The following is a 54,333-nucleotide window of genomic DNA, read 5'->3' as shown; positions in this document are numbered from 1 at the left end:
AAGCAAATCGCGGCAGGTCGTCAAGATCGTCGGCGTCAGCGACGAACAGGTACTGGCCTACTCCGTGCATGACGACGGGGTGAGCTGGTCACTGGTCAGCGCCAAGCAACAACGCGCGCAGGACGGCCGCTACACGCTGACGCCCGAAGGCGATTCCACCCGCCTCCGCTTCGAGCTCACGGTCGACCCCACCGTGCCCATCCCCGGGTTTCTCGTCAAGAAGGGCGCAAAGGGATTGATGGAAACGGCGACCGAGGGCCTGCGGAAGCGAGTGCTCAAGGTCAAGGGAGACGGCAAGTAGCCGCCACCCCTGTCTTTCTGGCCCTGTTTCCTGGCCCTGTTTTCTGGGACCCCTGTTCTCTGGATAGCCGGTTGACGACACTGGGTGGTATGGAAACCTCGGGTCGCACACCTCGTCCAATCGCATCGGCCTGCCTGGGCCTGGCAGCGCTGGTGATGCTGGCCGGCTGCGGTGGCCACGATAACGCTCGGACTAATGCTCGAACGACGGCGCCACCGGCCCCGCAAGCGACGACGGCCGGCCAGTCCATGCCCCAAGCGCCGTCGACCGGACCACTGACCATTACGAGCCCCGCGTTCGCCGACGGCGCGCCGATCCCGGTGCAGTACACCTGCAAGGGCGCCAAAACGGCGCCGCCGTTGGCCTGGTCGGCGCCGTCGGGGGGCACGCTCGTCGTCGACGACCCCGACGCCCCGAGCGGGCCCTACGTGCACTGGATCGTGGCCGGAATCCCCTCCGGGTCCGGCAGCACCGCGGACGGTCAAACACCCGCCGGAGCAACCACTCTGGCGAATTCGAGCGGCGGTCCGGCTACGCGGCGCCGTGTCCGCCAGCGGGCACGGGGACACATCATTACCGGTTCACTCTCTACCAGCTGCCGCCCACGTTCCAACTGCCGGCGGGAGCGACCGGACCGCAAGCGGCGCAAGCGATAGCGCAGGCCGCAACGGCACACGCCGTCCTCACCGGCACATTCGGAGCCTGACGGGGGGCGCCATGCCGATGCCGCCGGCGTTAGATGTAATGAAGGCAATACAATTCGGCCAACTGGTAAACGCAACCTACGCGACACCTCCCAGCGATTTGACGAACGCGGCCGGCCAGGAGTTGAGCGCTGGCGGCGTCGACTACACCGTCGTCACGACGATCTACGCCAACGATCTGGCGACCGACATGAACCCGATCCGGGCCGCCGACGAGGTTTCCATCGGGCTGATGTGTCAGGTCAATCAAGCCGGCGATGTGGTCATCGCGATTCGGGGCACCGAAGGAATCCTGGAGTGGATTCACGACGTCGAGTTCGATCTGGTGCCGTGCCCATTTCTGGCCGGCGCCGGCCACACGGAAGACGGCTTCACCGAAATGTACGAGTCGCTGACGACGGGGACCGCGCCGGGTTCGCCGGCCGTGGTCAATGCGCTTGCGACGCTTGCGTTCCCGCGGCCCGTCACTTCGGTGACGATCTGCGGGCACAGCTTGGGCGGAGCGCTCGCGACCCTGCTTGCACTCGACGTCGCGGCGAATACGCGTTTCAAGGCTCCGGCCGTCTACACCTATGGCAGCCCGCGCACCGGGGATTCTCTGTTTGCCAGCACCTACGACCAGGTGGTGCTCAACTCGTATCGGATTGCCAATCGCCTCGACATCGTCCCGGCATTGCCCCCTCCGATCAACTACGAGCACGTGCTCAATCCGTATGAGCTGAACCCGATCCGACTGACGCCGCTTCCGCCTAAGACCCTCGTCAAATCCACTGTGGCGTGCGAACATTCGCTCCCGACCTACCTGTATCTGCTGTCGCTGCAATCCGGTGGTCCGGTACTTTCCCTCGAGTCCGCCTGCAAACCCTGAACGACACGCCTAACCCGTTCGGGCTGCCAACCGAAGCAACGCGCGGCGCAACTGCTTGTCGGGCTTGCCGTTGGCGAGCTCGACAAGGGCGATCTCGGCGACCGCGGCGACCAGGAGCACCGCGATCGGTTCGGGTGGCGTCCATCCAAGCGCCGCCAAGTCGGGCGCTATCAGCGTGGCCGCGCTCTTATTCCGGGTCGCGACCAAATCGCTCAGTCCGGCCTCGGTGCGTGACTGGACGAGCAATGCTTTGGTGGCCGGGTCGGACAAGCAGCCGTCAAGATAGGTGTTCATCCCCGCCTCGAGCCGGTCGCGGCCGGGCGGTAGGTCGGCCATGGCCGCGGCGATCGATTCTTCCAACTGGTCGTGAAACCGAGCGTGCAGCGCCCGCACGTATTCGGCCCGGCTGGGCCAGTGCTGATAGAAGCTGCCTTTTGCCATCCCGGCCTCGGCAACGATCGAGTTGACGGAGATCCGGGCCAGGTCGGCGGTCCCCAACAGCCGGCGTCCAGCATCCAGCAGCGCATTACGGCCCGGCTCGGGCGATCTCACCGCAAGCCCGCTTTGCGCTGGCTGCGGCGGGCCAGCATTTCGCCGTACTGCTCGCACACGTGAATGACGCCGGTCAGTTGATACGTGATCCACCCCTTATGCGTGGACGGGAGGTTCTTCTCGAACAGCCGATGGCCGATTATCTGCATGGCCCATCCCCCGATGAACATCGGGGCACCGACCTTCGGCTTGGCGAACATCAGCGGCAGCCCGGCCGCGATGATCGGCGTCCCGACGAGGTGGGTAACCCGGACCCCCTTCGAGGTGTGTTGCGTGCGGTAGTAGGCCATCTTGTCCGCGAACGGCGCTTCGGGAGGTGGGGCGTGCCGCATCTCGATTCCCTCCTTGTCAGGGCGTGTCTACCGTTGTACTGTACGGAATGACCGACCAGTCGGTCAACAGAGTCGAGAGGAACTCCCATGCCGACTATCCAAACCCGGGCAGGCCGTGTTGCCTACAGCGAATTAGGCAGTGGGCCAACGGTTTTGCTCCTACACGCGATATTGCACGACAGGCATGACTTCGACCCGATCGTCGACACGCTTGCCCGCCGCTACCGCACCATCGCAGTGGATTGGCCCGGCCACGGCGACTCGGATCCCGTCGACCCAGCAATCGAGCCCAGCGCGTCGCTCTTCGCCGACGTGCTCGAAGATCTTGTCGACGGTCTCGGCCTGACGAAGGTTGTGTTGGTCGGCAATTCGGTCGGCGGGTTCGCGGCCGCGCGGCTGGCGATCACCCGCCCCGAATGCGTCGCCGGTCTGGTTCTGGTCAACACCGGCGGCTTCGTACCGTTGAACGCACCAGCCCGCACCTTTTGCCGGGTGCTCGGCACGCCGGCCGTGTTTCGCCGGGCCGCTCCCCCGTTTGTCCGCGGCTACATGAAGTCCAAGACCGACAACGACCGGCAGATCGTCGAGCGCGCGATCGCCGCGGCGAAAACGGCCGAGGGCGTTCGCCTCGCAACAGGACTTTGGCGCAGCTTCCCGGCTCCTGCACACGATTTGCGAAGTCGTGCCGCTGATTTGACCGCGCCCACGCTCATCGTGTGGGGTAAGAAGGACATCGCGATACCGCTGCGCGCTGGGCGCGCGACCCATGACGCCATTGGCGGTTCCCGCCTCGAGATCCTCGACACCGGGCACGTGGTGTTCTCGTCGGATCCGGACGGTTTTCTCGCCGTGGCCGAACCGTTCTTGGAATCTTTGACCCCTCAATACAGGGGTGACCAGGCCGACGTCCGCAGCAATCGGCTCTCCCACTGATCCCGATACTTCAGGGCCTCATACATGTAGCTGCCGGGCGCGCGGTGCTCGGGCGGCGTCTCGGTGGTCAGCAGATGCACGAGCGCCGCGTAGTTGTTGGCGTCCTCAATCTTCTGCCACAGCATCGCTTCTCGTCGCCGATAGCTCCCGTGCGCAATCTGGAAGCACGCTTGGATATCCAGGATCCGCATCCCCGGCGGGGCTTTCGAGAGCAGCCGGTAGTAGATCTCGTCCCACGAGCGGATGTAGTCGTCCAGTGGCGCGTCGGGCCAACCGGTGTCCTCCATGAAGAGGCTCAGCGGATGGGTCGCGCCATCGGTGGGCACGGTGGTCAGGTCCACCGACTGAAGCGGTGACCAGGCGACGGGCAGCATGAGCTTCCCCGTCACCTCGTGGCGCAGGTTGTCCAGTTCGCGCATCCATGGCCGGAGGTCGCCGCTCTGGGCGCGCTGTGCCAGACGCTCCCAAGCGGCGCCGCCGGTGATGCCGGTGATGGTGACCACGTTGTAGGAGACGCCGCTGCCATGAGCGTGGTTCGTGTACCAGAGCAGCCGGGCGTCGTCTTCTTTGGCCAGTGTGGGCATCCAGCCCTCGCGGTAGGCGGCCTCGAATTCTTCCTCTCGGGCGCCGACCACTTTGTGGGTCTCATGCAGAAACAACACGTGGACTCCCTGGGTTCAACCATCGTCCGCGATGAGCGCGACGAGCTGGCGGCGGTCGATTTTGCCGGTCGCGTTGTAGGGAATGTGGTCGACGATCGCGAGTCGCTCGGGAAGCTTGAAGTATGCGATCGCCTTTCGGCAGTGCGATCGAAGTTCCTCGAGTGTGACTGGGGCACAAGCCACTACCGCGGCACCCACCCGCTGGCCGAGCTCGTCGTCGGCGATTCCGGCGACCGCGGCATCGCTGACCGCGGGATGAGAACGCAACGCCTCTTCGACTTCGATCGGCCCAAATTTCTCACCCCCGCGGTTGATGGTGTCACTCAGCCGGCCGCTCGGGAAGATGTAACCGTCGGCATCCTGGCGTGCGAGGTCGCCGGTGTGCAACCAGCCACCGGTGACGTTCTGGGCGGTGTTCACCCACAGCTCGCCGACCGCTCCCACTTCGACGTCGCGGCCCGTGTCGGGGTCCACCACGCGCACCTCGACTCCGGGTAGCGGTCGGCCGACGGATCCGGCGCGGGCGGGGTCACGGTGATCGTCGGGCATCAGGGTCGTGTAAGCGCCGAGGGTCTCGGTCTGGCCGAACACGTTGGCGAACGCCACATGCGGCAGCGCGGCCATTGCCCTGCGCACCAAGCTGATTGGTGCGGCGGCGGCCCCGTAGGCGATGGCGACGAGAGACGTCAGATCGGTGTTCGCGAAGTCGGGGTGGTCGAGGATCCGCTGCAGCATGGTCGGCACCAGGAATGTCGTGCTGACCCGATGCTGCGACACCAGACGAAGCCACTCGCCGGCGTCGAACCGCGTTTGCACCACCGACGTGTTGCCCGAATACAAGCTACCGAGTGTGCCAAGCGCGCCGCCGACGTGAAAGAAGGGGACGCACATCATCCCGACGGATGGTGGGACGTCCGCGCGGAATGGCGCCGTCATCCCCCGGATTCGCATCGTGAGCTGTCGGGCGGTGATGGCGACGGCCTTCGGGAGTCCGGTTGTCCCGCTGGTGAAAAGGATCAAGGCGTCCCGGTCGGCGAGGGTGTCGGCGTCGGCGAGGGTGTCGGGGTCGGCGGCAGGTTCGACGCCGTCGCCGTCGAGCAGGTCGGCGTCGGTCAACACCGTGGGTGCGCCGGCTTCGCGAAGCCGGTCGGCGTACTGCTCCCCCGCGACCGCCACGTCGGCACAGCCCGCGTTCTTCAGCAGGCCCCGCAGCTCGGGCGGAGTCAGCGCCGGGTTCATCAGCGCAGCCGCGGCGCCACGTCGCGGCGCCGCGAGCAATGTCGCGATGGACAGCAGGCTTCCGCCGTCGACGACCGCGACGCGCTGCCCCGCCCCCACCCCGTGGGCGGCCAGCCCGGCGGCGCAGTTCCGCACGGCCGCCGCCAGCTCGCGGTAGCTGATCGCGCGCCCGTCGACGATGAGCGCCGCGCGGCCCGGATCGCCGCTCGCCGCCGCGTCGAGGATCGTCCCGATGTTCATGCGCGGCTCAGTAATCAATAGAGCGGCGACCACTCGGACGTGCGCAGCAGCCGGCTGGTCCACTGATCGCGCAAATCCAAGGCGTCATGCATCCACGTGCCAGGGGCACGGTACTCGGCGGGGATGTGGCTGCGGAGCAGGTCGAGCAGCGCCTCGGGCCGACTGATTCGCTGCATCAGGATCACCTCGCGGCGCAGGTGGCTGCCGAGCGCGGGCTGAAATGCCGCATGCATCTTCAGCATTGACGACGGCTGCTCAAGGCTCCTGGCGTACACCTCGCCGCAGCGGACGATGTATTCCTCGAACTTGTCCTCGTAGGGCCACATGGTGTCTTCCATGTAGAGGGTCATCTCGTGTTCTCGGCCATCGGCGGGGACCGCGTCGAAGTCGACCTCCCGAAGCGGCGACCATGGCAGCGGCATCAGCAGCTTCGCGTCGACCTCGTGGCGGAGCTCGTCGAGGTTGCGCATCCACTCCTGCAGGTCGCCTTTCTGGACCCGCAGCGTCAGTCGCTCCCACGCGGCTCCGTCGCGAACGGCGGTCACCGTGACGACGGTGTAGGCGGGTCCACTGCCGTGTGCCTGGTTGGCGTACCACAGCAACCGGGCATCGTCGCCCGCGGCGAGTATCCGCATCCAGCCGTCCCGGAACGCCGCTTCGAAGTCGTCTTCGGCGCGGCCGCGCACCTTGTGTAGTTCGTGCATGAAAAGCACGCGGAGACCTCCCGTTCGCGGCGCTGTGGGCTCAACGCCGCTCAACGGACGTTAGCCCCCGGCCGTTTTCCACGTCCAGGGTTGGTTTGGCATATGCCCAATTACCCGAGGAGTACACGACGCGAGTGGCCTGGACAGTTCAGTTGAGAATCTGGTTTGCTCAACTCGGTACCGTCCTTACCGGGCAGGAGTTCGCGGATGGCCCGAGTCAATGTGCCGGATGGCCCCGGCGGCGAGGCCGCGATGATCTGGACGCTGCGACCGCAGCTTGGCGGCATGGTCGAGCGGATGATCCGCGGGGCATACCAGCAGAGCATCCTGCCGGCCGACGAGCGCGAGCTGGCCAGGATGCGGATCGCGCAGATCAACGATTGTGTGGCGTGCTCAGATTTTCGCGCGCAGTCCATATTGGATGCCGGCCCGGACGCCGGTGTCGCGCCGGAGCTCTACGACAATGTCGCCGCATACGCCAGCTATCCGGGCTATACGGCGCGCCAGCGTCTCGCCATCGAATTCGCCGAGCGCTTCGCCACCGCGCACGCGTCGATAGACGATGCCTTTTTTGAGCGCCTGCGGGCGTTGTTCTCCGACGAGGAGATTCTCGATCTCACGCTGTGCGTCGCGGTATTTCTCGGACTGGGACGTTCCTTGACGGTGCTCGGTGTCGATCAGTCCTGCGCAATCGACCTTTAAACCAGCACAGGACCAGCACGAACCAGCATCGGACCAGCATCGGACCAGCATCGGGCCAGCATCGGGAAGGAACCAATGGACATCGCCACGGTCGACGAACTGCTGAGTACCACGCGCGCGGTGCGCAGGCGGCTCGACCTGAACCGGCCCGTCGGTCGCGGAGTGATCCTCGAGTGCATACGGCTGGCGATGCAGGCCCCCACGGCGAGTAACGCGCAGGACTGGCGATGGCTGGTGATCACCGATCCCGACAAGCGCGCCGCAATCGGCGAGATCTATCGCAGCGTCGGCGCCGATTATCTTGCGTACGCGGCCAAGGAGGCCTCGGATCCGCAGACCCAGCGCGTGTACGCCGGCGCGCTGGCCCTGACCGAAACGCTAGCCAGGGTGCCCGTCCACGTCATCCCCTGCCTGGACAACCGCATCGACAACTCCACCCTGCTGAGTGCCGCGTCGGCGTGGGCATCGATCATCCCAGCGGGCTGGAGCTTCCTGCTCGCTCTGCGGTCCCGCGGGTTGGGCTCGGTGTGGACGACGATGCACCTGGCCAAGGAGCAAGAGGTGGCCGAGGTGCTCGGAATTCCGCCGACGGTGACGCAGGCGGCGCTGTTCCCGGTCGCCTACACGATCGGCACCGACTTCCGCCCGGCCTCGCGACCGCCCGCGGAAACGGTTACCTACTGGGACAGCTGGGGAGAAGGCTGATGCAGTCCTACACCGTGCGATTCCATGTCGATGCGCCGCCGCGGAAGGTCTGGCGGGTGTTGCATCCGCCCGTACCACCGGACGCGCCGCGTCCGCGGGTCCTCACGTGGCCCACCGGCAGCATGGAGATCCTGAACGAAGGCAACGAGGCGGGCGAGGGTCTGGTTCGCACCTGCATCTTCCCGGTACCCAAGTACCTGTTGTCGGGCGGCAAAGGGCGGTCGTGGGAAAGCGTCACCGAGGCGGAGATCTACAAGCTGTCGCGCTACGTCGCGGTCGGCGCGCCGCTGTGGTCGCGCGCGGAGGGTTATCACCAACTCGAGGAACAGCCCGACGGCACCACGGTGCTGACCTTCCACGAGACCTATCACGCCTACAACCCGGTGCTGCGTTTCTTCCTCGAGCGTGCCGTGCACGCAAGGATTTCCCGAGACAATCTCGACACCTACGAGCACGCGCTCGGCTACGCCGGCAAGGTCCGCAGGCTGACCTAGCTACATGAAATAGGCTGCCGGCCCCGGTACGCTGCTGTTCTATGTGGTTTAACGCGCCAGCATCTGTTGCGGCACGGTTCGGCGCCGCGGCGCTGGTCATCGCGGGCTGGGCGGTGTCCGCGGGCGTTGCCTACGGCGATCCGGAGCCGGCGCCCGAGCCGTCACCGGCGGAGCCGCCGCCAGCGGCACCCGCGTCCGGGCCGAAGACAAGCATCGACCACGACGGCACGTTCGCGGTGGGGACCGACATCGCGCCGGGCACCTACAGCACGGCGGGACCGGTCGCCAACGGCACGTGCTACTGGAAGCGGATGGGCAATCCCGACGGCAACCTCATCGACAATTCGATGAGCAAGAAGCCGCAGGTGGTTCGCATCGAGCCGACCGACAAGGCGTTCAAGACGGATGGCTGCCAGCCCTGGCAGCAGACGGATGGTGCGCCGCCTCCCGACGCGTCCGGGCCGGCCGCGGGGGCCCAACTGCAAGGTATTCTCGGCATCCTCAACGGGATGCTCCCAAACGGCCAGCAAGCGCCTCATTCCTGATCGCTGACGCCGTGGCCAGTGCGCAGCGGATTGTCGTGATCGGTGCCGGCGTCAGCGGATTGACGTCGGCGATATGTCTCGCCGAAGCCGGTTGGCCGGTGCGGGTGTGGGCGCAGGCAATGCCTCACCAAACGACCTCGATCATCGCCGGCGCCGTGTGGGCGCCGCCGCGACCGGCCGAACGGGCCAACGAAACCCTGGCCTGGACCCAGCATTCCCTCGGCGTCTTCCGGGAACTGGCCGCCATCCCCGGTACCGGCGTGCGCATGGCGCCGGCGATCGCCGTCGGCGAATTGACCGGGGCCGAGGCGATGTCGTCGGCGGCCGCGCTGATCCCCGACCTGCGTCCGGCCGATGCGGCCGATCTCCCCGAGGACTTCGGCACCGGATTTCGCGCCACCTTGCCGATGATCGACATGCCGCAATACCTCGACTACCTGACCGATCGACTCACCGCGGCCGGCGGCGAAATCGAAACCCGTACGGTGCGAACACTGGCCGAGGTCGCCGACGCCGCGCCGATAGTGGTCAACTGTGCCGGCCTCGGGGCCGGGGCGCTGGCGGGCGACGACACGATGCGCCCGCTGTTCGGCCAGCATGTCGTGCTCACCAATCCCGGTTTGCAGCAACTGTTTCTGGAAATCAACGCTGGCCCGGAATGGACCTGCTATTTCCCCCACCCGCAGCGTGTGGTGTGCGGCGGCATCAGCATTCCCGGGCGGTGGGACACCACTGCCGACCCCGAGGTCAGCGAACGAATCTTGCTGCGCTGCCGCAAGATCGAGCCGCGGCTTGGCGAGGCCGAAGTGATCGAGACCATCACCGGGCTGCGTCCCGATCGTCCATCGGTGCGAGTCGAGGCCGAACCGCTCGGCTCGGCGCAATGCGTCCACAACTACGGGCACGGCGGCAATGGCGTGACCTTGTCGTGGGGATGCGCGCGCGACGTCGTGCGTCTGGTCACCGAGCGGGAGACATTGTGAGCATCGATTACGCCCTGCACGCACACATCGCCACCATCACGATCAACCGCCCCGAGACCCGCAACTCGCTGGACATGGAACATTTCCGCGACTTGGCCCACGCCTGGGCCGCCTTTCGCGATGACGCCAGCGCCTGGGTCGCCGTGGTCACGGGCGTCGGACGGGATTTCTGCACCGGTGCCGACTTGAAGAAATTCATCCCGGAACTCACCGGCGACCTGCCGCAGCCCGCGGGCTGGAACAAGGACGACGCCATCCACGCCGTCTTGCACCGCTTCCCCGTATACAAGCCGATCATCGCGGCGGTGAACGGTACCTGCGTGGCGGGCGGCTTCGAGATGTTGGGCTGCACCGACATTCGAGTGGCCGTGCCCGAGGCGCGATTCGCGGTGATGGAGCCCAAGCGCGGCCTGTTCGCCGGCGGCGGAAGCACGGTGCGCCTGCCGCGCCAGCTGCCCTACGCGCTGGCGATGGAACTGCTGCTGACCGCCGACATGGTCGACGCGGAGCGAGCCCTGGCCATGGGGCTGCTCAATCGCGTGGTGCCGGCGGATCAGCTGATGGAGACAGCGTATGACTACGCCGAGCGCATCGCGGCCAACGCGCCGCTGGCGGTGTTTGCGACGAAGCAGTCGGCGGTCGAGGGCCTGGCGCTCGACCTCGAGTCGGCGTACGAGAACGAGACCCGGCACAGCGACCGCGTTTTCGCGACGGAAGACGCGAAGGAAGGACCGCGTGCCTTCGCCGAGAAGCGGCCGCCGCGGTGGCGGGCCCGCTGACGATTACCGGTTCGTGACCCGGCGGACGTCGCGGCTCAGCAGCGACAGCAGCCAGCTCACAATCGACAACGCGATCGCCGCCCAGATCGCGGTCCACCAGAAGTGATCGATCTGCAATCCCCAGTGGGTGGTGTGTTCGGTGATCCGGGCGGTGATCCACAGCATCAACGCATTGACGACGATGTGGAAAAGGCCAAGCGTCACGATGTACAGCGGGATCGAGAGGATCTGGACGATCGGCTTGATGATCGCGTTGACCAGACCGAAGATGACGGCGACGACGAAGATGATGCCGATCTTCTCCAGCGTCGTATGGCCGCCCACGAAGGTCAGCCCGTGGACGAGCTGGGTGACCACCCACAACGCAAACCCCGTCAGCGCGGCGCGAATGAGGAAGGGGCCCATAGCCGTCAGTTCAGCCCGTAGAAGCGCTGCGCGTTCAGGCCGCCGATCTTTTCGCGGGCCTCCTCGCTGATGTCGGGGCGGGTCCGCAAATGCTTGGTGCTCTCCGGCCATTCGCCGTCCCAATGCGGGTAATCGCTGGCGAACATGATGAAGTCGGAGCCGAGCACGTCGATCACGCCGGGCAGGATCGGCTCCTCCGGTTCGCAGGTCACGAAGATGTTGCCCGCCTGCAGATACTCGTGTGGGTCGCGGCGCCAGCCGCGTTCGACCCAGTCGCCCCGCTTCTCGTAATGCTCGTGCAGCCGGTCCATGAAGAACGGCACCCAGCCCGCCCCCGCTTCGAGGAAGGCGACCCGCAACTGCGGATGCCGCTCGAAGACGCCGCCGGAGACCATCGCCGTCATCGCGGTCATCTGGTCGAAGGGAAAGCTGATGCAGTGCACCTGAATGTAATTCGTGAAGCGGTCAACGCCGATCTTCGGCAGGTGGATGCCGGGGGCGCCGTGAATGCCCAGCGGCATTCCGAGCTCCACGGCGGCCGCGTAGAACGGGTCGAGGTCCGGATGGTCGAGGTTGCGGGTCTTGAGCGCGGGCGGGACCAGGGTCGCCACCAGTCCGAGCTCCTTGGCCTCGGTCATGACGTCGATGGCCGCTTGGCCGTGCTCGATCGGGGTGACGGCGACACCGCGCAACCGGCCGCCCGACGAGGCGCAGAAATCGGCGATCCACTGGTTGTAGAGCCGTGAGAATCCGGCGGCGAACTCGGGATCCTCGAGGCTGGGCGCGCACAGCCCAAGGCTGGGATAGAGCACCATCGTGTCGATGTGATCGCGGTCGGCGTCGCCCAGCACGCCCTCCGGTGAGCGGCAATTGAGGTCGGCCGCCTTGCTGATCCCGTGCTCGGGCGGGCACCCCGCGCCGGGACCGCGGTCCTCCGGATAGTTGCGGCCCTCGAACGTCAGGCTGGGCCGCCCGTCGGTGCTGGGTTTGATGTATTCCGGCCAGCGTTTGATCGCCTCGATCGCCAGCGAGGGGTTCTCGGCAACGTGTCCATCGGCGTCGATGATTCGCATGTTCGGTCAACTTACTCTCGCGCAGCGCCGCCTGGTACTGCACGATGCTCAAGTGACCACACAGAGTCGTCAAAATAATCCCCGCCAGAAGATGACCGCCGACCAGCGAAATTCATTCGTCGCCGCGTTGTTGGGCTGGACGATGGACGCCTTTGACTACTTCATCGTGGTGTTCGTCTATGCCGACATCGCAAAGACTTTCCACCAGAGCAAGACCGAGGTCGCGTTCATCACCACGGCGACACTGGTGATGCGCCCGGTCGGCGCGCTGCTGTTCGGGCTGTGGGCCGACCGTGTCGGCCGGCGGCTCCCGCTGATGGTCGACGTGATGTTCTACTCCGTGGTGGGTTTCCTGTGCGCGTTCGCACCCAACTTCACCGTGCTGGTGATCCTGCGCGTGCTCTACGGCATCGGCATGGGCGGCGAATGGGGGCTGGGCGCCGCGCTGGCCATGGAGAAGGTGCCCGTCGAGCGACGCGGATTTTTCTCCGGGCTATTACAGGAGGGCTACGCCTTCGGCTACCTGCTGGCCAGCGTGGCGTCGCTGGTGGTGATGAATTGGCTTGGGCTGTCGTGGCGCTGGTTGTTCGCCCTGAGCATCATCCCGGCCCTGATCAGCCTGATCATCCGCTATCGCGTCGAGGAGTCCGAGGTTTGGGAGGCGGCGCAGGACCGAATGCGGCTCACCAGCACCAGGATTCGCGACGTCCTGCGCGAGGGCGCGATCATCCGTCGGTTCGTCTACCTGGTGCTGCTGATGACCGCCTTCAACTGGATGAGCCACGGAACCCAGGACGTCTACCCCACCTTCCTGGGCGCGACCGCCAACCAGGGCGCGGGTCTGTCCAGCGTGACCGTCAAGTGGATCGCCGTGGTCTACAACATCGGGGCCATCACCGGCGGGCTGTTCTTCGGCACGCTGTCACAACGGATCAGCCGGCGCTACACCGTGGTCTTCTGCGCGCTGTTGGGCCTGCCGATCGTGCCGTTGTTCGCCTATTCGCGCACCGCGGCGATGCTCTGCCTCGGCTCGTTCCTGATGCAGCTCTTCGTACAGGGCGCGTGGGGGGTGATCCCCGCCCACCTGACTGAGTTGTCGCCGGACGCAATCCGCGGCCTCTACCCCGGCGTGACCTACCAGCTCGGAAACCTGTTGGCGGCGTTCAATTTACCCATCCAAGAACGCCTGGCCGAGTCGCACGGCTATCCGTTCGCGCTGGCGGCGACGATCGTGCCGGTGCTGATCGCCGTGGCTTTCCTAACGTTTATCGGCAAGGACGCCACCGGGATTCGCTTCGGCACCGCCGAGAGCGCTTTCCTGCCAACGGAAGTGAAGTGAGCTAGCCGCTGAGCAGGCGCCGCAGCAGGTGCATCGCCACCGTCGTCGATCGCTCCCGGATGTCGGAGCGGTTCCCGGGCAGGCGCAGCGTCCGGGTATCGGTGCGGCCGTTCCCCAGCATCACCGTGAAACAGACTGTGCCGACGGGCTTTTCCGGCGTTCCTCCGCCCGGCCCTGCGATGCCGGTCGTCGCGACGGCGGTGTCGGCGCCGAAGCGCCGCAACGCGCCCTCCGCCATCGCCTCGGCCACCGGCTCGGACACCGCACCGTGCTCCTGGATCAGCGCGGGGTCGACGCCGAGTAGCTCCGCCTTGGCCTCGTTGGAATAGGCCACCACGCCGCCGGCCACATAGTCGGACGACCCCGCCCGGTCGGTCAGCCGCGCCGCCACCATCCCCGCGGTGCAGGATTCCGCCGTCGCGATCCGGCGACCGGTCAGCAACCGGGCCACCAGATCGTCCACCTGTGCGCCATCCTCGGAAAAGAGCTGCTGCCCGTGCCTGTCCCGCAGCAACTTCGTCAGCTGCGCGTAGGCGTCCGCGGCGTCGGGTTCATAACGGGTGACCATTTCGATCTCGCCCCGCCGCAGGCACGTGGTGATCTCCAGCGCGTCAAAACCGGATATGGACGCCTCGGCGCCCCGCAGGGTTTCGGCCAGCCCGGACTCGGGCAGACCGAACATCCGAATCGTCTCCTGCCGGTAGATCGTTCGGCCCGCGATCGCCTGCTGCGCCGCGGGCGTCTCGATGGCCGTGCGCCACATCGGCTGAAGCTCCCGCGGCGGTCCCGGCAGCACGATCACCGCCGGCTTACCGGGGACCACCACACCCGGCGCGGTGCCCACCGGGTCGAGCACCTGCGAACCCGCGGGAACCATGGCCTGCTTGCGGTTGGCGGCCCTGATGGACTCGAAGGTGCCGGGGTCGAATGCGGTGTTGCGCTCCATCAGCCGCTTGAGGATGTCGGCGATCTTGCCCTCGACAACTTCGTCGAGCACCAACTCCCGTTCGCAGAATCGCGCCACCACCTCGACCGTCATGTCGTCGGCGGTCGGTCCCAGGCCGCCGCTGGTAATGATCAGATCCACGCCTTGGCCCGCCATGAAGCGCAGCTGCGCCTCGATGTCGGCGGGACGGTCACCGCAGATCGTGATGTGTGCCAGCTCTACACCCAGTTCCAGGAGCCGGTCGGCGATCCACGGCCCGTTTCGGTCCTGGATCCGGCCGGTGAGGACCTCGGTCCCGGTGACCACGATGCCCGCGCGTGCGCTCACCGGCATGAGCCTACTGGCGCGCCGGCGGGACGCCTGCGAGAGGATGAACCGATGATCGAGTTAGAGGTAGTGCAGGCCGACGTCACCAAGCTCGAACTCGACGCGATCACCAATGCCGCCAACACCCAGCTGCGGCACGGCGGCGGCGTCGCCGCGGCGATCGCCCGCGCCGGTGGGCCCGACGTGCAACGTGAATCGACCGAGAAGGCGCCGATCGGCCTCGGGGATGCCGTCGAGACCACCGCCGGCGACATGCCGGCTCGCTACGTCATTCACGCGGCGACGATGGAGCTGGGCGGCCCGACCTCGGCCGAGATCATCGCGCGGGCCACCACTTCGACGCTGCGAAGGGCCGACGAGCTGGGTTGCCGCTCGCTGGCGCTGGTCGCGTTCGGCACGGGTGTGGGTGGCTTTCCGCTCGACGAGGCCGCACGCCTGATGGTCGACGCCGTGCGGCACCACCGGCCGAGTTCGCTCGAACGGATAGTGTTCGCGGTCCACGGTGACGCGGCGGAGCGAGCGTTCCGGGACGCCGTAGAGCGCTAGCCGTGGGACCCTAGCCCTGGGCGAGGTGGCGCTCGACGGAAGCGACCTTCTCCGTCATCGCGTCGGTGGCGCCCTTGCGCCAGTCCACCTTGATCACCGTGCTGACGCGCGGCGCGCGGGCGGCGACGGCCTCCACCGCGCGCTGCACCACCAGCATCACTTCTTCCCAGGTCTCGCCTTCGACGACGGTGAACATCGAGTCCGTCTTGTTGGGCAGGCCGGAATCGCGAACCACCCGAACGGCTTCGGCAACCATCTCGCCGACGCCCTCGCCCACCCCGAGCGGGGTGACCGAAAATGCGACGAGCACGGACACCCGACGAGCGTACCTGGCAGCATCGAGGCCCATGCGGGTTCTTGTGCAAAGGGTCTCGACGGCAGCGGTGTCGGTGGATGGCCGTGTGGTGGGCGCTATACGGCCGGATAACCAGGGATTGCTCGCATTCGTCGGCGTCACCCACAGCGATGACGCGGACAAGGTGCGGCGGCTCGCCGAAAAGCTATGGAATCTGCGCATTCTCACCGACGAACGGTCGGCCGCCGACGTCAACGCGCCGGTCTTGGTGGTCAGCCAGTTCACCCTCTACGCCGACACCGCAAAGGGACGCCGGCCGTCGTGGAACGCGGCCGCCCCGGGGCCGGTCGCCGAACCGCTCGTGTCGGCGTTCGCCGAGGCGCTGCGAGAACTGGGAGCGCAGGTGGAAACGGGCGTGTTCGGTGCGACGATGCAGGTCGAATTGGTGAACGACGGCCCCGTGACGGTCCTTCTCGAGCTCTGAGGCCGCCGGTAGTTTGGTTACCGTGAGCAGGACACCGGAATTCGGGTCACTTCGTTCCGAGCACGACGATTGGGACATCGTCAGCGGCGTGGGCTATACCGCGCTGCTGGTGGCGGGCTGGCGCGCCGTGCACGCCGCGAGCCCGCGGCCGCTGGTCCGCGACGACTACGCGAAGCTCTTCATCGCCGCCGCGCAGGACCCCTATCTCGCGGGTGTGCTGGCCAACCCGGGTACCACCGAGGACGAGACCGCCTTTCCCCGCCTTTACGGTGTGCAGACGCGCTTCTTCGACGACTTTTTCAGCTCGGCCGGCGAAGCCGGCATCCGGCAGGCGGTGATCGTCGCCGCCGGATTGGACTCCCGGGCGTATCGCCTCGAATGGCCGCAAGGCACAACGGTTTTCGAAGTCGATCTACCGAAAGTCCTGGAGTTCAAGGCGCGCGTGCTGGGCGAGCACGGCGCGGCCCCGAAGGCCCACAGGATCGAGGTCGCGGCCGACCTGCGGACGGATTGGCCGACGCCGTTGAGGGCGGCGGGGTTCGACCCGCAAAGCCCCAGCGCCTGGTCGGTAGAGGGAGTGTTGCCCTACTTGACCGACGATGCGCAAACCGCGTTGTTCGCCCGAATCACCGAGCTGTGTGCGCCGGGTAGTCGAGTTGCGTTGGGCGCGTTGGGATCGCGCCTGGACCGCGCACAGCTCGAGGCCCTCGAGTCGACGCACCCGGGCGTGAACATGTCGGGTGACGTGGACTTTTCCGCGCTCACCTACGAAACGAAGTCGGAGCCCGCGGAGTGGCTGGCCGGCCATGGGTGGGCTGTCGAGCCCGTCCGCAACACCCTCGAGTTGCAGGCCGGTTACGGCATGACGCCACCGGACGTGGACGTCAAGATCGACAGCTTCATGCGCTCGCAGTACGTCACCGCGACCCGGCGAGCTAAGGGGTGAGCAGAATTTTCACGTCCTCACCGGACCGCGATTCCGCCGTCGCGTAGCCCTTGGCCGCTTCCACCAAAGGCAGCGTCGTGGTGAAGATGCCGTCGACATCGAGCCGCCCCGACTGAAGCAGCGGAATCAATTCCGGCCAGGTTCGCTGCACCGGCGCGGTCGTCATCCGCAGCGTGATGCTGCGGATCAGGCAGCCCAGGGCGTTGAGCGGAAACGGGTTCATGTCGTGCACGCCGACAACGGAGACGGTGCCGCCGGCCCGCACCGCGTTGAGCGCATCGGTCAGCGACGCGTCGGTGGCGACCGCGTCGATCACCGCGTCGGCGCCGCGGCCTCCCGTGGCGGCCAGGATGGCCTCGACCGCCGGAGCCTTGATCGGCGTTGCCCCCCACCGGGCGGCCCGATCGAGGCGCCCGTCGACCCGATCGACGGCGAAAACCGTTGCCGCGCCCTGGAAAAGCGCGCTGCGCAGTGAGCACAGGCCGACCGCGCCCAGGCCGATGACCGCGACGGTGCCGCCGTAGGGAATGTCGGCGCGCTGCGCCGCCGCCCAGCCGGTGGCGAGGTTGTCGGTGAGCAGCAGCGCCTGTTCGGTGCTGATCGCCTCGGGAATCTTGAGCAGCTGAAAGTCGGCGGCCGGCACGGCGAGAAGATCCGCCTGTGCTCCGGCGAGCACGCCGCCGCCGAAGATCTGAAATCCGGAGTAGCACAGGACCGGATCGCGGGTGGCGCAGCCGGGGCACGCACCGCAGCCGGTCACCGACGACACCATCACCTGATCGCCAACCTTGACGGTGCGCACCTCGGGTCCGATTTCGACGACGGTGCCCACCGCTTCGTGGCCCAGAGTCATCGGCTCGGTGAGGGGGAAATCGGCCTCGTAGAAGTGCAGGTCCGATCCGCAGATGCCCGCGGCGGTGACCTCGATGATCGCTCCGTCCGGTCCGGAAAGCGCCGGATCGGGACGCGTGTCGACCCTGATGCTGCGGGGCCCGTCGACGACTACTGTGCGCATGGTTGAAGCTTCACTTTCGTTCTCGTACAACGAATTGTGACCAGTCCGGTTCGCGGACGGCGGCCCAGTACTCGTTGAGGCGCCACGGGCTGACGGTGTGGATCTCCCCGTCGGCGTTCTTGAAGTACGAGTGCTTGACCGCCGGATGTGACCACACCATCTTCTTGATCTGGGTCTGCGTGTGCCGATGCCAATCGGTGGCCGCCTCCGCACGCGGTTCCACGGAATGCACATTCGGCTCCGCCAGCCGCGTGAGGCACTGGTCGATGTAGCGCATCTGCAGTTCGGACTGGAAGATCAGGCTGCCCCCGTGCGCGAGGTGCGTGCCGGGTCCGTAGATGATGAAGAAGTTGGGAAACTGCGGAACGGTGACGCCCAGGTGCGCGTACGGCCGGCTCCCCCACATGTCGTGCAGATCGATCCCGTCGCGGCCGGTGACCTTCAACGGCCACAGCACATCGGTGTGCCGGAATCCGGTGGCGTACACGATGATGTCGGCCTCGTGGGTCACGCCGTCGTCGGTGATGACACCGCGTGGCACGATCTTGCGGATCGGCGTCCGCACCAGCTCGACGTTGTCCCGTTGCAGTGTCTGCAGCCAGCTGCCGTTGTCCTGCAACGTGCGCTTGCCGGTGGCGGGATAGTCGGGCATGACCTTGGCCAGCAGTTCTTGGGAGTCTGGGCCGCCGCCGACTTGGCTGGTGATCCATTGGGTGAACATCATCCGCGCGGCGGCGTTGATGTCGCTGACGGCATAGTCCTGATCGGCATAGTTCGGGTCGCCCTGCGCGGCGTCGAGACCCTTGTCGGAGCCGGGCCACAGCACCAGGAACCGGTACCACCTGCCGTAGAACGGCAGGTGACGCATCGCCCAGCGCACGCCGTCACCGACTTCCTCGTGGTACATCGCGTTCGGGAACATCCACTGCGCGGTGCGCTGAAAGACGGTGAGCCGCTCGACTTCTCCGGCGATCGCCGGTGCGATCTGGAAGCCGCTGGCGCCGGCGCCGACGAGCGCGACGCGCTTGCCGGTCAGGTCCACCGAGTGATCCCAGGCCGCGGAGTGAAACGACGGCCCCTCGAAGGTGTCGGCACCGTCGAATTCGGGGATGTGGGGGCGATTCAGCTGACCGACCGCGGTGATGAGCGCCCGCGCGTGCACTGTGCTCGTCTGCCCGTCGGCCGAGCGCAGCGTGACGGCCCACATGCCGGCGTCGTCCTGCCATTCGGCCGCGAGAACCTCGGTGTTCCACCGCACGTGCTCGGTCAGCTCGTGCTTGTTCATCACCCGGGTGAAATAGTCTTGCAGCTCGTACTGCTCGGCGAAGAAGTGTGTCCAGTCGTTGTTGGGTTCGAAGCTGTAGCAATAGAAATGATTCGCCACGTCGACGCGGGCCCCGGGATAGGTGTTCTCCCACCATGTTCCGCCGGGACCGGCGTTCTTCTCCACGATGGTGAAGGGGATGCCGGCCTGTCGCAGGCGCACCCCGGCCAGGATGCCGGACTCGCCGCAGCCGACGACGAGCACCGGAAGCGCGGCCGCGCGCTCGGGCGGCAGGGGCGCCGGGCGGCGGGGGTCGGCCCCGTCGAGGTCGAGCTCCTCGGAGACGAGGGCAAGGTAGTCGTCGGGAACGTGCTCGCAGGCCGCCCAGTCCATCATTTCTCGGATGAGCTCGGGGCTCAGCGGCTCCGGTTCGGGGCAGCCGCGGTCTCGATACTCGGTGATCACCGGCAGCGCCGCCGCGCGGGCCCGTGCCTTGTCCTCCTCCGACATGAATCCCTGGACTTCGTTGAGAAAGATGCCCATCTGTTTGAACTCACGGATGAATCGCGGGTCGCCGGTGATATGCACGAGCGAAAGCAGCAGCGTCGGAATGCTGACATCCTCTAGCGCGGCCGCGATTTCCGGCGTCGACGTCGTGAAGGGATGGCCGGCATAACGGCTGCGCATCAAGCCGATCCTTTCGGCGGTCGTGACATAACGCTACAGGAATTACGCTACGAGGAGTTTCGTAATTGGCAGCACTACGCTACCCGTTGCCGACGGAGCGGATCAAGGGTCGTCGTCTTCCTCGCAGGCTTCCTCGTAGGCTTCCTCGCACACCGCCTCCTCGGGGTGATGGAAGGTGTTGGTGCGCGGTTGGCCACGGTCGAGGTGCGGCGGTGGAATCCAGTCGGTGTCGCCGTTGGCGCGTTTTCGGGTCGTCCAGCCGCCGGGTCGCAATAGTCGATGGTGGGGGCCACAGACAAACGTGAGGTTGTCCATGTCCGTCGCCTGGCACGCGGCGTACTCGTCAACGTGGTGGACTTCGCAGAGATAGCCGGGTACATCGCAGCCGGGTGCCGAACACCCACGGTCCTTGGCGTAGAGCACTATTCGCTGTCCCGGCGAGGCAAGCCGCTTCGTGTGATACAACGCCAGAGCTTGGCCCTTGTCGAAGATGGCCAGGTAGTGGTGCGCGTGGCGGGCCAGGCGGATCACGTCGTTCATCGGTAGCAGGGCGCCTCCCCCGGTGACCGCCCTGCCAGTACCCGCTTCGAGTTCCTTGAGCGTCGTGGTCACGATGATGGTCGCCGGTAATCCATTGTGCTGCCCCAGTTTCCCGCTTGCGAGCACAGCGCGTAACGCGGCCTGCAATCCGTCGTGGTTGCGTTGGCCAGCCGAACGGGCGTCACGCTGGACTGCCTCCTCGTCCGGCACGCCATCGACTACCGGGATGGCGTCCGCGGGATTGCACATTCCCGGTGCCGCCAGTTTTGCCAGCACTGCCTCGACGGTGGCACGCACTTCCGGCGTTAGCCAGCCGCTGAGCCGCGACATCCCGTCGATGTCCTGCTTGCCCAGGATCAGCCCACGGCGGCGGGCGCGGTCAATATCGGTGAAATTCCCGTCCGGGTTGAGGCAGTAGGCGAGCCGATCCGCCAGCTTGCGCAGTTGCTCGGGGCGAAACCGGATGGCGTGCTGCGCGAGATGTTGCTCGGCTCGTTCTTGGGTCTGTACATCCACCCAATGCGGCAACTGATTGAAGAAGTCGCGAATCGCCGCAACGTGGGCAGTCCCAATAGCGCCGTCGCGCTGGGCCGCGGCCGTCGCGGTCAGCCGCGGCTCCAGCGATTCACCGGTCAACGCGCGGCGCGGCCCCAAGTCGGAGGCGTCGGCTATCCGCCGGTTCGCATCGCTGCGCGTGATGTGCAGCCGGTCGGCGAGTGCATGGGGCAGCTTGCCGCCCAGCTCTTCAGGCGTCGCCTGCCCGGCGAGCTGATTGATCAATTGGTGGCCCGGCGCCCGGAGCCGCCGCGCCTCATGCTCGAGTTGGTCGAGCAATGCCAGCCGCTCGGGCGTGGTCAGCGCGTCGTAAGAGTGCTCGAGGATCCGCGACACCGCGGCGCGCAGCCCGACATAGTCGGCTTCGATCTCCGCACGATCACTCGAAAGCATGTTCGGATACTACGACGGGCCACCGACAAGAATCTTCACCGAGAAACCAACCTCGAAACCACTGAAACGCAAGTGGCGCAAGTGGTTTCGCCGATGGGTTGAAAGGACCGCTACTCGGCCTTGTGTGAAACGTCGGCGATCAAGCCGCCGTCCATGACGAACTCGGCCGCGGTCGCATACGACGATTCGTCGCTGGCGAGGAAGAGCACGAACATCGACACCTCCTGCGCCTCCCCGGGCCGTCCCAAAGGAATGTTGAGCAGATCCTGCGGAAGCTTGGCGGTCATCGGGGTGCGGATGAAACCGGGGTGAATGGAGTTGACGCGGATGTGGTGCGGCGCCAATTCCAATGCGGCGGACTTGGTTAGGCCGCGGACCGCCCACTTGGAGGTCACGTAGCCGTGCACCCACGCCGCGCCGCGCAGGCCCTCGATGGACGAGACGTTGATGATCGAGCCCCCGCCGGCCGCGGTCATCGGATCGATCACCGCTTGGATGCCCAACAGCGTTCCGGTGACGTTGACGTCGAGGATCTGCTGCCATTTGGTCAGGTCGAAGGTCTTGAGCGGGCCGTAGTTCATGATTCCGGCGTTGTTGACCAAGACATTGAGCTTGCCGAACTCCGCCACCGCCGCGGCCGCGGCCGCCTGCCACTGCTCGGGATCCGTCACATCGAGATGGACGTAGCGCGCCGCGGCGCCGAGCTCGTCGGCCAGCGCCTTGCCCTCGTCGTCGAGGATGTCGCCGATCACCACCTTGGCGCCCTCGGCCACGAGCAGCCGGGCGTGCGAGGCGCCCATCCCCCTCGCCGCGCCGCTGATCAGTGCAACCTTGTCATCCACTCGTCCCATGACGGGTCAGGCTAACAATTGAGGCGGAGCGCCTGGGCGAAGCGGAGGTGGATGACCGGTGGCCCCATTACTTGTGGCGTGCGGCGGGTTCCTTTTCGCCGTCTTATGGATGGATCTGATTTTCGATGCCCAGGTTCTCCGGCACCGCGGCGGTGACGAACTGCCCGAGGCGGTGCTCGCGTCCGTCGCCGCGTATTACCACCGGGCGACGACCACGTCGCGACCGATGAACCGGCTGATCGCCCTTGTGATGCTTATCCTGTTGGGCGCGTTGGGGTTTCAGGCCACGCGTGGGCACGACCCCGCCTGGCTGCTGGTGACGTCGGCGTTGCTCGCGGGCATCCCGATCATGCTGGCACTGACCCAGACCGTTCCCGACGCCGTTCGGCTCGGGCGCCGCACCGACAGCCCGCCCGAGCAGACCCGCCTGGCGCGCTCCATCTGCCGCGATCATCTGGTCTGCGTCTGCTGCATCCTCGGGTTCCTGATCTTGTGGGTGGCCCACTCCGTGGTGCTCTGACATCGGCGACGCGTCGTAGTTCCGGGACGCTGGTGAGGGGCGGCTGGCCTCGTCAAGGGGGTGCGTACTAAACTAGAACACGTTTCAATTCGGCGAGCGTCCCAGGAGTTGGTATGCACACCCCTATCTGCGATGAACTCGGTATCGAGTTCCCGATCTTCGCCTTCACCCACTGCCGCGATGTCGTGGTGGCTGTCAGCAAGGCCGGGGGGTTCGGCGTGCTCGGCGCCGTGGGCTTCACGCCCGAGCAGCTCGAGATCGAGCTGAACTGGATCGACGAGAACATCGGCGACCACCCCTACGGTGTCGACATCGTGATCCCGAATAAGTACGAGGGCATGGACTCGCATCTGTCCGCCGAGGAGCTGGCCGACACCCTGCGCAAGATGGTGCCCCAGGAGCACCTCGACTTCGCCAAGAAGATCCTTGCCGATCACGGCGTGCCCGTGGAGAACGCCGACGAGGACACCCTGCAGTTGCTGGGCTGGACCGAGGCGACGGCCACCCCACAGGTCGAATTGGCGCTGAAGCACCCCAAAGTCAAGATGATCGCCAACGCGCTCGGCACCCCGCCGGCCGACATGATCAAGCACATCCACGACGCCGGACTCAAGGTCGCCGCGCTGTGCGGTTCACCGTCGCAGGCGCGCAAGCACGCCGACGCGGGCGTCGACATCATCATCGCGCAGGGCGGCGAGGCCGGCGGTCACTGCGGCGAGGTGGGCTCAATTGTGTTGTGGCCGCAGGTCATCAAGGAGGTCGCCCCGGTGCCGGTGCTGGCGGCGGGCGGCATCGGCAGCGGCCAGCAGATCGCGGCGGCACTGGCGCTGGGCGCCCAGGGCGCGTGGACCGGATCGCAATGGCTGATGGTGGAGGAAGCCTCGAACACCCCGGTCCAGCAGGCGGCATACGCCAAGGCCAGCAGCCGGGACACCGTCCGCAGCCGTTCGTTCACCGGTAAGCCCGCCCGGATGCTGCGCAACGACTGGACCGAGGCATGGGAGCAGGCCGACAACCCGAAGCCGCTGGGAATGCCGTTGCAGTACATGGTTTCCGGCATGGCGGTGCGGGCCACGAACAAGTACCCGAACGAGACCGTCGACGTCGCGTTCAACCCCGTCGGCCAGGTCGTCGGTCAGTTCAGCAAGGTGGAAAAGACCTCGACGGTCATCGAACGCTGGGTGCAGGAGTACCTGGAGGCGACGAACAGGCTGGACGAGCTCAACGAGGCCGCAACCGTCTAGCGGCCACCGTCTGAGGCGGCTACTCGTCGTCGACGTCGACCGCATCCTTACCGGTGAACACTTCCTTCGCCCGGTCCACCGCGTGCGTGGCGATGTCGATCGAATTGTGAACGATGCCGCTGGCACCCCCGGCGATGTCGCCGCGGAGGATGTCACTGGCGTGTTCGACGATGTCCGAAGTCTTTTCGACGGCATTGGTCGCGATGTCCCTGGCGGCGTCGACCACGTCTTTGGCGTTGATGGCCATCGGAGTCTCCCTTGGTTGCAGGACTTGGTTGCAGGATGCGTTGCAGAACCTTGGTAAGGACTCTAGACGCTCAGTAGTTGACCAGGCTGCGCCAGTAGTCTTCCGGAATCTCGGCGCCGGACCGCAATATTCGCGCCAGGCCGATGGCCATCGCCACGCCGAGCAGCCCCAGCCATAGCCCTGCGACGCCGATGATCCCCCACAGCACGGCGGTGACCGCGGGCCACGGCGACAGCACGGCGAGCAGTGGGGCGAAGAAGAAGCCGGTCCCGATGTACCACGCCGAGCCGGTGCGATCGGATGCCAGGACAAAGCGCAGCCACCGCGGGATCGGGGCGGCCGGCCGGACGTTATTCATCGATCGACCCGCTACGAAGAGGGCGGGAAGAATCCTGCCCCGGTGAACCATCCCTCTTGCCAGCCCTGATCTCCCAGGCACAGCATCGGAAGCCCGCGATCCGACTGCGCCGCCGCTTGCGGGCCCGGGCACTTCGCGCCGGCCTGCTGCACCCCATACAGGGGGTAGGAGATGACCCAGTAGCCGGTGGTGGCCGCGGGGAACTGGTTCGGGGGCGGGAAATGACACGCCTCGGCCTGGCCGCTTGGTCCTCGGCCGAAGATGAAGCGCTCGTAGTTATCGCAGGGCGCGCCCAGCGAAGCCTGATAGTTCATGTTCGGCACGTCGCCGTCGTAACCGGCGGCCGCGGACGGCGCCATGCCGATCGTGATGCCCGCTATCGAAGCGGCGCTTAGCAGTGCCCGAATCATGTTCCACCCCACTTGTCGCCGGTGACCTGCACCAAAGCATATCCATTGAGCCGCGGGCCACAAGGTCGTATTGCTTCCGGGCGGGGCCCTACTCCGAATGGTTGGCCGGGTGGTAGGTGCAGATGAGAACGCCGGTGCCGGTCGTGGTGACGGAAATCAGCTCGAGCGCGCGGGCCCGGCCGTCGCTGGGAAACACCCGCTTGCCCCCACCGAGCAGGATCGGCTCGACCATCAGGCGGTACTCATCGACCAGGTCCTGCTCGATCAGCTGCGCGGCCAACGACGCGCTGCCCATCACCTGCACTGCGGCACCGCGCTGCGCTCGCAGCTGGCGAATGGCACCGACCGCGTCGTCGGCAGGCAACAGGTGCGAGTTGGGCCAGGTGAGGTCGTCCGGTGTGAGCGTGCGGGACGCCACGTATTTGGGAATCTCGTTCATTCGGTCGGCGAACGGATCACCCGCGCGGTCCGGCCAGGCCGCAGCCATGGTCTGCCAGGTGCGCCGGCCGAACAGCAGGGCCTCCGTGGCGGCCATACTCTCGGTGACGGCCGGGCCCATCGTGGCGGGGTCGAAGTAGGGCATCGACCAGCCGCCGTGCGCAAATCCACCCTCGGTGTCTTCGCCTTGCCCGCCCGGTGCTTGGACGACGCCGTCGAGGCTCATGAAGTCGCTCAGCACGATGCGCATCGGTCACGCCCTTTCGTTTGCTCGGTGCTGTTGGTCGGTGCTCACTGGTGCAGACCGCCGGCGTCAGGAAAATTCATCGCCGCTGAACATGTTGCAGTTCGCGAGTGTCGAAATTGCTTCGGTGCTTCCCAACCGGGGTGTTGCAATGGTTTATTGGCACTAGAACACGTCGTATCGAGGAGTGGTTCATGCCGACCCCCAATCTGCCTGCCGGCTTCGATTTCACCGACCCGGACATCTACGCCGAGCGGCTGCCCGTGGAGGAGCTGGCCGAGATGCGCCGAGTCGCACCGATCTGGTGGAACGAGCAACCCCGTGGCGCGGGCGGGTTCGACGACGGCGGCTTCTGGGTGGTGACCAAGCACAAGGACGTCAAGGAGATCTCGCTGCGCAGCGATATCTTCTCCAGCCTGCAGAAGACGGCCCTGCCCCGCTACAAGGACGGCACGGTCGGCGAACAGGTGGAACGCGGGAAGTTCGTGCTGTTGAACATGGATGCACCGCAACACACTCGGCTGCGCAAGATCATCTCGCGCGCCTTCACTCCCCGGGCGGTCGAGCGGCTGCGCGAAGACCTCGCCGAGCGCGCCCGGCGCATCGTCGCGACCGCGGCGGCCGAAGGATCCGGTGACTTCGTCGAGCAAGTGTCGTGTGAGCTGCCGTTGCAGGCCATCGCCGGCCTGATGGGTGTGCCGCAGGAGGACCGCAAGAAACTTTTCCACTGGTCCAACGAGATGGTCGGCGACCAAGACCCCGAGTTCGCCAACAACGACGCCATCACCGCCTCCGTCGAACTCATCATGTACGGCATGCAGATGGCCGCCGACAGGGCGAAGAACCCCGGCGATGACCTCGTCACCAAGCTGATCGAGGCGGACATCGACGGGCACAAGCTGTCCGACGACGAGTTCGGCTTCTTCGTCATTCTGCTGGCAGTCGCCGGAAACGAGACGACCCGCAACTCCATCACCCAGGGCATGATGGCCTTCACCGATTTCCCCGATCAGTGGGAACTGTTCAAGAAGGAGCGTCCCGCCACCGCGGCAGACGAGATCGTCCGGTGGGCCACGCCGGTCACGTCGTTCCAGCGGACCGCGCTGGAGGACTACGAACTGTCCGGCGTGCAGATCAAAAAGGGCCAGCGGGTCGTGATGTTCTACCGCTCCGCCAATTTCGACGAGGACGTGTTCGACGACCCGTACACCTTCAACATCCTTCGCGACCCCAACCCGCACGTGGGATTCGGCGGCACGGGTGCGCACTACTGCATCGGCGCCAACCTGGCGCGCATGACGATCGACCTAATTTTCAACGCGATCGCCGACGGGATACCCAATCTGGAATCGATCGGCAAACCCGAGCGGCTGCGCTCGGGCTGGCTCAACGGGATCAAGCATTGGCAGGTGGATTACCACACCAACGGCACGGCGAAATCCCCTGTCGCGCACTAGCATCAATCGCATGCCTACGCATCGAGCCGTTCACGTAAAGTCCGCGGGAGCACCGTTAGAACTGGTCGATGTCGAAACCAAGCCGCCGGGCCCCGACGAGGTTCGGCTGACGGTTACCGCGTGTGGGATCTGCGGCACCGACGCGCACTTTGTCGCGGGCGGCTTTCCGGGCATGTCGTGGCCGCTGACGCCCGGGCATGAAATCGCCGGCAAAATCGCCGAAATCGGCTATGGCGTGCAGGATTTCGCAATCGGCGATCGCGTCGGGGTGGGATGGTTCGGCGGATGCTGCTACCGCTGCGATCAATGCCGCAAAGGCCGGTTCATTCACTGCGAGAACGGCAAGGTGCCGAGTTGGCAATATCCCGGCGGCTACGCGGAGTCCGTGACCGTGCCGGTCAGCGCGTTGGCCCGAATACCGGCAGAGCTCTCCGACGCCGAGGCCGCCCCTTTGGGTTGTGCCGGAGTGACCACCTACAACGCCCTACGTCACACCAAGGCGCTGCCCGGCGATCGGGTCGCGATACTCGGGGTCGGCGGCCTGGGCCACCTCGGGGTGCAGTTCGCCCGGGCAATGGGATTCGAGACCATCGCGATCAACCGAGGCACCGGCAAAGCCGATGATGCCCGCAAGCTGGGCGCCCATCACTACATCGACTCCACGGCCAGTGACCCCGCCGAGGCGCTGAAGGCCTTGGGCGGCGCGACGGTCGTGCTGGCCACCGCGGGCAACTCGAAGGCCATGGCGGCCACGGTCGGCGGCATACTGCCCCAAGGGGAACTGGTCACCATCGGCGTCACGCCCGAACCGCTGCCCATCAGTCCCGTGCAGCTGATAACGCCGGGCGTCAGCATTGTTGGCCATCCCTCCGGGACGGCCAAGGATGTCGAGGACACGATGCATTTCGCGGTCTTGTCCGGGGTGCGGGCGTGGATCGAGGAGTTACCGCTGTCGCAAGCCGCGGAGGGCTATGCGGCGCTGGAAGGCGGCCGGGCGCACTACCGCACCGTTTTGACAATGTGAACAATGGCGCGGATAGGGTCGGTCCGTGACCGACCGGTGGGCCCTGGACGCATCCGACGGGGAGCTGTTACTTCGTACCGGCGTCAAGGGCAGAGCCGCGCGGATGGGTCATCGGCTCACTATCGCGATGACGCGGTGGCACGCGACGGTGAGCTGGGCCGGTGCCGAGCCCGTCGCCGTCCAGCTCGCGGTCGAGACGGATTCGTTCGAGGTGCTGCGCGGCGAGGGCGGCGTCAAAGGTCTGTCCGGTGCCGAGAAGGCGTTGGTCCGGTCCAACGCGTTGAAGTCGTTGGACGCCGGGCGATTTCCGGAGATCCGATTCGCCGCCGATGCCGCTGCCAATATCGAGGCCATCGTCAAGACCGGCGACGGGTACCGTCTCACCGGCGAGCTGCACATCAATGGAAAGTCGCGAGAGCACGTAATCGACTTGCGCACGGAGGATCTCGGTGATTCGTGGCGAATGTCCGCCGAATCCAAGGTTCGCCAAACCGATTACGGAGTCAAGCCCTATTCGTTGCTGATGGGCTCGGTGCAGGTTGCCGACGACGTGACGGTGTCCTTCGCCGCGGTGCACCCGAAGGGCAAGCGCTTGGATTAAGGCTGGGTCGGCGCGTGCGGACCGGAATCGCCGGTGCCGCCGGGGATGTGCTCGAGCATCCTGGTCAAATACGGCTGTCCATTCGATTCGGGCTGTGGCTCCCCCGGTACGCCTTGCTGTTCGTCCGGCGCGCCCGGCTCCGCAACCGGCTCACCGGCCGGTGCCTTGGAATGAGGGGCAGCCTGCTCGGTTTCGCGGGGCGGTGCGACCGCGGGAGCGACGGCCTCGGCGACTTGCGGCGTGGGTGGGTGCACCGAGTGCTTCGGCCCCGCGGGCTGGGCGCCCGGCGCCAGCTGAATGCCCAGAGCGAGGGAGACCGACGCGACGAAGGTAACCGTGCCGGCGGCCAACGCGGTCATGGCCCCGGCGTAGGACAGCTGCCGACTCCGCTCGGGCGCGGCGGCGGCGGGTTCACTGATGTGCGCGACCAGTTGCTCATCGGTGAAGTCGGTGCTGGACGCCGCGGCGAGAGCCGCTCCCCGCGCCACCGTCACTTGCGCCATGGTTTGCGCGAAAACCGGTACCGGCAAGGCGTTTTCGAGTTGCCATGAGAGCCCGTCGATATCAGTGTCCGCGCCGACGACAACGACTCCGCCCGGACGCCACCCGTTGCGTTCGAACATTCCGCCCAGCCACTGGGTAAGTCCGTCGAAGCCGCCGCGGACATGCTTGACGACTGTTTGGGTCTGGTCGTCATGGGTGTCGACCATGACGACCGTCGCCCACTCATGTTCGAGGATGCAGACCGCGGTCTGGTCGTGACCGATAACGGGCGCGATGGCGCGCGCCAGGGTCTCGACGGCATCAAGCAATCGAACCGGCACCACGTTGTGGAAACCAGCGTCGGTCAGCGCTTCCAACAGCAGGGCGGCCTGCGCGGACGCTTGGTCGTTCCAGGTGACTCCGATGACACGGAGGTGGCGGTCGCCCGCGGCCGCGAGCGCGTTCACCCGCAATACCTCGTCCGCCACCTGCTCCGCGGTGCTTACGGCGCGCACACCGCGTCCCGCTTGCAGCGCCAATTCCCGATGGTCCGCGATGGTGCCGTCTGCGCCATGCCCCTCAGCGAGGACCCACCCTACGGTGGTCGGCGTCAGTGACAGCCCTAGTACCGCGTCCAAATTTGCACCTCGATCGTTCCCGGGCCTCCAACGCCCTCGACCAAACCACCGCGCGCACCAGGAAGTCCGCTGGTGCGGTGATTCGTGAGAGCCGGAACGGACCAGGAGGGGTTGGTCTCCATCGGCTTGCTCCGACAGAGCCTACGCGGTCGGTTCAGGTTCGGCCGCGCCAGTGTGGCATCCCGGACAAACTCGCAGATTGAGCCAGCGTGTCGACTCGCCGCGACAGAAATCGCGGCGAGGGGCGGCATCCGGTTCACTTTTGATTAGACAGCCTTTATGTATTACGCGCTGCCTGGCACTGCTGGCGGTCAGCGAGGTCGAAGGCCCACGGAGCAGCGGTACTTGATTGACAGGGGCTAACCGATATCAAAGCGAGATTACTTCGCGTCCTAATCGACATTTGACCTATTCACACGGTAAATTCTGCGAGGGCACCCGACTACCACACGACTAAGGGGCAGGTATGACAGACGTGAGCGAAAAGATTCGGGCCTGGAGACGGCGGCTATTGGTCGGTGCAGCAGCAGCCGTCACCCTGCCGGGCCTGATCAGTTTTGCCGGGGGGACGGCGACCGCGAGCGCGTTCTCGCGCCCGGGCCTGCCGGTCGAGTACCTGCAAGTTCCGTCCGGGGCGATGGGCCGCGACATCAAGGTCCAATTCCAGAGCGGCGGAAGCGGCTCGCCGGCGGTGTACCTGCTCGACGGCCTGCGCGCTCAGGACGACTACAACGGCTGGGACATCAACACGCCCGCGTTCGAGTGGTACTACAAGTCCGGCCTATCCATCGTCATGCCGGTCGGTGGGCAGTCCAGCTTCTACACCGACTGGTACCGCCCGGCGTGCGGAAAGGCCGGCTGCTCGACCTACAAGTGGGAGACGTTCCTGACCAGCGAGCTGCCGGGGTATCTGTCGTCGCAGAAGGGCGTCAAGCCGAACGGCAGCGCTGCGGTGGGTATCTCGATGGCCGGTGCGTCCGCGATGAACCTGGCGAATTACCACCCGGGCCAATTCGTCTACGCCGGCTCGCTGTCCGGCTACCTCAGCCCGTCCACCGGGCAGGGCTGGATCGGTTTGGCGATGGGCGACGCCGGCGGCTACAAGAAGGAAGACATGTGGGGGCCGGACAACGACCCGGCGTGGCAACGGAACGACCCCTTGGTCAACGTCAACCTGCTCGTCGAACACAACACCCGGCTCTGGGTGTACTGCGGTAACGGAACTCCGAACGAGCTGGGCGGTGCCAACTTGCCGGCGACGTTCCTGGAGAGCAACTTCATGATCGGCGTCAACAAGAAGTTCCAGGACGCCTACAACGCCGCGGGTGGCCACAACGCCGTGTTCAACTTCCCCGCCTACGGAACCCACAGCTGGGAGTACTGGGGAGCGCAGCTCAACGCGATGAAGGGTGACCTGCAGAGCAGCTTGGGCGCGACCCCTGGCGGCGGCGGATAACCCGTCGGAGTCCGAACATCGCTACTGCGCTTGACGCCATCGTCAGGCGCAGTAGCGCGTTAAGGGTCGTTCTGATCGCGGCGCCGGCGGTCCTGGTCGCGACGCTGGCGCCGCAGGCGCGCGGTGACAGCGCACTGACCGAGTTGGTCGACGCGGCGGCGCAGCGCTTGCAGCTCGCCGAGCCGGTGGCCGCCGTCAAGTGGCGAACGCACGGCGCCATCGAGGACCCGGGCCGCGCGGAACAAGAACTCGCCAAGCTGGGCGCCGAGGCCACCGCCCGGCACGTCGACCCGGACTATGTCACCCAGGTCTTCCGCGACCAGATCCACGCGACCGAGGCAATCGAATACAGCCGGTTCGCGGGATGGAAGCTCGACCCGTCCAACCTGCCGGCCGCTGCGCCCGACCTGCCCGCGTTGCGGGGCGCGATCGACGCCCTCAACCAGACAATGCTGACCCAGATCGCGGCCAACTGGGGCCTGCTGCATTCGCCGGCGTGCGGCCCGCAACTCGACACCGCCACCAGCGGCGTCATCTCGGCGCGCCAGCTCGACGGCGTCGACCGGCAAGCGCTCTCGTTGGCGACGAGCTCGTATTGCCAGGGCTGATTTAGTCATTTCTTACGAATCTCTAAAGCAGCCTTTTGGCTGGTGAGAACCGATTTCGGCTGATAGACGGCCTATCTCGGCCAATTTTCGAATTGGTAACGCTTCGGACACAGCTGCCGAATTGTTTGACATGAGTAAACTCTGCAAGCCTCTCGTCAAGTCCCTGATGGCCGGCGGGTTCGTTGCAGCGTCGCTGACTACTTCCACCGTCGAGGCCAACGCCACCCCCGTCACCCCCAACTGGGATGCGGTGGCGCAGTGCGAATCCGGCGGGAACTGGCAGGCCAACACCGGCAACGGCGAATACGGTGGGCTGCAGTTCAAACCAGCCACCTGGACCAGATACGGCGGCGTCGGTAACCCGGCGGCCGCATCCAGGGAAGAACAAATCGCGGTGGCCAACCGTGTCTTTGCCGACCAGGGCGTCGAGGCATGGCCGAAGTGCGGCGCCGCGTCGGGCCTTCCGATCGGGCTGTATTCGCACCCTGCACAGGGCATCAAACAAATCATCAACGGGATCATTCAGGCGAGCATCCCGCACTGATGGTCGATGACTGCCCATGGTCTATGACCGCGCACAAAGCTGTGTTTGGATCAGGCCATGGAAGGTTCGGCGACAGTACATATGGCGGCGCCCGCGGACAAGATCTGGGAACTGATCGCGGATGTCCGCAACACCGGGCGGTTCTCTCCGGAAGTCATTGAGGCAGAGTGGCTCGGCGATGCCGCCGGCCCGACGCTGGGCGCCAAATTCCGCGGCCACGTCCGGCGCAACGAGATAGGCCCGGTGTACTGGACGACGTGCAAGGTGACCGCGTGCGAACCCGGACGTGAGTTCGGCTTCGCGGTCATGCTCGGCGACCGCCCGGTCAACAATTGGCACTACCGATTGGCGCCTTCCGGCGGTGGCACGGACGTCACCGAATCGTTTCGCCTCAACCCGGCGCCATGGCTCGGTGTGTATTGGTTGCTGGGCGGCTTTCTGCGCAAGCGCCGCAACATCCGCGACATGACCAAAACGCTGAACCGCATCAAAGATGTGGTCGAGGCGGGCTAGAGGCGGACTGGGTGAAATCGATCTTTATCACCGGCGCGGGCAGCGGCATGGGCCGCGAGGGCGCAAAGCTCTTCCACGCCAACGGATGGCGAGTGGCCGCGGTGGACCGCAACGGCGACGGCCTGGCGGCCCTGAGCCGGGAACTGGACGCCGAGCGGCTGTGGACCCGGGTCGTCGACGTGACGGACAAGGCCGCGCTCGACGGCGCGCTGGCCGACTTCTGCGCGGGCAATACCGGCGGCGGACTCGACATGATGTGGAACAACGCCGGCATCGGTGAATCCGGCTGGTTCGAGGACGTGCCGTATGACGCCGCCATGCGCGTGGTGGAGGTCAACTACAAAGCGGTGCTGACCGGGGCCTACGGCGCACTGCCCTACCTCAAGCGGGCTCCGGGCAGCCTGATGTTCACGACGTCGTCGTCGGCGGGCACCTACGGGATGCCGCGCATCGCGGTCTATTCGTCGACCAAGCACGCGGTCAAGGGCCTGACCGAGGCGCTCAGCGTCGAGTGGCAGCGACACGGGGTGCGCGTCGCGGACGTCCTTCCCGGTCTGATCGACACCGCGATCCTGACCACGACGACCAACCACTCCGACGACGGCGGGTCGACGATGTCAGGCGAGGAACTCCGCGCCACCTCGCCAAAGAAGGGCTTGTTCCGGCTGATGCCGGCGACCAGCGTCGCCGACGCCGCGTGGCAGGCTTACCACCACCCGAGGCGCCTGCATTGGTACGTACCCAAGGGCATTCGCTTGATCGACCTGTTCAAGGGCCTGAGCCCGGAGCTCGTGCGAGGCCGCATCGTCAAATCTCTACCCGCGCTGATGCCGAAAACCCCAGGGAAAAAGACCCCAGTGAAGGAGTGAATCCGTGCGGAAACGGGTGATCGCGATCGGTTTGGCCCTTGTCGCCGGCGTCGCCGGGTGCTCGCAGGCCCAGACGACGCCACTGCGGGCCGCCCGCCTGACCATCGACGGGACCACGCACAGCGCCCGACCTCCCGCGTGCAGTCAACTGCAGTCGTACCGGACCATCGAGATCCCCGACCGCGACGGCCACGTGGAAGCGGTAGTACTGCTCAGCGGGTATCGCGTCATTCCCCAGTGGGTGAAAATCCGCAATATCGACGGGTTCACCGGCAGCTTCTGGCAAGGCGGCGTCGGAAGCGCGCACGTCGAACTCACCGACAGGGCGTACACCATCTCCGGCAGCGCCTACGGGATCAACAGCCGCAATCCCAACAAGGTAGTCACAACGGACTTCAAGATCAGCGCCGAGTGCTGAAGCCATGAAGCAGAGATTGCACTGGCTTGCGATGCACGGGTTGATCAGGGGTCTCGCGGCGATCGGGGCCCGACGAGGAGATTTGCAGGGCAGGCTGATCGTCGATCCTAAGGTGGCGGCCGACCCGGTGTCGTTCTACGACGAAGTGCGCGCGCAGGGCCCGCTGGTGAAGTGCCGGGCGAGCCTCATCACTGCCGACCATGCGATCGCCCATGAATTGCTGCGATCCGACGACTTCCGGGTGCTGATATTCGGATCGAATCTGCCGGCGCCGATGCGATGGCTGGAGCGGCACGCTCGCGACGACCTGCTGCATCCGTTGCGTGCGCCGTCGTTGCTGGCCGTCGAACCGCCGGACCACACGCGCTACCGCAAGACGGTGTCGGCCGTGTTCACCCCGCGGGCAGTCACCGCGTTGCGGGATCGGGTCGAGCAGACCGCCGCCGATCTCCTGGATGAGCTGGCCGAAGAGCCCGGTGTCGTAGACATTGTTGGACGGTATTGCTCGCGGCTTCCGGTCGCGATCATCAGCGACATCTTGGGCGTACCCGAGCAGGACCGGGGGCGCATCCTGGAATTCGGTGAGTTGGCCGCACCGAGTCTTGACATCGCATTGCCGTGGCGCCAGTACCGGACCGTGCAGCAGGGAATCGCCGGATTCAACGCCTGGCTCGCGGAGCATCTGCGGCAATTGCGGCGTACCCCGGGCGACAATTTGATGAGCCAGTTGATCCAAACAGCCGAAAGCGGCTCTGCCGAAACATATCTGGATGAGACGGAGCTTCAGGCGATCGCCGGGCTGGTGCTGGCCGCAGGGTTCGAAACCACGGTGAACCTGTTGGGCAACGGGATTCGGATGTTGCTGGACGCGCCCGAGCACCTCGACACGCTGCGGCAGCGCCCGGAGTTGTGGCCCAACGCCGTTGAAGAGATCCTGCGGCTGGAATCACCGGTGCAGCTCACCGCGCGAGTGGCCCGCAACGACGTCGAGGTGGCGGGCCAGCGGGTCGAGCGTGGGAAGTTGACGGTGGTCTACCTCGCCGCGGCCAACCGGGACCCGTCGGTATTCCCCGACCCGCATCGCTTCGACATCGAACGGCCCAATGCCGGAAAACATCTCGCGTTCTCCGGGGGCCGGCACTTCTGCCTGGGCGCCGCCCTTGCCCGCGCCGAGGGTGAGGTCGGTCTGCGAACGTTCTTCGACCGCTTCCCCGGCGTGCGGGCGGCGGGCGCCGGAAGCAGGCGCGACACGCGCGTGCTGCGGGGGTGGTCGACGCTGCCGGTGATCCTGGGCCCAGCGCGGTCGATGGCGCGGGTCGACACCTAGGGCCTCCGGCTAGTGTGCCCATCAGCTCTAGGGGCCGGCATGCCGTCCGGGCCGTGCTGGCCCGGCGTGGCCTGTTCGCCGCCGTTTGGGCCACGATGGCCAAACAGCTGCGACCGCGAAAATCGCACCCCAAATGAACTCCCACTTCGGGAAGCGCGGCGCGAACGCCCAGCCACTAAGCACACGCACATCCAGCGATGAACCCGCCGGCAGACCCTCGACGTCTCCCCAAATTCGGCCTGTGTGTGTCCTGCCGTCCAGGGTCCATGTGCCATGACAGGTGTCCTCTGAGCCACGGCCGCAGCTGACGATCGTCGCTTTGGTCGGCGTGCCGAAGTTGTGCGCGTACACCTGGTAAGCACCGAAGCCGAAGAACATCACCGAAAGCACCGCACCCGCGAGGCTGGCGATCCGATAGGACCTAGTCAGCCGCCGTCCACGGGCATCGAGCAGCTGTGACGCGGCGATCGATTCCGGCGGCGCGGTCAGTCCCGCCGTCGCGTTAGCGGGGTGCTGTGCGACCGAAAACCGCCGACGAGGTCGGTGCGATCTCCTCGGCGAGGCAGCGCCGCAACGGCGTCACCCGCTGAGTATCCGCCGTAAAGCCGCGGTTGACATCCGCCCGGCGACCGGGTTTATTGGCCGCTATGACAGAGGCTTCTATGATCGCGGTCGAGGACGTCGTCAGCGGGCTGTGGCAGGCGCTTTCGCGGCGCGATTGGGACGCGGTGAAGACGTTCCTGGCAGACGACTGCCTGTACGCCGACATGCCGGTCCCCGCGTTGTCGGCGCGGGGTCCCGACAACATCGTGAAACGGCTGAAAATGGGGCTCGAGCCGCTTGCGGGCTACGAGAACCATGACGGGCTGCTGGTATCCAACGGCCCCGATGCCATCTACGAGCATTCGGAGACTTGGACTTTCGCGACGGGCGAGCGCGGCGTGTTGAGGTTCGTCACGGTCCACAAAGTCATCGACGGGAAAATCACTGTCTGGAAAGACTATTGGGACATGAACAGCCTCGTCAGCTTCGCGCCGCCCAACCACTTCGAGGGTCTTGCCGGGGACACCAGCTGGGTGTTCGACGCGACCGGCCTCGTCTGAGCGGTTACCGGTTGGTGGATAGCGCGTGAACTCTGTCGATTGAGGGTGTGGCCGCGGCGATAGGGGCTATTAGTCGTCCGTGAGTCGTTAAAGGGGATAGCGGCTTTCAAAGAGGTTGGGCCGCGGCCACTGCCAGCGAATGCTGCCAGCGCTGCCTGCGGCGACAATGGGGGAAATCCATATATGGCTATTCGCTTGATCGTGGCTGTCGTGGTAGCGGTGCTGGGCCCGTTCGCGGCGGTACCGACCGCTCACGCCGATACCAACGACGACAAATTTCTCAAAGCGCTCAAGTCCGAGGGCATCACCGATCACGTATCGGCCAATCACGCGATCGAGGCCGGTCACATGGTTTGTCAGAAACTCGACCAGGGCATGACGCCCAACCAGGTGGCGGCCGACGTGCTGAACAGCAGCAGCATGCCCGCCTATCATTCCGGCTACTTCGTCGGGGTGAGCATCAAGGAATATTGCCCGCAGTACACCCCGAAGGGCAGCTAAAGGACGGCTAAGAAGGCAGCTAGCCTTCGATGAGCCCCTTGAGGCATTTCAGCGTGGCGGACAGGTTGCGCCCGACCTGACGTACCGCGATCCGGTCGGCGATGTAGCCCAATATGCCGCCGGGCGCCTGATACGAGAGCCGGAACGTCACCCTCGTCTTGCCCTCCCCGCAGTCGCGCAGCCGGATTCGCCCGCGCAGGTTGACCCCGGTGATGCCGACCCAAGCCAAGTCGCGACGGTCGTCGAACTCGACCACCTCGACCAGGCCGCCGACGGGAACCGAGCCGATCTTCCAGTGCACGGTGTAGCGCGCGCCGACCCCGCTGCGCTGCTCACCAGCCGTCTCCCAGCGTTCGAGGCTCGTCATGAACGACGGGTAGCAGTCCGGGTCGCTGACGATCTTCCAGACCGTGTCGCGGTCCGCGTTGATCACGCATCGGCGTTCGACGCGCATCAGCCGATCACCGGAAATCGGCGTTTGGCAGCCAAGCGGTCGACGCCGCCCTGCAGGCTGGCTATCACCTTGTCGTGCACCGCCTGGTCGTCGCCGTCGACCTCGATCGGTTCCTGCACCTCGATCGCGATCTTGGTGGGCAGCGGGATGTGACCGGCGAGGTCGCTGATGTTCAGGCCCCACGGCAGCGCCAGCGATATCGGAATGCTCTTGAGCCGCAACAACTTATCCGTCATCAGCAGCTTGGCCAGCCACTGACCTCGATCGAGGAACAGCGCGCTCTCCTGGCCGCCGACGCTGGCGACGGGCACGATGGGCACTCCCGCCTCGCGGGCCAGCCGCACGTAACCCATGCGCCCGCCGAAGTCGACCGTGTGGCGCTCCCACGACGGCCGGAACACCTCGTAGTCGCCGCCGGGATAGACCAGCAGCGCCGCTCCGGACTCCAGTGCCAGCCGGGCGTTCTCGTGGTTCGCGGCGACGGTGCCGAATTTGCGCAGCCACCCCAGCGGCGGTGCGGAGACGACGAGGTTGTGGGCCAGCTGGTAGAAGGGTCGTTCAACCCCGAAGTACGAGCAGAACGCGAGCGTGAAGACGAATGTGTCGGGCGGCACGTTGCCGCCGCTGTGGTTGCCGACCAGCAGCACGGGGCCCTCGGGCGGGATTCGATCCAGGCCCCGCACGTCGGCCCTGAAGTACAGCGACGCCAGCAGCCAGGTGCCGGGCAGCTGGTCGCGGATGTAGTCGGGATCGCGCTGGTCGAGGTCGGCCTTGGGCACGCGCGACACCACTTGGTGGCGCGCCCACTCCAAGACATCCCCCAGGGTCGCCATAACGGCAGGGGTACCCCGGTCTCACCGGGGGTCAAACGCGGTAGATGCGGGCGGCGTTCTCGTGGGCGATCAGACCGACCACCCGGATCGCATCGACCTCGCTCCAGTCCCCTTGGGCGACGAATTCGCTCAACACGCGATGAATGCCCTTGCGCCACAAGGCCGCACCGAGAAAATGCAATTCCGCGGGGCCGAACCCATCCGAGGAATACAGAATTCTGCGGAAGGGCGCCATCTCCAGCGTCCGCGCGATGAACGCCGGCGATCGTGCCCCCAGGTGGTTCACGCTCAGCCCGCTGTCCAGGTAGACGTTGTTGAACGCCTGGGCCAGGTAGCCGGCCTCGCGCTCGTAGGGATAGCAGTGCAGCAGCACGATCGGGGTGTCGCCGGCCTGCCGCAGGAAGTCGAGCAGATACAGCGGGTTGGCCTTGTGCAGATCGCAGTCCCGGTCGCCGAAGCCGACGTGGAATTGCAGCGGCTTGCCGACCCGCAGCGCCTGATGCAACCCGAAGCGCAGCAGGGCGCGGTCTTGCAGCCGCACGCCGCCGCGATCGCGCCAACGGCCGGCGGCCGCGGCCACCTCCGCGGGCGAGGGCTCGCTCAAGTCGCCGTCGAACCCGCCCCGGTAGGCCAGGATGGACTTGGCACCTACGGCCGTGGTCATTCGCCGCTGCAGGATCTCCTCGAACGCCGACGCGTAGTCGCCGGGTGCTTGCGCGGCCTGCTCGGCCACTTGCTCGAGCCGAACGATCTCGTGAGCTCGGGCGCCGGAAAGCGCGCTCACCTTGTCGACGTCCGCGACGTCGGCGCCGATCCCGGTGTCCACCAGCCAGTCGCTCACCCCGGCGGCCGGCAGGAAGAGCCGGGCCAGCTCGTCCTCGGTAAACTGGCTGCGGCGTTCCCAATATGCTTGGGGTTCGGGGTGTTTGGGCAACCCCAGGATGGGGGCGCAGTGGCTACGCACGGCGAAGCCGAGTTGCGAGTCAAAACCCGGATACGTCAGCGCGTCGGTGTTGGCCTCGTTGAGCGCGTTCTCGAAGCGTGCCCGGTCCCCCGGCGCCAACCAGCACCCGTGGACGTGCTGATCGATCAACGGCACTTGGCCGATCTGCTGCGCCAGATCCGACGGATCGGACACCGTCACAGGCTCCAGGCCATCCGAAACTTGTCCGCCAGCCGCTCGGCGTCCAGGGTGCCGTACCGCTCATGCTCCAGACGTCGGATCGCGACGACCATGTCGACGGCGGCATCGCCCAAGATACCACGCAACAGCTTCGAATTATCCAGTGCGGCAATCGCTTCCATCTGATCCTCGGCAAGCCGCAGCACACCGATGCGCTTGCGCTCCGAGGCGGACAGTTTTGCCGGATCTACCGTCGCTTCCGGCGGCAGTGTCGCGTCGCGGCGGATCCCGTCGAGGGCCAGCCCAAGAATTGCCGCCGACGCAAGGTAGGGATTCGCGGAGGGGTCGACGATCTTCACCTCGACATTGCCTCCGTGCGCGCTGCCCGGGCCGCCCTTGATGAACCGCACTGCGGCCTCGCGGTTCTCGGTGCCCCAGCACACATGGGCGCCGGCCCAGTTACCGGGCCGCATCCTTAGGCCGGACACGATCGATCCGCATAGCACCCCCTGCGCCTCCGGCAGCCCGCTGATCACCCCGGCTACCGCGCTCTCCCCCGCCGGTGTCATGCCGGCGGCCCCGGTCCCGTCGGAGAACAGCGGTCCGTCGGGCGTGATCAGCGAGAAGTGCTGGTGTGCACCGGATCCGACGCTGCCGGCAAACGGGGCCGGCGACAGGCTGACGCGCAGCCCATGGCGGCGGGCTGCCCGGCCGATGATAATCCGGGCCACCACCAGCTGGTCGGCCGCGGCCACCGGCGGTAGCGGGGACAACGACATCTCGAATTGGTTGGCGCCGGATTCGGGGTGAAACTGCTCGATCCCGACGCCGGCGGTGCTCGCCGTCGCGATGACATCACGGACGAAAGCTTCGTGCTCGAGCACGCCGGCAAGGCCGTACTGCGCCCACAACACCGACGGGAGCCGCGCACCGTCGGGCTCGACCAATAAGAACTCGATTTCGTGGCCGATGGCCGCCTCGATGCCCGCCTCGGTGAGTGCGGCCTCGATTCGCGTCAGCGTTCCGCGGCTGCATCCGGGGACGGGTTTGCCGTCCTGTTCGAAGAACGCGGCCGGCGCCCACGCCAACCCGTCGCCGATGATGCGCAGCGCCGACAGGTCGATGCGGAGACGCTGATCGCCCACCACGCCGACGTCGTCGGTGAAGGCGATGCCGGTCTGGTCGATGGCGAACGCGTGCCAGGTTGGACTGGCACCCAGGCCTGGGTCGGCGAATGTGTTGGTCCGCCGGATCGGCACCGTTTTGGCCTGCGTGAGCCCGGCCGGGTTCACCACGGTGCCGATGACGGTGTCGACCCCCTCGCCCTCGAGCTGGGCGATCGCCGCGGCGGCAAGCGGTGTGGCTGTCATGGCAAGGGTGTCCTTCATGCCCGCGAAACATAAACTGCTGCGACGCTTTTCGGCGTGTCGTGGCTGACGTTTATGTGTCGCGGAGCAATTGAGGGCGTCGGCGCGTGCCGGTCAGGCGCGGCTGGGCAAGGTCAGCTTGCAGGCCTGGCCGATATCGAGGGTGCGTAAGACTCTCCCCATTCCGATCCAGAGCCCGCACGAGATCGCGAGGTCGGCGAGCAATTCCTCGGAGAAGTGCTCGCGGGCGCGGCTCCAGAAGTCTTCATCCTCGCGGAGCTTCGTGTGCTCGGTGGCGAAGCGGTAAGCGAATTCGGCCGCCAGCCGCTCCTGTTCGCTGTAGCCGGGCCAAGTACGCCACTCCGCAGCGTGGTAGTAGAGCTGCTCGTCGACACCTTCTGCGGGGCCGTCGGCGTCGCGCGTGTTGAGGCAGACAATGCACTCGTTGTTGTGCGCGATCACCGCGCGGGCCAGCTCGCGGGTGCGTAGCGGCAGCCGGTTCTTGGTGTAGACCGCTTGGCTGAATTTAGCCATGGCGCCGCCAAGGTCAGGCGATTTCGTGGCCCAGCTGTAGACGTCGTCGTCCGCGAAGGTTCCGATTCGGCTCATGGCGTGATGGTACGCCCTAGCCCGTTTGCGGTATGGCGATCGTCGGCTGTTCGTCGTGCCACTCGCGTTGTGCCAGAACCCGATGCGCGATGCGTTCCATGGCGGCCTCCACTTGGCGGCGGTCCGGCCGGCCCTCGAAACTCGGTGAACGGGCCAGCTTGTCGAGAATCCAGGCCACCAGCAGCGAATACACGTAATCGACCTGCTGGACGCCGGATTGGGTCAACCACATTTGGTCGCCGTCGCCCTGCACGAAACCGCCGGCGACGAGGCGGCCGAAGGTGGGCTCCAGCACCTCGAAAGGGATCCGCAGCGTGTCGGCGATGTCGGTGAGCCGGGCCGCCCCGTATATCTGCTGATAGCGGTAGATCCGCAGGACGCCCCACAACCCGGCGACGTCGAGCCGGCAGTCGGGCCTCATGGCGATGCTGCGCAGCCGCATGCCGGGAGCGCCCCGCAGCAGCCGGCCGATCGCGGTCTCCAGCATCTCGTCTGGCGATTGGCTGGTGGGCATGGCGAACGCCTCGCCGATGTCGCTGCGGTTGTTGCCGATCCCCCGCAGCGGCACTTCGCGCAGAAACAGCGCTAGGACAAACCCGACCAGTGCGACCGGCACCGCCCAGAGGAACACCCGGGTGAGCGAGTCGGCATAGGCGGCCACGATCGGGGCCGCCATCGAGTGCGGCAGCCGGTGCAGGGCCGCCGGCGAGGCGGCCGCTGCGGCGGGCGCGTGGCTGGCGGCCAGCGCCGGACCGATCCGGCTGTGCAGGAAGTTGTTGAACAGCGAGCCGAAGATGGCCGCGCCGAACGAACTGCCGATCGTGCGGAAGAAGGTGACGCCCGAGGTCGCGACGCCGAGGTCGTCGAAGCTCGAGGTGTTCTGGACGATCAGGACCAGGGTCTGCATGCACATCCCGATCCCCGCGCCGAGGATGACCAGGAATACCGACTGCACCACGGTCGATGTCGACGGGTCCATCCGCGACATCAGGAAAAACGCCACCGCCATCACCGCGGTGCCCGCGACCGGAAAGATCTTGTATCTGCCCGTGCGGCCGACCAGGGCGCCGCTGCCCATCGAGGTGGTCAGCATGCCCACCACCATCGGCAGCGTGCGCAGGCCCGACGTCGTCGCCGAGACGCCGTCCACGAACTGCATGTAGGTCGGCAGGAATGTCAGCGCGCCCAGCATCGCGAACCCGACCACGAACGAGAGCACGCAGCACACCGTGAACACCGGGCTGCCGAATAGCCGGGTCGGCAGAATCGGCGCGGCGACGCGGCTTTCCACCCAGACGAAGATCCCCAGGGCCACCGCGGAACCCGCGAACAACCCGACGATCGTCGCCGAGCCCCACGGGTACGTGGTGCCGCCCCAGCTGGTGGCCAGGGTCAGGCCCGAGGCGCCCAGGCCGACCAACAGGATCCCGGTGTAGTCGATGACCGGTTTGGTGCGCTCGGACAGCGCCGGGATGGCCGCCGCGGCGACGAAGAAAACCACGATCGAAATGGGCACGTTGATCCAGAAAGCCCAGCGCCAGGTCAAGTGATCGGTGAAGTACCCGCCGAGCAGCGGCCCGATCACGGTGGTGACGCCGAATACCGCGCCCATCGCGCCCTGGTAGCGGCCGCGATCCCGGAGCGGAATCACTTCGCCGATCAATGCCATGGCGGTCACCATGAGCCCGCCGCCGCCGATGCCCTGCAGCGCGCGCGACGCGACCAGCATCCCCATCGAAGTCGAAAGGCCGCAGAGCACCGACCCGGCGACGAAGAACACGACGGCCGCCTGGAAGACCCTCTTGCGGCCGAACAGGTCGCCGAACTTGCCGACCAGCGCGGTCATGATGGTCGACGCAAGCAGGTAGCTCGTGACAATCCACGACTGATGGCCCGCCCCACCGAGATTGGCGACGATGGTCGGCAGCGCGGTCGCCACGATCGTCTGGTCCAGCGCGGCCATCAGCATGCCGAGCAAGACCGCCACGAAGATGAAATTCCGTCGCTGTGGATCGACCGCGACGTCGGGTGCATGCTCGGCGGCTGGGCTGGCCGGGATCGCTGATGGTGTCGTCCTCGTCATGCCTGCCTTCCCGTCGTTCGATGCTTAGGGATGCCCAGGGTGAGGCAGCGGCAATCTAGTGCTGAACTCCCAGCTGATTCAACAGCCCTTCCACCCGGCGCTTTATCTCGTCGCGGATCGGGCGTACGGCCTCAAGGGGTTGGCCCGCCGGGTCGGGAAGGGCCCATTCTTCGTAGCGGACTCCGGGCAGGATCGGGCAGGAGTCGCCGCATCCCATGGTGATTACCACGTCTACGGCTTCGAGCATGTCCAATGTCCACTGCTTCGGTCGTTCGGTGGCGATGTCGACGCCGCTTTCGGCCATGGCCGCGACGGCGGCGGGATTTACTTCTTCAGCGGGTTCTGAGCCGCCCGAGTAGACGTTGGCTTGGTCGCCCGCGAGGTGTTTGAAAAATCCCATCGCCATTTGTGATCGCCCCGCATTGTGTGTGCACAGGAACAGAACGGCCGGCGTTTTCATGCGAATTGGCGTCGGATGGCCAGGGAGACGTAGACCAGGCCGACGAGCACGGGCACTTCGATGAGGGGTCCGACGACGCCGGCGAGTGCCTGCCCGGACGCCGCGCCATAGGTGGCGATGGCGACCGCGATGGCGAGTTCGAAGTTGTTGCTCGCGGCCGTGAATGCCACGGTGGTGGTGCGTTGGTATCCGAGCCCGAGCACCCACCCGAGCACGTAGCCGCCCACCCACATGACCGCGAAGTAGACGAGCAGCGGCAGAGCGATGCGGGCGACGTCGAGCGGGCGGTGGGTGATCTGGTCACCTTGAAGCGCGAACAGGATGACGATGGTGAAGAGCAACCCGTACAGCGCCCACGGGCCGATCTTGGGCAGGAACGTCGCCTCGTACCAGCGGCGTCCCTTGGCGTTCTCGCCGAGTCGTCGGGACAGGTAGCCCGCCAGCAGTGGGATGCCAAGGAAAATGAGCACCGACTTGGCGATCTGCCACGGCGAGGTGCGGACGGTGGTCTGTTCCAGGCCGAGCAATCCGGGCAGGACCGACAGGTAGAACCAGCCCAGGACGGCAAACGTCGCGACTTGGAACAGCGAGTTGAGGGCCACCAGGACCGCTGCGGCCTCGCGGTCTCCACGGGCCAGGTCGTTCCAGATGATGACCATGGCTATGCAGCGTGCAAGACCGACGATGATCAGGCCGGTGCGGTACTCGGGCAGGTCAGGCAGCATCAGCCAAGCCAGTGCGAACATGACCGCAGGACCGAGCACCCAGTTCAGCAGCAGCGAGCACACCAACAACTTGCGATCGCCGGTGACGCTACCGAGCCGGTCATAGCGAACCTTGGCCAGCACCGGATACATCATGACGAGCAAGCCGAACGCTATAGGCAGCGAAATACCGTCCAGCTGAACGTGATTCAGCGCGGTATCCAAGCCCGGGACGAGGCGACCCAGCAGCAGGCCGGCGGCCATCGCGGAGGCGATCCAAACGGGCAGGAGCCGGTCGAGAAGCGGAAGCTTCTCGACAACGGCCGGATGTGTGCCCTGCTGCCCCGTCAGGGTCACGGAAGACGGCCTCCCGCTTCGGCGCTCTCGGCGTCGCTAGCTGGTGCGCTGCAGGCGCAGCCGCCGCCGTCGGCGTTCCGAGCGTCTTCTGGACTGCCGCCGAACGTCTCTGAGTCGGCCAACACGGTGTACACCTCCCACCTATGACCGCCAGGTCCGGAAACCCACACCTTGTCCTGCTTCGCGAAGCAACACGTCGTTCCGATTTCTTCTTCGGTGAACATCCCCTCATCGGTCAGGCGGGCGATCTCCGCGTGCACCGCGTCACTGGACTCGACTTCCACGCCCAGGTGATTGAGAATCCCGCCCTGGCCACGGTTTTCGATGAGGACGAGCTTCAAGGGCGGATCGGCGACCGCAAAGTTGGCGTAGCCCGGTTTGACCTTCGCGGGCGGTGTGTTGAACAGCTTGGAGTAGAACGTGATCGCCTCGTCGAGGTCGTCGACGTTGAGAGCGAGCTGAGTGCGGGACATGATGGCCCCTTCCTACCTCTGTGACTTATGTCGAACTTACGGCAGCTCCGATATTGCCACCTTTTCGATATATGTCAAGAAGGTGTGGCATTATGGTTGGCATGCCGAAGACATTGCCCACCGTGGATGTATCCGCGCCGGTGTGTTGCTCGCCCGTCGCCGCCGGTCCCGTTGATGACAGCGCGGCCTTGGAGATTGCGTTGCGCCTCAAGGCGCTGGCCGATCCGGTGCGCGTCAAGCTCGTCTCTCTGTTGTTCAGCTCGGAGGCCGGCGAGGTGTGCAACTGCGATCTCGCCGCGGCGGTTGGCCTCGGCGAGTCGACCGTGAGTCACCATCTCTCGCAGTTACGGCGGGCAGGGTTGGTGGCGTCGGAACGACGAGGCATGAACGTCTACCACCGGCCGCGGCGGGACGCCCTGGACGCCTTGCGAGCGGTGCTCGATCCAAACTGCTGCCGCTAACGCAGGTTGTGCGCCTCGGGTCAGCTCGGGGGCCGCGAGACGCATTGCGCCGAGTAAAGCTCCTCGCCCAGCTTCTCCATCAACTCCAGCTGCGTCTCCAGGTAGTCGATGTGTTTTTCCTCGTCCGCCACGATCTCCTCGAGGAGGTTGGCGCTGGTGCTGTCCTGCTTTTCGCGGCACATGATGATGCCGGGTTTGAGCCGGTCCATCACCTCGTATTCGATGGCCAAGTCGGCCTCGAACTGCTCGCGCAGCGTTTGGCCGATGCGTAGCGAGAAGAGGCGTTGATAGTTCGGCAAGCCGTCGAGCAGCAAAATGCGATCGGTGATCGCCTCGGCGTGGCGCATCTCGTCGAAGGACTCGGCGCGGGTGTGCTCGGCGAGCTCGGTGAAGCCCCAGTTGTCCTGCATCTTGGAATGCAGGAAGTATTGGTTGATTGCGGTGAGCTCGCTGGTCAACTGCTCGTTGAGCAGGCGCAAAACGTCCGGATCACCTTGCACGATCGCTCCTTAGGGGTATGAAGGCCGTCATGTCTGGGCGCGGCCGGCGGGCTGGGCTGAAGCACACCGTTCCGGGCTTGTAGCAGCACTTTGCCACGCCGATTTCGAATCTTCCAGCAAGGTATGGCTGCGCTCAGCAAGGTATGGCTGGGCTCAGAAGCATGACTTAGGTCACCTATCGTTAGGTTAGACTCGGCTAATCTAGTTAGGTTAGACTCCACTAACATGAGGCTGGTTCGCACGGCTTACGCGCGCACGCGGGGGATGCGCTGATGTACGTATGCCTGTGTGTGGGGGCCACCAATCAGACGGTGTGCGACGCGGTTGCGCGGGGTGCCTGCACGTCGAAGGAGATTGCCGCCGCGTGCGGGGCCGGCGCCGACTGCGGGCGCTGCCGGCGCACGTTGCGCGCGATCATCGAATCCGCGCGCCAACTCGAACCCGCGCGCTCGCGATAACCGGTCAGCGTTTGTTGAAGTCCGCCAGAGCGGCGGCGTTGGCCTGGGCGCCCATCAACTCGGCGAAATGGGCGTTTTCCCGCGCGCTGGCCGCCGCGATCTCCGGACGGATCGGTTCGACCATCGTGTGCTTGACGGCCATCAGGCTCGAAATCGGCCGTGCCGCAAGGATTTCGGCGTGCCGACGGGCCTCGGGCAACAATTCGTCCGGATCGCAGACCCGCCAGACCAGTCCCATCCGCAGCGCCTCTTCGGCATCGACCCACTCCGAGGACATCAGCAACCAGGCGGCGTTCTGCCGGCCCACCAGCTGCGGCAGCAGATACGAGGAAGCGGCCTCGGGCGCGACGCCCAGGCTGGTGAACGGGCATTTCAGGCGCGCGGTCGAGGACATGAACGCCAGATCCGCGTAGCCGAGAATCGTGGCGCCGATCCCCACCCCGACGCCGTTCACCGCGCAGATCAGCGGCTTCGGAAACGCGCTGAGCGCGTCGATCAAGCCGATGAAGCCATGCTTTCCCGGCGTGAAACCGGGGTCGGTGATCCGCGCCTGCATCTCGGCGAGATCGGTACCGGCGCTGAAGCCGCGCCCCGCGCCGGTCAGTAGGACGACGGCGACCTCGGGATCGTCGGCGGCGGCCCAGAGCGCCTCGGCTGTCGCGTCATAGAGGGCTTCGTTGAAGGCGTTCAGCGCGTCGGGCCGGTTGAGCGTAAGCGTGCGTACCCGCTTGTCGTCGTCGATCTGCAGCGTCACGGCTGCAGCCTAACGGTTGGTGAATTCAGCCGTTGCTGTAGACGCGGGTCGGCGCGATCATGACCACGGCACGCCGCTCGGTGGCCATCACCCGGTCGTACTCGTCCCAGTCGTCGTGCGTGCCGCCCGCCGCCGTGAAGACGTCGCGGAGCAGGAGCCGCAATTGATCGGCGTCTTTCAGCCAGGGCTGCGCGTCGTCCGGGCCGGCCAGCTCGGCGCGGCCCTCGACGGTGGCCCACTGCCAACCGTTCTTGAACGTGACGGCGAGTTGCGGCCGCGCCCGCAGGTTGGCGAGCTTGACTTTGCCGTACGTGGTAAAGCCAAGGGACGGTTGGCCGGTGGCCGGATGCGGCAGCAGGCCGACGTTGACCAGCGAAGCCTGCACGCTGCCGTCGGCACGAACGGTGGATATCACCGCCAGACCGCTTTCCGCCGTCGCCAGCGCTACCGCGTCGTCGAGTGTCGTCATCCGCTGTCCTCACTTCCAAAGGGCGCCTTGAACACGTACCGGCTGGTGGGCACGGTGTCGATGTTCTCGTTGGCGCCAAATGCAGTTGTGCTGGCGACCATCCGGCTCACCCGGTCCTGCAGGTCTGCGTCATCTGCGGCACCGAAGAACGCCTTCAGGTCGGTGATTGCCTCCGCGGGGAACAACTCTTCGACGATGCCCGAGATTCCCGGCGCGCCCTCGGTGAGCGTTCGTACCACCCAGTTCTGGGTGTAACCGAATGTCGACTGGGTTTCGATGGCGACCGAGGTGTGCTCGCGCTGCCAGCGCGTGAGCCAGGACTCCTGATCGAGGGCCGCGGGCCGGCGCAGCAGGGCGATGTTGGCCAAACCCGGTGTGCGAGTGCCGGATTCGACGGCCGGCGCGGCCAGCGGGACCGACTCCGTCACCAGGTACGCGCCCAGTAGTTCGCATTCCTTGGCGAGCAGGTCCAGCGCCGCCGCCGTCTGGTCGCCGTAGCACTGCTGGGTCCACAGGCTGACCACCGCGGCGACCGGCGGGTCCAGGGTCGTCAACGTCATCAGCGAGTGGCGCACCGCGGCGTCCCGGACATTGACCGACAACCCGGGCAGGCCCAGCCCCAACAGCGCGTCGGCGACGGGGCCCCGTTGGCGGTCGCACCAATCGTCGTCGGCTTCGGTGCGCATCAGTACGGCGATTACCTTCTCCATGGGCTGAACCTACCGTCGGAGGCCCCGGGTCCACAGGGCCGCTATTTGATCAGCCGGACCTTGTGCTCAGCCTTGATCGACTCGCCGATGATCCCTGCGAGCCGCCGATAGGATTCGTCGCGACCGCTCGAGGAACGGAACACCAGGCCTATCCGTCGACCGGGGCGGGGAGTCGCAAACTGCGCGAGTCCGAGTTGGCTGCGCGCGGCCTCGACCGGCGCCGCGCTCTGCGGGATCAGCGTGACGCCCAATCCGCCCGTCACGCATTGCACGGCGGTGGCCAGCGACGCGGCCCGGGTATCGGCGAGGTCGGCCCGCACGCCCGCCTTCTGGCAGACGTCCAGGGCCTGATCGCGCAGGCAGTGACCCTCGTCCAGCAAGAGCAGCGGCAGCTCCGCCAGCGCGCCGGTGGGCACGCGCTGTTTGCCCGAAAGCGGATGCCCGGGCGGCACCGCGAGCAGGAAATCCTCGTCGTAGATCGCGATCTCGGTGACGCCGGCCGCATCGGAGGGCAACGCGATCAGGGCGGCGTCCAACGCGCCGTCGCGCAGCGCCGCCAGGAGCCGCTCGGTCTGGTCTTCGATCACCCGCAGCGTGAGCGCGGGCAGGCGGCTCGCCAGCCCCGCCAACACCGACGGCAACACGTACGGCGCCACCGTCGGGATCAATCCCAACCGCATAGTGCCCTGCAGCGGGTCCGATGCCCCCGCGGCCGCGGCGCTGAAAGCCCCCATCGCCTCGACGACGGCCTGGGCGAACGGCAACAGCCGCATCCCCTCGGTCGTCACGCGCACCCGCCGCGTCGATCGCTCCACGAGACGGGTGTCGACGCCGGCTTCCAGCGCCGCCAAAGCCTGTGAGAGCGTCGACTGACTGACGCCGAGAGTGGTTGCCGCACTGCCGAAATGCTGCTTCTCGGCCACCGCGACAAAGGCACGTAGCCCGGCGAGGGTGGGCTGAAAACTCTTATCGGTCATACCTATTAGTGTAGTGGGATATATCACCTTTACTTTAGACCGAGCTCACGGCAACATTGGGAAAGACAACTAATCTTGATTAAGTCCAGATAAGGAGCGGACATGGCATTGCTGACGATCGGCGACCAATTCCCCGCCTACCAGCTCACCGCGCTGATCGGCGGCGACCTGTCGAAGGTCGACGCCCAGCAACCCGGCGACTACTTCACCACGATCACCAATGAGGACCACCCCGGCAAGTGGCGTGTGGTGTTCTTCTGGCCGAAGGACTTCACCTTCGTGTGCCCGACAGAGATCGCGGCGTTCGGCAAGCTGAACGACGAGTTCTCCGACCGCGACGCACAAATCCTGGGTGTCTCGATCGACAGCGAATTCGTGCACTTCCAGTGGCGCGCGCAGCACGAAGACCTCAAGCGGCTGCCGTTCCCGATGCTGTCCGACATCAAGCGGGAACTCGTCCAAGCCACCGGGGTGCTCAACGCCGACGGCGTCGCGGACCGGGTGACCTTCCTCGTCGATCCCAACAACGAGATCCAATTCGTGTCGGCGACTGCGGGATCCGTGGGGCGTAACGTGGACGAGGTGTTGCGCGTGCTGGACGCCCTGCAGTCCGACGAGCTGTGTGCGTGCAACTGGCGCAAGGGCGACCCGACGCTGGACGCCGGCGAGTTGCTCAAGGCCTCTGCCTGATCACCGGCCCTGACCACGATTGGAAGACGCGACATGACCGTAGAGACGCTCAAGGCTGCCCTGCCCGAGTACGCCAAGGATCTCAAGCTCAACCTGGGCTCGATCACCCGCAGCACCGTCCTGGACTCCGAGCAGCTGTGGGGCACCTTGTTGGCCAGCGCCGTGGCCACCCGAAACACCCAGGTACTCAACGAGATCGGCACGGATGCCGCGGAGAACCTGTCCGCAGAGGCATACCAGGCCGCGCTGGCCGCCGCGTCCATCATGGGCATGAACAATGTCTTCTACCGTGGCCGCGGCTTCCTCGAAGGCGCCTACGACGATCTGCGGCCCGGACTGCGCATGAATGTGATCGGCAATCCGGGTGTGGACAAGGCGAATTTCGAACTCTGGTGCTTCGCGGTGTCGTCGATCAACGGTTGCTCACACTGTATGGTCGCCCACGAACACGCGCTGCGCGAGGCGGGGATCAGCCGCGAGGCCATCCTGGAAGCGTTGAAGGCCGCTGCGATCATTGCCGGTGTGGCACAGGCGATTATCGCCTCGCAGACACTGGCGGCGGTCGGCTGATCGCCGCGACGTGACGCCGTCCTGGGTTTCCCACGCCATCTGGTGGCAGGTCTATCCCCTGGGGTTTGTCGGCGCGTTTCCGACGACCGAGCCGCCGGATCCCGCGGAACACCGGCTGCGGCGGTTGGTGAATTGGTTCGACCACGCCATCGCGTTGGGCGCGTCCGGGATCGCGCTGGGCCCGATTTTTGCCTCGCGCACACACGGTTACGACACGACCGATCACTACCGCATCGATCCGCGCCTCGGTGACGACGCCGACTTCGACTACCTCGTCGCCGAGGCGCACCGCCGCGGGCTGCGCATCCTGCTCGACGGCGTGTTTAACCACGTCGGCGTCGACTTTCCGCGCTATCGCGAGGCACCGCACAACGACGCGGCGGCAGGCTGGTTTCGCGGGCGCCCGGGTCGATTCCACACGTTCGAGGGCCATTCCGAACTCATCACCCTCAACCACGACAACCCCGAGGTCGTCGCGTACACCGCCGACGTGATGGCGCACTGGTTGCGCCGCGGCGCGGACGGCTGGCGCCTGGATGCGGCTTACATTGTGCCGCAACAATTCTGGGCCGCGACGCTGCCGAAGGTCCGCGAACTACATCCGGATGCCTGGTTCGTAGGTGAGCTGATCCACGGCGACTACGCCGCCGTCGTCGATGCGGCCAAGTTCGACTCCGCCACCCAATACGAGCTGTGGAAGGCCATCTGGAGCGCCCTCAACGACGGTAACTTCTTCGAGCTGGACTGGGCGCTGCAGCGACACAACACTTTCCTCGCCAGCTTCGCCCCGCTGACATTTATCGGCAACCACGACGTCACCCGCATTGCCAGCCGGCTGGAAAACTCCGCGCACCTGGCGCACGCGCTGGTGATCCAGCTGACGGTGGGGGGCGTGCCCAGCGTCTACGCCGGCGACGAGTTCGCGTTTCGCGGGGTGAAGGAAGAGCGCTACGGCGGAGACGACGCGGTCCGCCCGGAGTTCGCCTCTCCCCCAGTGCAATTGGACGCATTCGGCACCGACATCTGGGCGCTGCACCAATACCTCGTCGGGCTGCGGCGCCGCCACGCCTGGCTGCATTCGGCGTCGACCACCGCGCTGCGGCTGACCAACCGGCACTACGTCTACGAGACGCGCAGCGGCGAGAACGCCTTGCTGGTCGCGCTCAACATCGACGACGAGCCCCTCCAGCTGGCCCTGTCCGAACTCGGCCCGTACGAATTGGGCTGGGCTCGGGCCCAGGTTGTCGCCGGATCGGCGGCCCCGCCCCAGGACGTCGTGGAGACGGTGGCCGTCGAGGCACACGGCTGGCGCATCCTGAGCCCGGTCTAGGAACGCCTCAACCGAGCCACGGTCAGCTGGTCTTCCTCGCCGTCGTAGTACCGATCGAGGAGCGCCACGAAGTCCCCGTTGTCCTCGGCCGTGCGGGCGAACAGCGTCATCGACGAACGCAGCTTGAGGTCGTCGGGTGAACCGAAGATCTCCGCGGCCGAACGCCCCTGTACCTCGTTGACCAGCCGGGTGCATTCGTGCAATCGCGGGCCTAGCGGGTCGTGGCGCAGATAGGCGCGGGCTTCCTCGAGGGAGGCGATGCCGTAGTGGTCCGCCATCGGGCTGCTGCCCAGGCCGCGAAGTTGCGGAAACACGAACCACATCCAGTGACCGCGCTTGCGCCCGTCGCGTAACTCCTCGACGACGCTGCGGTAGACGGGGGCCTGGGCGTCCACGAAACGCTTCAGGTCGAAGGGGTCGGCTGCCGACGCCATACGACTACGGTTGCACACATGGCGGTCAAACGGCGAGTGCCCAAAGTGCGCGATCTGGCACCGCTGATCCAATTCAGGAGACCCCGGTTCAACGCGACGAAACGGCGCCTCGACGCCGCCTTCACCATCGAGGATCTGCGGCGAATCGCCAAGCGGCGCACCCCTAAGGCGGCGTTCGACTATGCCGACGGCGCCGCCGAGGACGAGTTGTCGCTGCAGCGTGCCCGACAAGCGTTCCGCGACATCGAATTTCATCCGACGATCCTGCGCGACGTCAGCAACGTGACCGCCGGGTGGAACGTGCTCGGCCAGCCGGTTGTGCTGCCATTCGGGATCGCGCCGACCGGGTTCACCCGCCTGATGCACACCGAGGGCGAAATCGCGGGTGCGCGGGCGGCGGCCAGGGCCGGGATTCCGTTCGCGCTGTCCACGCTCGGTACCTGTGCGATCGAAGACCTCGTGGCCGCTGTTCCCCAGGGGCGGAAGTGGTTTCAGCTGTACATGTGGCGCGACCGCGAGCGCTCGATGGCGCTGGTGCAACGCGCGGCCGACGCCGGCTTCGACACCCTGCTGGTCACCGTCGATGTGCCGGTCGCCGGTGCGCGGTTTCGCGACAACCGCAACGGCATGACGATCCCGCCGGCGCTGACGCTGCGAACCGTCCTCGACGCGGTGCCGCACCCGAAGTGGTGGTTCGATCTCTTGACCACCGAGCCGCTGGCGTTCGCGTCGCTCGATCGCTGGTCCGGGACCGTTGGCGAGTATCTGAGCACGATGTTCGATCCCAGCCTCACCTTCGCGGACCTGGAATGGATCAAGGCCCGATGGCCGGGGAAGCTCGTCGTCAAAGGTATCCAGACCCTCGACGATGCCCGCGCCGTCGTCGACCGCGGGGTCGACGGCATCGTGGTGTCCAATCACGGTGGCCGCCAATTGGATCGGGCCCCCGTGCCCTTCCACCTATTGCCCGTGGTCGCCCGCGAGCTCGGCAACGACACCGAGATCCTGGTGGACACCGGGATCATGTCCGGCGCGGACATCGTCGCGGCGATTGCGTTGGGGGCGCGGTGCGCACTGGTCGGGCGGGCCTATCTCTATGGGCTGA

General features: G+C 66.2%; 64 protein-coding genes and 2 pseudogenes (1 of these 66 only partly in view). 34 read left to right on the top strand and 32 right to left on the bottom strand.

Annotation, left to right across the window (positions count from 1 at the left end):
* The 3 genes and pseudogenes from A5745_RS06785 to A5745_RS06775 all read left to right on the top strand — a co-directional run.
* Positions 1–301, top strand: the 3' portion of a protein-coding gene (locus A5745_RS06785) for an SRPBCC family protein (protein WP_076057948.1). The gene continues 146 nt to the left of window position 1, outside the view; 301 of the gene's 447 nt are visible here — the last part of the coding sequence; the start codon falls outside the window, past its left edge; its stop codon occupies positions 299–301.
* An 89-nt stretch (positions 302–390) separates the two neighbouring features.
* Positions 391–1,007 (top strand): annotated as a pseudogene (locus tag A5745_RS06780) (YbhB/YbcL family Raf kinase inhibitor-like protein).
* 38 nt (positions 1,008–1,045) lie between these two features.
* A complete protein-coding gene (locus A5745_RS06775) occupies positions 1,046–1,873 on the top strand; it encodes a lipase family protein (RefSeq protein WP_076115552.1) in 828 nt (275 codons plus the stop codon).
* A 9-nt stretch (positions 1,874–1,882) separates the two neighbouring features.
* Here the strand turns inward: A5745_RS06775 and A5745_RS06770 are convergent, their stop codons facing one another.
* Together A5745_RS06770 and A5745_RS06765 are read right to left on the bottom strand one after the other, a co-directional pair.
* The gene (locus tag A5745_RS06770; protein ID WP_076057951.1) at positions 1,883–2,425 is read right to left on the bottom strand and encodes a TetR/AcrR family transcriptional regulator; all 543 of its coding nucleotides are present in this window, start codon (positions 2,423–2,425) and stop codon (positions 1,883–1,885) included.
* A complete protein-coding gene (locus A5745_RS06765; protein WP_076115551.1) occupies positions 2,422–2,757 on the bottom strand; it encodes a DUF962 domain-containing protein in 336 nt (111 codons plus the stop codon). Before A5745_RS06765 ends, A5745_RS06770 begins: the two co-directional genes overlap by 4 nt.
* An 87-nt stretch (positions 2,758–2,844) precedes the next feature.
* Here A5745_RS06765 and A5745_RS06760 point away from each other — a divergent pair, with 87 nt between their 5' ends.
* Positions 2,845–3,690, top strand: coding sequence for an alpha/beta fold hydrolase (locus A5745_RS06760; protein WP_076115550.1), 846 nt, complete (start codon positions 2,845–2,847; stop codon positions 3,688–3,690).
* On the opposite strand, the gene A5745_RS06755 is transcribed toward A5745_RS06760, so the two are convergent.
* From A5745_RS06755 to A5745_RS06745, 3 genes are read right to left on the bottom strand one after another with little or no spacing between them, the layout of a single operon-like run.
* Positions 3,639–4,352, bottom strand: a complete 714-nt coding sequence (locus tag A5745_RS06755; RefSeq protein WP_076115549.1) for a hypothetical protein — start codon at positions 4,350–4,352, stop codon at positions 3,639–3,641. The genes A5745_RS06760 and A5745_RS06755 overlap by 52 nt on opposite strands.
* A gap of 15 nt (positions 4,353–4,367) precedes the next feature.
* On the bottom strand, positions 4,368–5,831 hold the full coding sequence (locus tag A5745_RS06750; RefSeq protein WP_076115548.1) for a class I adenylate-forming enzyme family protein: 1,464 nt from the start codon (positions 5,829–5,831) through the stop codon (positions 4,368–4,370).
* Between the two features lie 14 nt (positions 5,832–5,845).
* Positions 5,846–6,535, bottom strand: a complete 690-nt coding sequence (locus tag A5745_RS06745; RefSeq protein WP_240562935.1) for a hypothetical protein — start codon at positions 6,533–6,535, stop codon at positions 5,846–5,848.
* Positions 6,536–6,742: 207 nt separating this feature from the next.
* Here A5745_RS06745 and A5745_RS06740 point away from each other — a divergent pair, with 207 nt between their 5' ends.
* The 6 genes from A5745_RS06740 to A5745_RS06715 all read left to right on the top strand — a co-directional run bounded on the left by A5745_RS06740 (position 6,743) and on the right by A5745_RS06715 (position 10,743).
* Positions 6,743–7,237, top strand: a complete 495-nt coding sequence (locus A5745_RS06740; RefSeq protein ID WP_076057957.1) for a carboxymuconolactone decarboxylase family protein — start codon at positions 6,743–6,745, stop codon at positions 7,235–7,237.
* Between the two features lie 75 nt (positions 7,238–7,312).
* Positions 7,313–7,942 carry a nitroreductase family protein gene (locus A5745_RS06735; protein WP_076115547.1) on the top strand — a complete coding sequence of 210 codons (630 nt, stop codon included), beginning with the start codon at positions 7,313–7,315 and terminating at the stop codon, positions 7,940–7,942.
* Positions 7,942–8,436 (top strand): SRPBCC family protein, encoded by a 495-nt coding sequence (locus A5745_RS06730; protein ID WP_076115546.1) that lies wholly within the window; start codon positions 7,942–7,944, stop codon positions 8,434–8,436. The genes A5745_RS06735 and A5745_RS06730 overlap by 1 nt, the downstream gene beginning before the upstream one ends.
* Positions 8,437–8,477: 41 nt before the next feature.
* A complete protein-coding gene (locus A5745_RS06725) occupies positions 8,478–8,981 on the top strand; it encodes a hypothetical protein (protein WP_076115545.1) in 504 nt (167 codons plus the stop codon).
* 11 nt (positions 8,982–8,992) lie between these two features.
* Positions 8,993–9,964: an FAD-dependent oxidoreductase gene (locus tag A5745_RS06720; protein ID WP_076115544.1), complete on the top strand. Its 972-nt coding sequence runs from the start codon at positions 8,993–8,995 to the stop codon at positions 9,962–9,964.
* On the top strand, positions 9,961–10,743 hold the full coding sequence (locus A5745_RS06715) for an enoyl-CoA hydratase/isomerase family protein (RefSeq protein ID WP_076115543.1): 783 nt from the start codon (positions 9,961–9,963) through the stop codon (positions 10,741–10,743). The genes A5745_RS06720 and A5745_RS06715 overlap by 4 nt, the downstream gene beginning before the upstream one ends.
* Positions 10,744–10,746: 3 nt before the next feature.
* Here A5745_RS06715 and A5745_RS06710 read toward each other — a convergent pair whose 3' ends face one another.
* Together A5745_RS06710 and A5745_RS06705 are read right to left on the bottom strand one after the other, a co-directional pair.
* Entirely contained in the window at positions 10,747–11,148 is a 402-nt protein-coding gene (locus A5745_RS06710) for a phage holin family protein (RefSeq protein WP_076057963.1), read from the bottom strand.
* A gap of 5 nt (positions 11,149–11,153) precedes the next feature.
* Positions 11,154–12,221, bottom strand: coding sequence for an amidohydrolase family protein (locus A5745_RS06705; RefSeq protein ID WP_076057964.1), 1,068 nt, complete (start codon positions 12,219–12,221; stop codon positions 11,154–11,156).
* Positions 12,222–12,312: 91 nt separating this feature from the next.
* Between A5745_RS06705 and A5745_RS06700 the strand changes: the two genes are divergently transcribed.
* The gene (locus A5745_RS06700) at positions 12,313–13,560 is read left to right on the top strand and encodes an MFS transporter (protein WP_076115542.1); all 1,248 of its coding nucleotides are present in this window, start codon (positions 12,313–12,315) and stop codon (positions 13,558–13,560) included.
* A 1-nt stretch (position 13,561) separates the two neighbouring features.
* Here the strand turns inward: A5745_RS06700 and A5745_RS06695 are convergent, their stop codons facing one another.
* Positions 13,562–14,839, bottom strand: coding sequence for a competence/damage-inducible protein A (locus A5745_RS06695; protein WP_076115541.1), 1,278 nt, complete (start codon positions 14,837–14,839; stop codon positions 13,562–13,564).
* 45 nt (positions 14,840–14,884) lie between these two features.
* Between A5745_RS06695 and A5745_RS06690 the strand changes: the two genes are divergently transcribed.
* A complete protein-coding gene (locus A5745_RS06690) occupies positions 14,885–15,379 on the top strand; it encodes a macro domain-containing protein (RefSeq protein ID WP_076115540.1) in 495 nt (164 codons plus the stop codon).
* Positions 15,380–15,389: 10 nt separating this feature from the next.
* Here A5745_RS06690 and A5745_RS06685 read toward each other — a convergent pair whose 3' ends face one another.
* Positions 15,390–15,695 carry an MTH1187 family thiamine-binding protein gene (locus tag A5745_RS06685; RefSeq protein WP_076115539.1) on the bottom strand — a complete coding sequence of 102 codons (306 nt, stop codon included), beginning with the start codon at positions 15,693–15,695 and terminating at the stop codon, positions 15,390–15,392.
* A gap of 31 nt (positions 15,696–15,726) precedes the next feature.
* Here A5745_RS06685 and dtd point away from each other — a divergent pair, with 31 nt between their 5' ends.
* Complete coding sequence (gene dtd, locus A5745_RS06680; protein WP_076115538.1) at positions 15,727–16,158, top strand: D-aminoacyl-tRNA deacylase; 432 nt, start codon at positions 15,727–15,729, stop codon at positions 16,156–16,158.
* Between the two features lie 22 nt (positions 16,159–16,180).
* Positions 16,181–17,104, top strand: coding sequence for a class I SAM-dependent methyltransferase (locus A5745_RS06675; protein WP_076115537.1), 924 nt, complete (start codon positions 16,181–16,183; stop codon positions 17,102–17,104).
* On the opposite strand, the gene A5745_RS06670 is transcribed toward A5745_RS06675, so the two are convergent.
* The 4 genes from A5745_RS06670 to A5745_RS06655 form a co-directional block, all read right to left on the bottom strand.
* Positions 17,094–18,119, bottom strand: a complete 1,026-nt coding sequence (locus tag A5745_RS06670; RefSeq protein WP_076115536.1) for an alcohol dehydrogenase catalytic domain-containing protein — start codon at positions 18,117–18,119, stop codon at positions 17,094–17,096. The two genes, A5745_RS06675 and A5745_RS06670, sit on opposite strands and share 11 nt — an antisense overlap.
* Before the next feature lie 10 nt (positions 18,120–18,129).
* Positions 18,130–20,070 carry an NAD(P)/FAD-dependent oxidoreductase gene (locus A5745_RS06665; protein WP_076115535.1) on the bottom strand — a complete coding sequence of 647 codons (1,941 nt, stop codon included), beginning with the start codon at positions 20,068–20,070 and terminating at the stop codon, positions 18,130–18,132.
* 102 nt (positions 20,071–20,172) lie between these two features.
* The gene (locus tag A5745_RS06660) at positions 20,173–21,558 is read right to left on the bottom strand and encodes an HNH endonuclease signature motif containing protein (RefSeq protein WP_076115534.1); all 1,386 of its coding nucleotides are present in this window, start codon (positions 21,556–21,558) and stop codon (positions 20,173–20,175) included.
* Between the two features lie 110 nt (positions 21,559–21,668).
* Positions 21,669–22,409 (bottom strand): glucose 1-dehydrogenase, encoded by a 741-nt coding sequence (locus tag A5745_RS06655; protein WP_076115533.1) that lies wholly within the window; start codon positions 22,407–22,409, stop codon positions 21,669–21,671.
* 58 nt (positions 22,410–22,467) lie between these two features.
* On the opposite strand from A5745_RS06655, the gene A5745_RS06650 reads away from it, so the two are divergent.
* Positions 22,468–22,929 carry a hypothetical protein gene (locus A5745_RS06650; protein WP_076115532.1) on the top strand — a complete coding sequence of 154 codons (462 nt, stop codon included), beginning with the start codon at positions 22,468–22,470 and terminating at the stop codon, positions 22,927–22,929.
* Between the two features lie 113 nt (positions 22,930–23,042).
* Positions 23,043–24,173 (top strand): nitronate monooxygenase, encoded by a 1,131-nt coding sequence (locus A5745_RS06645; protein ID WP_076057976.1) that lies wholly within the window; start codon positions 23,043–23,045, stop codon positions 24,171–24,173.
* A 19-nt stretch (positions 24,174–24,192) separates the two neighbouring features.
* Here A5745_RS06645 and A5745_RS06640 read toward each other — a convergent pair whose 3' ends face one another.
* From A5745_RS06640 to A5745_RS06625, 4 genes are all read right to left on the bottom strand, one after another.
* On the bottom strand, positions 24,193–24,420 hold the full coding sequence (locus tag A5745_RS06640; protein ID WP_076057977.1) for a hypothetical protein: 228 nt from the start codon (positions 24,418–24,420) through the stop codon (positions 24,193–24,195).
* Positions 24,421–24,490: 70 nt separating this feature from the next.
* Positions 24,491–24,778, bottom strand: a complete 288-nt coding sequence (locus tag A5745_RS06635) for a hypothetical protein (RefSeq protein WP_076115531.1) — start codon at positions 24,776–24,778, stop codon at positions 24,491–24,493.
* A gap of 11 nt (positions 24,779–24,789) precedes the next feature.
* Positions 24,790–25,188 carry a hypothetical protein gene (locus A5745_RS06630; RefSeq protein ID WP_076057979.1) on the bottom strand — a complete coding sequence of 133 codons (399 nt, stop codon included), beginning with the start codon at positions 25,186–25,188 and terminating at the stop codon, positions 24,790–24,792.
* 88 nt (positions 25,189–25,276) lie between these two features.
* Entirely contained in the window at positions 25,277–25,876 is a 600-nt protein-coding gene (locus A5745_RS06625) for a dihydrofolate reductase family protein (RefSeq protein WP_076115530.1), read from the bottom strand.
* Positions 25,877–26,064: 188 nt separating this feature from the next.
* Here A5745_RS06625 and A5745_RS06620 point away from each other — a divergent pair, with 188 nt between their 5' ends.
* From A5745_RS06620 to A5745_RS06610, 3 genes are read left to right on the top strand one after another with little or no spacing between them, the layout of a single operon-like run.
* The gene (locus tag A5745_RS06620; RefSeq protein ID WP_076115529.1) at positions 26,065–27,327 is read left to right on the top strand and encodes a cytochrome P450; all 1,263 of its coding nucleotides are present in this window, start codon (positions 26,065–26,067) and stop codon (positions 27,325–27,327) included.
* Positions 27,328–27,337: 10 nt separating this feature from the next.
* Positions 27,338–28,351, top strand: coding sequence for an alcohol dehydrogenase (locus tag A5745_RS06615; RefSeq protein ID WP_076115528.1), 1,014 nt, complete (start codon positions 27,338–27,340; stop codon positions 28,349–28,351).
* A gap of 25 nt (positions 28,352–28,376) precedes the next feature.
* A complete protein-coding gene (locus tag A5745_RS06610; protein WP_076057983.1) occupies positions 28,377–28,952 on the top strand; it encodes a YceI family protein in 576 nt (191 codons plus the stop codon).
* Here the strand turns inward: A5745_RS06610 and A5745_RS06605 are convergent.
* Entirely contained in the window at positions 28,949–30,073 is a 1,125-nt protein-coding gene (locus A5745_RS06605) for a hypothetical protein (protein WP_076057984.1), read from the bottom strand. The genes A5745_RS06610 and A5745_RS06605 overlap by 4 nt on opposite strands.
* A gap of 466 nt (positions 30,074–30,539) precedes the next feature.
* On the opposite strand from A5745_RS06605, the gene A5745_RS06600 reads away from it, so the two are divergent.
* From A5745_RS06600 to A5745_RS06560, 9 genes are all read left to right on the top strand, one after another.
* Positions 30,540–31,529: an esterase family protein gene (locus A5745_RS06600; RefSeq protein ID WP_076115527.1), complete on the top strand. Its 990-nt coding sequence runs from the start codon at positions 30,540–30,542 to the stop codon at positions 31,527–31,529.
* Between the two features lie 38 nt (positions 31,530–31,567).
* Positions 31,568–32,137 (top strand): chorismate mutase, encoded by a 570-nt coding sequence (locus A5745_RS06595; RefSeq protein WP_083662759.1) that lies wholly within the window; start codon positions 31,568–31,570, stop codon positions 32,135–32,137.
* Between the two features lie 130 nt (positions 32,138–32,267).
* Positions 32,268–32,681, top strand: a complete 414-nt coding sequence (gene rpfC / locus A5745_RS06590; protein WP_076057987.1) for a resuscitation-promoting factor RpfC — start codon at positions 32,268–32,270, stop codon at positions 32,679–32,681.
* 39 nt (positions 32,682–32,720) lie between these two features.
* Positions 32,721–33,194, top strand: coding sequence for an SRPBCC family protein (locus A5745_RS06585; protein ID WP_175611372.1), 474 nt, complete (start codon positions 32,721–32,723; stop codon positions 33,192–33,194).
* Positions 33,195–33,205: 11 nt separating this feature from the next.
* On the top strand, positions 33,206–34,063 hold the full coding sequence (locus A5745_RS06580; RefSeq protein WP_076115524.1) for an SDR family oxidoreductase: 858 nt from the start codon (positions 33,206–33,208) through the stop codon (positions 34,061–34,063).
* Between the two features lie 4 nt (positions 34,064–34,067).
* On the top strand, positions 34,068–34,481 hold the full coding sequence (locus tag A5745_RS06575; RefSeq protein ID WP_076115523.1) for a lipoprotein LpqH: 414 nt from the start codon (positions 34,068–34,070) through the stop codon (positions 34,479–34,481).
* 4 nt (positions 34,482–34,485) lie between these two features.
* Entirely contained in the window at positions 34,486–35,808 is a 1,323-nt protein-coding gene (locus A5745_RS06570) for a cytochrome P450 (RefSeq protein ID WP_076115522.1), read from the top strand.
* Between the two features lie 662 nt (positions 35,809–36,470).
* Positions 36,471–36,911 carry a nuclear transport factor 2 family protein gene (locus A5745_RS06565; protein WP_076057992.1) on the top strand — a complete coding sequence of 147 codons (441 nt, stop codon included), beginning with the start codon at positions 36,471–36,473 and terminating at the stop codon, positions 36,909–36,911.
* Between the two features lie 201 nt (positions 36,912–37,112).
* The gene (locus tag A5745_RS06560; protein WP_254848504.1) at positions 37,113–37,412 is read left to right on the top strand and encodes a DUF732 domain-containing protein; all 300 of its coding nucleotides are present in this window, start codon (positions 37,113–37,115) and stop codon (positions 37,410–37,412) included.
* Between the two features lie 19 nt (positions 37,413–37,431).
* Here the strand turns inward: A5745_RS06560 and A5745_RS06555 are convergent, their stop codons facing one another.
* The 8 genes and pseudogenes from A5745_RS06555 to A5745_RS06515 all read right to left on the bottom strand — a co-directional run bounded on the left by A5745_RS06555 (position 37,432) and on the right by A5745_RS06515 (position 45,875).
* Entirely contained in the window at positions 37,432–37,866 is a 435-nt protein-coding gene (locus A5745_RS06555; protein ID WP_076115520.1) for an SRPBCC family protein, read from the bottom strand.
* The gene (locus tag A5745_RS06550) at positions 37,866–38,699 is read right to left on the bottom strand and encodes a lysophospholipid acyltransferase family protein (protein WP_076057995.1); all 834 of its coding nucleotides are present in this window, start codon (positions 38,697–38,699) and stop codon (positions 37,866–37,868) included. The genes A5745_RS06555 and A5745_RS06550 overlap by 1 nt, the downstream gene beginning before the upstream one ends.
* Positions 38,700–38,730: 31 nt before the next feature.
* The gene (locus A5745_RS06545; RefSeq protein WP_076115519.1) at positions 38,731–39,843 is read right to left on the bottom strand and encodes an amidohydrolase family protein; all 1,113 of its coding nucleotides are present in this window, start codon (positions 39,841–39,843) and stop codon (positions 38,731–38,733) included.
* Positions 39,840–41,192 (bottom strand): glutamine synthetase family protein, encoded by a 1,353-nt coding sequence (locus A5745_RS06540; protein WP_076057997.1) that lies wholly within the window; start codon positions 41,190–41,192, stop codon positions 39,840–39,842. The genes A5745_RS06545 and A5745_RS06540 overlap by 4 nt, the downstream gene beginning before the upstream one ends.
* Positions 41,193–41,303: 111 nt before the next feature.
* The gene (locus A5745_RS06535; RefSeq protein ID WP_076057998.1) at positions 41,304–41,798 is read right to left on the bottom strand and encodes a carboxymuconolactone decarboxylase family protein; all 495 of its coding nucleotides are present in this window, start codon (positions 41,796–41,798) and stop codon (positions 41,304–41,306) included.
* A 16-nt stretch (positions 41,799–41,814) separates the two neighbouring features.
* Positions 41,815–43,881: an MDR family MFS transporter gene (locus A5745_RS06530; RefSeq protein WP_076115518.1), complete on the bottom strand. Its 2,067-nt coding sequence runs from the start codon at positions 43,879–43,881 to the stop codon at positions 41,815–41,817.
* Between the two features lie 55 nt (positions 43,882–43,936).
* Positions 43,937–45,402 (bottom strand): annotated as a pseudogene (gene arsB, locus A5745_RS06520) (ACR3 family arsenite efflux transporter).
* Positions 45,399–45,875 (bottom strand): ArsI/CadI family heavy metal resistance metalloenzyme, encoded by a 477-nt coding sequence (locus A5745_RS06515; protein WP_076115516.1) that lies wholly within the window; start codon positions 45,873–45,875, stop codon positions 45,399–45,401. The pseudogene arsB and the gene A5745_RS06515 overlap by 4 nt, the downstream one beginning before the upstream one ends.
* A gap of 101 nt (positions 45,876–45,976) precedes the next feature.
* Here A5745_RS06515 and A5745_RS06510 point away from each other — a divergent pair, with 101 nt between their 5' ends.
* The gene (locus A5745_RS06510) at positions 45,977–46,336 is read left to right on the top strand and encodes an Rv2640c family ArsR-like transcriptional regulator (protein ID WP_076058005.1); all 360 of its coding nucleotides are present in this window, start codon (positions 45,977–45,979) and stop codon (positions 46,334–46,336) included.
* Between the two features lie 20 nt (positions 46,337–46,356).
* Here A5745_RS06510 and bfr read toward each other — a convergent pair whose 3' ends face one another.
* A complete protein-coding gene (gene bfr / locus A5745_RS06505) occupies positions 46,357–46,836 on the bottom strand; it encodes a bacterioferritin (protein WP_076058007.1) in 480 nt (159 codons plus the stop codon).
* Between the two features lie 272 nt (positions 46,837–47,108).
* Between bfr and A5745_RS06500 the strand changes: the two genes are divergently transcribed.
* Complete coding sequence (locus tag A5745_RS06500) at positions 47,109–47,294, top strand: bacterioferritin-associated ferredoxin (RefSeq protein ID WP_076058009.1); 186 nt, start codon at positions 47,109–47,111, stop codon at positions 47,292–47,294.
* A 4-nt stretch (positions 47,295–47,298) separates the two neighbouring features.
* Here the strand turns inward: A5745_RS06500 and A5745_RS06495 are convergent, their stop codons facing one another.
* From A5745_RS06495 to A5745_RS06480, 4 genes are read right to left on the bottom strand one after another with little or no spacing between them, the layout of a single operon-like run.
* Complete coding sequence (locus tag A5745_RS06495; protein WP_076058011.1) at positions 47,299–48,048, bottom strand: enoyl-CoA hydratase/isomerase family protein; 750 nt, start codon at positions 48,046–48,048, stop codon at positions 47,299–47,301.
* A gap of 25 nt (positions 48,049–48,073) precedes the next feature.
* Positions 48,074–48,517, bottom strand: coding sequence for a TIGR03618 family F420-dependent PPOX class oxidoreductase (locus A5745_RS06490; RefSeq protein ID WP_076058014.1), 444 nt, complete (start codon positions 48,515–48,517; stop codon positions 48,074–48,076).
* Positions 48,514–49,227 (bottom strand): EthD domain-containing protein, encoded by a 714-nt coding sequence (locus tag A5745_RS06485; RefSeq protein WP_076115515.1) that lies wholly within the window; start codon positions 49,225–49,227, stop codon positions 48,514–48,516. Before A5745_RS06485 ends, A5745_RS06490 begins: the two co-directional genes overlap by 4 nt.
* A gap of 41 nt (positions 49,228–49,268) precedes the next feature.
* Positions 49,269–50,204, bottom strand: a complete 936-nt coding sequence (locus A5745_RS06480) for a hydrogen peroxide-inducible genes activator (RefSeq protein WP_076058017.1) — start codon at positions 50,202–50,204, stop codon at positions 49,269–49,271.
* A gap of 102 nt (positions 50,205–50,306) precedes the next feature.
* Between A5745_RS06480 and A5745_RS06475 the strand changes: the two genes are divergently transcribed.
* The 3 genes from A5745_RS06475 to A5745_RS06465 are packed head-to-tail and all read left to right on the top strand — an operon-like array spanning position 50,307 to position 52,794.
* On the top strand, positions 50,307–50,894 hold the full coding sequence (locus A5745_RS06475; RefSeq protein WP_076058019.1) for a peroxiredoxin: 588 nt from the start codon (positions 50,307–50,309) through the stop codon (positions 50,892–50,894).
* Between the two features lie 33 nt (positions 50,895–50,927).
* A complete protein-coding gene (locus A5745_RS06470; protein WP_076115514.1) occupies positions 50,928–51,464 on the top strand; it encodes an alkyl hydroperoxide reductase in 537 nt (178 codons plus the stop codon).
* Between the two features lie 10 nt (positions 51,465–51,474).
* Positions 51,475–52,794, top strand: coding sequence for an alpha-amylase family protein (locus A5745_RS06465; RefSeq protein ID WP_076058023.1), 1,320 nt, complete (start codon positions 51,475–51,477; stop codon positions 52,792–52,794).
* Here the strand turns inward: A5745_RS06465 and A5745_RS06460 are convergent.
* On the bottom strand, positions 52,791–53,228 hold the full coding sequence (locus tag A5745_RS06460; protein ID WP_076115513.1) for a DUF1810 domain-containing protein: 438 nt from the start codon (positions 53,226–53,228) through the stop codon (positions 52,791–52,793). The two genes, A5745_RS06465 and A5745_RS06460, sit on opposite strands and share 4 nt — an antisense overlap.
* A gap of 18 nt (positions 53,229–53,246) precedes the next feature.
* Here A5745_RS06460 and A5745_RS06455 point away from each other — a divergent pair.
* A partial coding sequence (locus tag A5745_RS06455; RefSeq protein WP_076115512.1) for an alpha-hydroxy acid oxidase occupies positions 53,247–54,333 on the top strand: 1,087 nt, incomplete at its 3' end.

The sequence above is a fragment of the Mycobacterium sp. IS-2888 genome, from assembly GCF_001954215.1.
Classification (GTDB): domain Bacteria; phylum Actinomycetota; class Actinomycetes; order Mycobacteriales; family Mycobacteriaceae; genus Mycobacterium.
This window is presented reverse-complemented; position numbering and strand designations above follow the sequence as displayed.

Excerpts from the sequence above, each read along its gene's own strand:
- A5745_RS06775 (WP_076115552.1), top strand. The coding sequence starts at position 1,046 with ATGAAGGCAATACAATTCGGCCAACTGGTAAACGCAACCTACGCGACA.
- A5745_RS06765 (WP_076115551.1), bottom strand. The coding sequence starts at position 2,757 with ATGCGGCACGCCCCACCTCCCGAAGCGCCGTTCGCGGACAAGATGGCC.
- A5745_RS06760 (WP_076115550.1), top strand. The coding sequence starts at position 2,845 with ATGCCGACTATCCAAACCCGGGCAGGCCGTGTTGCCTACAGCGAATTA.
- A5745_RS06750 (WP_076115548.1), bottom strand. The coding sequence starts at position 5,831 with ATGAACATCGGGACGATCCTCGACGCGGCGGCGAGCGGCGATCCGGGC.
- A5745_RS06745 (WP_240562935.1), bottom strand. The coding sequence starts at position 6,535 with ATGCACGAACTACACAAGGTGCGCGGCCGCGCCGAAGACGACTTCGAA.
- A5745_RS06740 (WP_076057957.1), top strand. The coding sequence starts at position 6,743 with ATGGCCCGAGTCAATGTGCCGGATGGCCCCGGCGGCGAGGCCGCGATG.
- A5745_RS06735 (WP_076115547.1), top strand. The coding sequence starts at position 7,313 with ATGGACATCGCCACGGTCGACGAACTGCTGAGTACCACGCGCGCGGTG.
- A5745_RS06730 (WP_076115546.1), top strand. The coding sequence starts at position 7,942 with ATGCAGTCCTACACCGTGCGATTCCATGTCGATGCGCCGCCGCGGAAG.
- A5745_RS06725 (WP_076115545.1), top strand. The coding sequence starts at position 8,478 with ATGTGGTTTAACGCGCCAGCATCTGTTGCGGCACGGTTCGGCGCCGCG.
- A5745_RS06710 (WP_076057963.1), bottom strand. The coding sequence starts at position 11,148 with ATGGGCCCCTTCCTCATTCGCGCCGCGCTGACGGGGTTTGCGTTGTGG.
- A5745_RS06705 (WP_076057964.1), bottom strand. The coding sequence starts at position 12,221 with ATGCGAATCATCGACGCCGATGGACACGTTGCCGAGAACCCCTCGCTG.
- A5745_RS06700 (WP_076115542.1), top strand. The coding sequence starts at position 12,313 with ATGACCGCCGACCAGCGAAATTCATTCGTCGCCGCGTTGTTGGGCTGG.
- A5745_RS06695 (WP_076115541.1), bottom strand. The coding sequence starts at position 14,839 with ATGCCGGTGAGCGCACGCGCGGGCATCGTGGTCACCGGGACCGAGGTC.
- A5745_RS06690 (WP_076115540.1), top strand. The coding sequence starts at position 14,885 with ATGATCGAGTTAGAGGTAGTGCAGGCCGACGTCACCAAGCTCGAACTC.
- dtd (WP_076115538.1), top strand. The coding sequence starts at position 15,727 with ATGCGGGTTCTTGTGCAAAGGGTCTCGACGGCAGCGGTGTCGGTGGAT.
- A5745_RS06670 (WP_076115536.1), bottom strand. The coding sequence starts at position 18,119 with ATGCGCACAGTAGTCGTCGACGGGCCCCGCAGCATCAGGGTCGACACG.
- A5745_RS06665 (WP_076115535.1), bottom strand. The coding sequence starts at position 20,070 with ATGCGCAGCCGTTATGCCGGCCATCCCTTCACGACGTCGACGCCGGAA.
- A5745_RS06660 (WP_076115534.1), bottom strand. The coding sequence starts at position 21,558 with ATGCTTTCGAGTGATCGTGCGGAGATCGAAGCCGACTATGTCGGGCTG.
- A5745_RS06655 (WP_076115533.1), bottom strand. The coding sequence starts at position 22,409 with ATGGGACGAGTGGATGACAAGGTTGCACTGATCAGCGGCGCGGCGAGG.
- A5745_RS06645 (WP_076057976.1), top strand. The coding sequence starts at position 23,043 with ATGCACACCCCTATCTGCGATGAACTCGGTATCGAGTTCCCGATCTTC.
- A5745_RS06640 (WP_076057977.1), bottom strand. The coding sequence starts at position 24,420 with ATGGCCATCAACGCCAAAGACGTGGTCGACGCCGCCAGGGACATCGCG.
- A5745_RS06635 (WP_076115531.1), bottom strand. The coding sequence starts at position 24,778 with ATGAATAACGTCCGGCCGGCCGCCCCGATCCCGCGGTGGCTGCGCTTT.
- A5745_RS06630 (WP_076057979.1), bottom strand. The coding sequence starts at position 25,188 with ATGATTCGGGCACTGCTAAGCGCCGCTTCGATAGCGGGCATCACGATC.
- A5745_RS06625 (WP_076115530.1), bottom strand. The coding sequence starts at position 25,876 with ATGCGCATCGTGCTGAGCGACTTCATGAGCCTCGACGGCGTCGTCCAA.
- A5745_RS06620 (WP_076115529.1), top strand. The coding sequence starts at position 26,065 with ATGCCGACCCCCAATCTGCCTGCCGGCTTCGATTTCACCGACCCGGAC.
- A5745_RS06615 (WP_076115528.1), top strand. The coding sequence starts at position 27,338 with ATGCCTACGCATCGAGCCGTTCACGTAAAGTCCGCGGGAGCACCGTTA.
- A5745_RS06600 (WP_076115527.1), top strand. The coding sequence starts at position 30,540 with ATGACAGACGTGAGCGAAAAGATTCGGGCCTGGAGACGGCGGCTATTG.
- rpfC (WP_076057987.1), top strand. The coding sequence starts at position 32,268 with ATGAGTAAACTCTGCAAGCCTCTCGTCAAGTCCCTGATGGCCGGCGGG.
- A5745_RS06570 (WP_076115522.1), top strand. The coding sequence starts at position 34,486 with ATGAAGCAGAGATTGCACTGGCTTGCGATGCACGGGTTGATCAGGGGT.
- A5745_RS06565 (WP_076057992.1), top strand. The coding sequence starts at position 36,471 with ATGATCGCGGTCGAGGACGTCGTCAGCGGGCTGTGGCAGGCGCTTTCG.
- A5745_RS06555 (WP_076115520.1), bottom strand. The coding sequence starts at position 37,866 with ATGCGCGTCGAACGCCGATGCGTGATCAACGCGGACCGCGACACGGTC.
- A5745_RS06550 (WP_076057995.1), bottom strand. The coding sequence starts at position 38,699 with ATGGCGACCCTGGGGGATGTCTTGGAGTGGGCGCGCCACCAAGTGGTG.
- A5745_RS06540 (WP_076057997.1), bottom strand. The coding sequence starts at position 41,192 with ATGACAGCCACACCGCTTGCCGCCGCGGCGATCGCCCAGCTCGAGGGC.
- A5745_RS06535 (WP_076057998.1), bottom strand. The coding sequence starts at position 41,798 with ATGAGCCGAATCGGAACCTTCGCGGACGACGACGTCTACAGCTGGGCC.
- A5745_RS06530 (WP_076115518.1), bottom strand. The coding sequence starts at position 43,881 with ATGACGAGGACGACACCATCAGCGATCCCGGCCAGCCCAGCCGCCGAG.
- A5745_RS06515 (WP_076115516.1), bottom strand. The coding sequence starts at position 45,875 with ATGTCCCGCACTCAGCTCGCTCTCAACGTCGACGACCTCGACGAGGCG.
- A5745_RS06510 (WP_076058005.1), top strand. The coding sequence starts at position 45,977 with ATGCCGAAGACATTGCCCACCGTGGATGTATCCGCGCCGGTGTGTTGC.
- A5745_RS06500 (WP_076058009.1), top strand. The coding sequence starts at position 47,109 with ATGTACGTATGCCTGTGTGTGGGGGCCACCAATCAGACGGTGTGCGAC.
- A5745_RS06490 (WP_076058014.1), bottom strand. The coding sequence starts at position 48,517 with ATGACGACACTCGACGACGCGGTAGCGCTGGCGACGGCGGAAAGCGGT.
- A5745_RS06485 (WP_076115515.1), bottom strand. The coding sequence starts at position 49,227 with ATGGAGAAGGTAATCGCCGTACTGATGCGCACCGAAGCCGACGACGAT.
- A5745_RS06480 (WP_076058017.1), bottom strand. The coding sequence starts at position 50,204 with ATGACCGATAAGAGTTTTCAGCCCACCCTCGCCGGGCTACGTGCCTTT.
- A5745_RS06475 (WP_076058019.1), top strand. The coding sequence starts at position 50,307 with ATGGCATTGCTGACGATCGGCGACCAATTCCCCGCCTACCAGCTCACC.
- A5745_RS06470 (WP_076115514.1), top strand. The coding sequence starts at position 50,928 with ATGACCGTAGAGACGCTCAAGGCTGCCCTGCCCGAGTACGCCAAGGAT.
- A5745_RS06460 (WP_076115513.1), bottom strand. The coding sequence starts at position 53,228 with ATGGCGTCGGCAGCCGACCCCTTCGACCTGAAGCGTTTCGTGGACGCC.